Source organism: Alloalcanivorax mobilis (assembly GCF_002864685.1).
Taxonomy (GTDB): domain Bacteria; phylum Pseudomonadota; class Gammaproteobacteria; order Pseudomonadales; family Alcanivoracaceae; genus Alloalcanivorax; species Alloalcanivorax mobilis.
In genome coordinates this window covers 1-55246 of sequence record NZ_NMQZ01000001.1, presented here as the reverse complement: position 1 = coordinate 55246, position 55246 = coordinate 1, and the positions used below count along the sequence as shown (strand labels likewise).

Annotated in this window: 59 protein-coding genes; 32 read left to right on the top strand and 27 right to left on the bottom strand. The window is 63.2% G+C overall.

Features of this window, described 5'->3' with window-relative positions:
- Nucleotides 1-24 precede the first annotated feature (24 nt).
- Entirely contained in the window at nucleotides 25-849 is an 825-nt protein-coding gene (locus tag CGS25_RS00285) for an NAD-dependent epimerase/dehydratase family protein (RefSeq protein WP_101674186.1), read from the top strand.
- Nucleotides 850-895: 46 nt separating this feature from the next.
- Here CGS25_RS00285 and CGS25_RS00280 read toward each other — a convergent pair whose 3' ends face one another.
- Nucleotides 896-1330 carry a CBS domain-containing protein gene (locus CGS25_RS00280; RefSeq protein WP_089034002.1) on the bottom strand — a complete coding sequence of 145 codons (435 nt, stop codon included), beginning with the start codon at nucleotides 1328-1330 and terminating at the stop codon, nucleotides 896-898.
- A 446-nt stretch (nucleotides 1331-1776) separates the two neighbouring features.
- On the opposite strand from CGS25_RS00280, the gene purE reads away from it, so the two are divergent.
- Together purE and CGS25_RS00270 are read left to right on the top strand one after the other, a co-directional pair.
- Nucleotides 1777-2268, top strand: a complete 492-nt coding sequence (gene purE / locus CGS25_RS00275) for a 5-(carboxyamino)imidazole ribonucleotide mutase (protein WP_089034003.1) — start codon at nucleotides 1777-1779, stop codon at nucleotides 2266-2268.
- A gap of 35 nt (nucleotides 2269-2303) precedes the next feature.
- Nucleotides 2304-3419, top strand: a complete 1116-nt coding sequence (locus tag CGS25_RS00270) for an ATP-grasp domain-containing protein (protein ID WP_232802170.1) — start codon at nucleotides 2304-2306, stop codon at nucleotides 3417-3419.
- A gap of 234 nt (nucleotides 3420-3653) precedes the next feature.
- On the opposite strand, the gene CGS25_RS00265 is transcribed toward CGS25_RS00270, so the two are convergent.
- From CGS25_RS00265 to gmk, 6 genes are all read right to left on the bottom strand, one after another.
- A complete protein-coding gene (locus CGS25_RS00265; protein ID WP_232802169.1) occupies nucleotides 3654-5045 on the bottom strand; it encodes an alpha/beta hydrolase family protein in 1392 nt (463 codons plus the stop codon).
- A 490-nt stretch (nucleotides 5046-5535) separates the two neighbouring features.
- The gene (locus CGS25_RS00260) at nucleotides 5536-7308 is read right to left on the bottom strand and encodes an alpha/beta hydrolase family protein (protein WP_089034004.1); all 1773 of its coding nucleotides are present in this window, start codon (nucleotides 7306-7308) and stop codon (nucleotides 5536-5538) included.
- A gap of 324 nt (nucleotides 7309-7632) precedes the next feature.
- Complete coding sequence (locus tag CGS25_RS00255; RefSeq protein ID WP_089034005.1) at nucleotides 7633-8025, bottom strand: RidA family protein; 393 nt, start codon at nucleotides 8023-8025, stop codon at nucleotides 7633-7635.
- Nucleotides 8026-8067: 42 nt separating this feature from the next.
- Nucleotides 8068-10182: a bifunctional GTP diphosphokinase/guanosine-3',5'-bis pyrophosphate 3'-pyrophosphohydrolase gene (spoT, locus tag CGS25_RS00250; protein WP_089034006.1), complete on the bottom strand. Its 2115-nt coding sequence runs from the start codon at nucleotides 10180-10182 to the stop codon at nucleotides 8068-8070.
- Between the two features lie 287 nt (nucleotides 10183-10469).
- Entirely contained in the window at nucleotides 10470-10733 is a 264-nt protein-coding gene (gene rpoZ, locus CGS25_RS00245; protein ID WP_089034007.1) for a DNA-directed RNA polymerase subunit omega, read from the bottom strand.
- A gap of 29 nt (nucleotides 10734-10762) precedes the next feature.
- Nucleotides 10763-11395, bottom strand: coding sequence for a guanylate kinase (gmk, locus tag CGS25_RS00240; RefSeq protein ID WP_101674185.1), 633 nt, complete (start codon nucleotides 11393-11395; stop codon nucleotides 10763-10765).
- 167 nt (nucleotides 11396-11562) lie between these two features.
- Between gmk and doeB the strand changes: the two genes are divergently transcribed.
- Both doeB and CGS25_RS00230 read left to right on the top strand, forming a co-directional pair.
- Entirely contained in the window at nucleotides 11563-12549 is a 987-nt protein-coding gene (doeB, locus tag CGS25_RS00235; protein WP_101674184.1) for a N(2)-acetyl-L-2,4-diaminobutanoate deacetylase DoeB, read from the top strand.
- Nucleotides 12550-12632: 83 nt separating this feature from the next.
- Nucleotides 12633-13595 carry an MBL fold metallo-hydrolase gene (locus CGS25_RS00230; RefSeq protein WP_101674183.1) on the top strand — a complete coding sequence of 321 codons (963 nt, stop codon included), beginning with the start codon at nucleotides 12633-12635 and terminating at the stop codon, nucleotides 13593-13595.
- A 12-nt stretch (nucleotides 13596-13607) separates the two neighbouring features.
- Here CGS25_RS00230 and CGS25_RS00225 read toward each other — a convergent pair whose 3' ends face one another.
- From CGS25_RS00225 to CGS25_RS00190, 9 genes are read right to left on the bottom strand one after another with little or no spacing between them, the layout of a single operon-like run.
- Nucleotides 13608-14666: a TRAP transporter large permease gene (locus CGS25_RS00225; RefSeq protein WP_269800677.1), complete on the bottom strand. Its 1059-nt coding sequence runs from the start codon at nucleotides 14664-14666 to the stop codon at nucleotides 13608-13610.
- Between the two features lie 9 nt (nucleotides 14667-14675).
- Nucleotides 14676-14915, bottom strand: a complete 240-nt coding sequence (locus tag CGS25_RS19160) for a hypothetical protein (RefSeq protein ID WP_232802166.1) — start codon at nucleotides 14913-14915, stop codon at nucleotides 14676-14678.
- The gene (locus tag CGS25_RS00220) at nucleotides 14908-15486 is read right to left on the bottom strand and encodes a TRAP transporter small permease (protein WP_232802165.1); all 579 of its coding nucleotides are present in this window, start codon (nucleotides 15484-15486) and stop codon (nucleotides 14908-14910) included. The genes CGS25_RS19160 and CGS25_RS00220 overlap by 8 nt, the downstream gene beginning before the upstream one ends.
- A 28-nt stretch (nucleotides 15487-15514) precedes the next feature.
- On the bottom strand, nucleotides 15515-15925 hold the full coding sequence (locus tag CGS25_RS00215; RefSeq protein ID WP_101674182.1) for a hotdog family protein: 411 nt from the start codon (nucleotides 15923-15925) through the stop codon (nucleotides 15515-15517).
- 5 nt (nucleotides 15926-15930) lie between these two features.
- Nucleotides 15931-16386 (bottom strand): FAS1-like dehydratase domain-containing protein, encoded by a 456-nt coding sequence (locus CGS25_RS00210; RefSeq protein WP_089034013.1) that lies wholly within the window; start codon nucleotides 16384-16386, stop codon nucleotides 15931-15933.
- 54 nt (nucleotides 16387-16440) lie between these two features.
- Complete coding sequence (locus CGS25_RS00205; protein WP_101674181.1) at nucleotides 16441-17592, bottom strand: C4-dicarboxylate TRAP transporter substrate-binding protein; 1152 nt, start codon at nucleotides 17590-17592, stop codon at nucleotides 16441-16443.
- 58 nt (nucleotides 17593-17650) lie between these two features.
- Complete coding sequence (locus tag CGS25_RS00200; RefSeq protein WP_101674180.1) at nucleotides 17651-18880, bottom strand: CaiB/BaiF CoA transferase family protein; 1230 nt, start codon at nucleotides 18878-18880, stop codon at nucleotides 17651-17653.
- Nucleotides 18877-19797 (bottom strand): hydroxymethylglutaryl-CoA lyase, encoded by a 921-nt coding sequence (locus CGS25_RS00195; protein ID WP_101674179.1) that lies wholly within the window; start codon nucleotides 19795-19797, stop codon nucleotides 18877-18879. Before CGS25_RS00195 ends, CGS25_RS00200 begins: the two co-directional genes overlap by 4 nt.
- Nucleotides 19794-21080: a hydroxymethylglutaryl-CoA reductase, degradative gene (locus tag CGS25_RS00190; protein WP_089034017.1), complete on the bottom strand. Its 1287-nt coding sequence runs from the start codon at nucleotides 21078-21080 to the stop codon at nucleotides 19794-19796. The genes CGS25_RS00195 and CGS25_RS00190 overlap by 4 nt, the downstream gene beginning before the upstream one ends.
- A 139-nt stretch (nucleotides 21081-21219) precedes the next feature.
- On the opposite strand from CGS25_RS00190, the gene CGS25_RS00185 reads away from it, so the two are divergent.
- Nucleotides 21220-22590, top strand: a complete 1371-nt coding sequence (locus CGS25_RS00185; RefSeq protein WP_101674178.1) for an aminotransferase-like domain-containing protein — start codon at nucleotides 21220-21222, stop codon at nucleotides 22588-22590.
- 57 nt (nucleotides 22591-22647) lie between these two features.
- Here the strand turns inward: CGS25_RS00185 and CGS25_RS00180 are convergent, their stop codons facing one another.
- Both CGS25_RS00180 and CGS25_RS00175 read right to left on the bottom strand, forming a co-directional pair.
- Nucleotides 22648-23514: an NAD(P)-dependent oxidoreductase gene (locus tag CGS25_RS00180; RefSeq protein ID WP_101674177.1), complete on the bottom strand. Its 867-nt coding sequence runs from the start codon at nucleotides 23512-23514 to the stop codon at nucleotides 22648-22650.
- Entirely contained in the window at nucleotides 23511-24362 is an 852-nt protein-coding gene (locus tag CGS25_RS00175) for an oxidoreductase (RefSeq protein WP_089034020.1), read from the bottom strand. The genes CGS25_RS00180 and CGS25_RS00175 overlap by 4 nt, the downstream gene beginning before the upstream one ends.
- A gap of 101 nt (nucleotides 24363-24463) precedes the next feature.
- On the opposite strand from CGS25_RS00175, the gene CGS25_RS00170 reads away from it, so the two are divergent.
- From CGS25_RS00170 to vapC, 3 genes are all read left to right on the top strand, one after another.
- A complete protein-coding gene (locus tag CGS25_RS00170; protein ID WP_101674176.1) occupies nucleotides 24464-25069 on the top strand; it encodes a TetR/AcrR family transcriptional regulator in 606 nt (201 codons plus the stop codon).
- Between the two features lie 147 nt (nucleotides 25070-25216).
- Entirely contained in the window at nucleotides 25217-25411 is a 195-nt protein-coding gene (locus CGS25_RS00165) for a type II toxin-antitoxin system VapB family antitoxin (protein WP_089034648.1), read from the top strand.
- Nucleotides 25408-25809, top strand: a complete 402-nt coding sequence (gene vapC, locus CGS25_RS00160) for a type II toxin-antitoxin system VapC family toxin (protein ID WP_089034022.1) — start codon at nucleotides 25408-25410, stop codon at nucleotides 25807-25809. Before CGS25_RS00165 ends, vapC begins: the two co-directional genes overlap by 4 nt.
- A gap of 110 nt (nucleotides 25810-25919) precedes the next feature.
- Here the strand turns inward: vapC and CGS25_RS00155 are convergent, their stop codons facing one another.
- Nucleotides 25920-26783: a YicC/YloC family endoribonuclease gene (locus CGS25_RS00155; RefSeq protein WP_101674175.1), complete on the bottom strand. Its 864-nt coding sequence runs from the start codon at nucleotides 26781-26783 to the stop codon at nucleotides 25920-25922.
- Between the two features lie 199 nt (nucleotides 26784-26982).
- Between CGS25_RS00155 and rph the strand changes: the two genes are divergently transcribed.
- Genes rph through CGS25_RS00140 form a run of 3 tightly spaced genes read left to right on the top strand, consistent with a single transcriptional unit; the run spans nucleotide 26983 to nucleotide 28978 of the window.
- Entirely contained in the window at nucleotides 26983-27702 is a 720-nt protein-coding gene (rph, locus tag CGS25_RS00150) for a ribonuclease PH (protein WP_101674174.1), read from the top strand.
- Nucleotides 27699-28349: an orotate phosphoribosyltransferase gene (gene pyrE / locus CGS25_RS00145; protein ID WP_089034025.1), complete on the top strand. Its 651-nt coding sequence runs from the start codon at nucleotides 27699-27701 to the stop codon at nucleotides 28347-28349. Before rph ends, pyrE begins: the two co-directional genes overlap by 4 nt.
- Nucleotides 28346-28978, top strand: a complete 633-nt coding sequence (locus tag CGS25_RS00140; RefSeq protein WP_101674173.1) for a hypothetical protein — start codon at nucleotides 28346-28348, stop codon at nucleotides 28976-28978. The genes pyrE and CGS25_RS00140 overlap by 4 nt, the downstream gene beginning before the upstream one ends.
- A gap of 6 nt (nucleotides 28979-28984) precedes the next feature.
- Here the strand turns inward: CGS25_RS00140 and slmA are convergent, their stop codons facing one another.
- The 6 genes from slmA to coaBC form a co-directional block, all read right to left on the bottom strand.
- Nucleotides 28985-29575, bottom strand: a complete 591-nt coding sequence (gene slmA / locus CGS25_RS00135) for a nucleoid occlusion factor SlmA (RefSeq protein ID WP_101674172.1) — start codon at nucleotides 29573-29575, stop codon at nucleotides 28985-28987.
- Between the two features lie 101 nt (nucleotides 29576-29676).
- The gene (gene argB / locus CGS25_RS00130; protein WP_089034028.1) at nucleotides 29677-30576 is read right to left on the bottom strand and encodes an acetylglutamate kinase; all 900 of its coding nucleotides are present in this window, start codon (nucleotides 30574-30576) and stop codon (nucleotides 29677-29679) included.
- Between the two features lie 37 nt (nucleotides 30577-30613).
- Complete coding sequence (locus CGS25_RS19275) at nucleotides 30614-32944, bottom strand: phosphomannomutase/phosphoglucomutase (protein ID WP_101674171.1); 2331 nt, start codon at nucleotides 32942-32944, stop codon at nucleotides 30614-30616.
- 97 nt (nucleotides 32945-33041) lie between these two features.
- A complete protein-coding gene (locus CGS25_RS00120) occupies nucleotides 33042-33998 on the bottom strand; it encodes a DegV family protein (protein WP_157933753.1) in 957 nt (318 codons plus the stop codon).
- Nucleotides 33999-34245: 247 nt separating this feature from the next.
- The gene (dut, locus tag CGS25_RS00115; protein WP_101674169.1) at nucleotides 34246-34698 is read right to left on the bottom strand and encodes a dUTP diphosphatase; all 453 of its coding nucleotides are present in this window, start codon (nucleotides 34696-34698) and stop codon (nucleotides 34246-34248) included.
- A gap of 34 nt (nucleotides 34699-34732) precedes the next feature.
- The gene (gene coaBC / locus CGS25_RS00110) at nucleotides 34733-35929 is read right to left on the bottom strand and encodes a bifunctional phosphopantothenoylcysteine decarboxylase/phosphopantothenate--cysteine ligase CoaBC (RefSeq protein ID WP_101674168.1); all 1197 of its coding nucleotides are present in this window, start codon (nucleotides 35927-35929) and stop codon (nucleotides 34733-34735) included.
- A gap of 371 nt (nucleotides 35930-36300) precedes the next feature.
- Between coaBC and radC the strand changes: the two genes are divergently transcribed.
- The 18 genes from radC to CGS25_RS00025 all read left to right on the top strand — a co-directional run bounded on the left by radC (nucleotide 36301) and on the right by CGS25_RS00025 (nucleotide 50016).
- Nucleotides 36301-36975 (top strand): RadC family protein, encoded by a 675-nt coding sequence (radC, locus tag CGS25_RS00105; protein WP_089034033.1) that lies wholly within the window; start codon nucleotides 36301-36303, stop codon nucleotides 36973-36975.
- A 174-nt stretch (nucleotides 36976-37149) separates the two neighbouring features.
- Nucleotides 37150-37386 carry a 50S ribosomal protein L28 gene (gene rpmB / locus CGS25_RS00100; protein WP_089034034.1) on the top strand — a complete coding sequence of 79 codons (237 nt, stop codon included), beginning with the start codon at nucleotides 37150-37152 and terminating at the stop codon, nucleotides 37384-37386.
- Nucleotides 37387-37397: 11 nt separating this feature from the next.
- Entirely contained in the window at nucleotides 37398-37565 is a 168-nt protein-coding gene (rpmG, locus tag CGS25_RS00095; RefSeq protein ID WP_089034035.1) for a 50S ribosomal protein L33, read from the top strand.
- A 40-nt stretch (nucleotides 37566-37605) separates the two neighbouring features.
- Nucleotides 37606-37926, top strand: coding sequence for a hypothetical protein (locus CGS25_RS18915; RefSeq protein WP_198588654.1), 321 nt, complete (start codon nucleotides 37606-37608; stop codon nucleotides 37924-37926).
- 211 nt (nucleotides 37927-38137) lie between these two features.
- Nucleotides 38138-38380 carry a hypothetical protein gene (locus tag CGS25_RS00090; RefSeq protein ID WP_101674167.1) on the top strand — a complete coding sequence of 81 codons (243 nt, stop codon included), beginning with the start codon at nucleotides 38138-38140 and terminating at the stop codon, nucleotides 38378-38380.
- Nucleotides 38381-38406: 26 nt separating this feature from the next.
- Nucleotides 38407-38862 carry a TadE/TadG family type IV pilus assembly protein gene (locus CGS25_RS00085; protein ID WP_232802164.1) on the top strand — a complete coding sequence of 152 codons (456 nt, stop codon included), beginning with the start codon at nucleotides 38407-38409 and terminating at the stop codon, nucleotides 38860-38862.
- A gap of 45 nt (nucleotides 38863-38907) precedes the next feature.
- Nucleotides 38908-39837: a Flp pilus assembly protein CpaB gene (gene cpaB, locus CGS25_RS00080; protein ID WP_101674165.1), complete on the top strand. Its 930-nt coding sequence runs from the start codon at nucleotides 38908-38910 to the stop codon at nucleotides 39835-39837.
- Nucleotides 39838-39910: 73 nt separating this feature from the next.
- Nucleotides 39911-41104: a type II and III secretion system protein family protein gene (locus CGS25_RS00075; protein WP_232802163.1), complete on the top strand. Its 1194-nt coding sequence runs from the start codon at nucleotides 39911-39913 to the stop codon at nucleotides 41102-41104.
- Nucleotides 41105-41108: 4 nt separating this feature from the next.
- Nucleotides 41109-42296, top strand: a complete 1188-nt coding sequence (locus tag CGS25_RS00070; protein WP_101674164.1) for an AAA family ATPase — start codon at nucleotides 41109-41111, stop codon at nucleotides 42294-42296.
- A 10-nt stretch (nucleotides 42297-42306) separates the two neighbouring features.
- On the top strand, nucleotides 42307-43476 hold the full coding sequence (locus CGS25_RS00065) for a CpaF family protein (RefSeq protein ID WP_101674163.1): 1170 nt from the start codon (nucleotides 42307-42309) through the stop codon (nucleotides 43474-43476).
- On the top strand, nucleotides 43466-44383 hold the full coding sequence (locus tag CGS25_RS00060; protein ID WP_101674162.1) for a type II secretion system F family protein: 918 nt from the start codon (nucleotides 43466-43468) through the stop codon (nucleotides 44381-44383). Before CGS25_RS00065 ends, CGS25_RS00060 begins: the two co-directional genes overlap by 11 nt.
- The gene (locus CGS25_RS00055; protein WP_101674161.1) at nucleotides 44376-45245 is read left to right on the top strand and encodes a type II secretion system F family protein; all 870 of its coding nucleotides are present in this window, start codon (nucleotides 44376-44378) and stop codon (nucleotides 45243-45245) included. Before CGS25_RS00060 ends, CGS25_RS00055 begins: the two co-directional genes overlap by 8 nt.
- A gap of 57 nt (nucleotides 45246-45302) precedes the next feature.
- Nucleotides 45303-45980, top strand: a complete 678-nt coding sequence (locus CGS25_RS00050) for a tetratricopeptide repeat protein (protein ID WP_101674160.1) — start codon at nucleotides 45303-45305, stop codon at nucleotides 45978-45980.
- Nucleotides 45977-46249 (top strand): hypothetical protein, encoded by a 273-nt coding sequence (locus CGS25_RS00045; RefSeq protein WP_101674159.1) that lies wholly within the window; start codon nucleotides 45977-45979, stop codon nucleotides 46247-46249. The genes CGS25_RS00050 and CGS25_RS00045 overlap by 4 nt, the downstream gene beginning before the upstream one ends.
- A gap of 1 nt (nucleotide 46250) precedes the next feature.
- Nucleotides 46251-47957, top strand: a complete 1707-nt coding sequence (locus tag CGS25_RS00040) for a hypothetical protein (RefSeq protein ID WP_101674158.1) — start codon at nucleotides 46251-46253, stop codon at nucleotides 47955-47957.
- Entirely contained in the window at nucleotides 47935-49077 is a 1143-nt protein-coding gene (locus CGS25_RS00035; protein ID WP_157933751.1) for a phosphatase PAP2 family protein, read from the top strand. The genes CGS25_RS00040 and CGS25_RS00035 overlap by 23 nt, the downstream gene beginning before the upstream one ends.
- A gap of 191 nt (nucleotides 49078-49268) precedes the next feature.
- Nucleotides 49269-49631: a type II toxin-antitoxin system HigB family toxin gene (locus CGS25_RS00030; protein WP_232802162.1), complete on the top strand. Its 363-nt coding sequence runs from the start codon at nucleotides 49269-49271 to the stop codon at nucleotides 49629-49631.
- 16 nt (nucleotides 49632-49647) lie between these two features.
- On the top strand, nucleotides 49648-50016 hold the full coding sequence (locus tag CGS25_RS00025) for a helix-turn-helix domain-containing protein (protein WP_101674156.1): 369 nt from the start codon (nucleotides 49648-49650) through the stop codon (nucleotides 50014-50016).
- A gap of 225 nt (nucleotides 50017-50241) precedes the next feature.
- On the opposite strand, the gene CGS25_RS00020 is transcribed toward CGS25_RS00025, so the two are convergent.
- Nucleotides 50242-51444, bottom strand: coding sequence for a DesA family fatty acid desaturase (locus tag CGS25_RS00020; RefSeq protein WP_101674329.1), 1203 nt, complete (start codon nucleotides 51442-51444; stop codon nucleotides 50242-50244).
- Nucleotides 51445-51645: 201 nt separating this feature from the next.
- Entirely contained in the window at nucleotides 51646-53610 is a 1965-nt protein-coding gene (locus CGS25_RS00015; protein ID WP_101674155.1) for a hydantoinase/oxoprolinase family protein, read from the bottom strand.
- Between the two features lie 131 nt (nucleotides 53611-53741).
- On the opposite strand from CGS25_RS00015, the gene mutM reads away from it, so the two are divergent.
- Nucleotides 53742-54551, top strand: coding sequence for a bifunctional DNA-formamidopyrimidine glycosylase/DNA-(apurinic or apyrimidinic site) lyase (mutM, locus tag CGS25_RS00010; protein ID WP_101674154.1), 810 nt, complete (start codon nucleotides 53742-53744; stop codon nucleotides 54549-54551).
- Between the two features lie 134 nt (nucleotides 54552-54685).
- Entirely contained in the window at nucleotides 54686-55069 is a 384-nt protein-coding gene (locus tag CGS25_RS00005) for a hypothetical protein (RefSeq protein ID WP_101674153.1), read from the top strand.
- The last annotated feature ends 177 nt before the right edge of the window (nucleotides 55070-55246 follow it).

Here is a 55246-nt window from a genome sequence, read left to right as displayed (position 1 = left end):
GCCATTCTGCCGGACTCAACGACCATGAGCCATATTCTGATTGCCGGTCTGGGTGATCTGGGCGCCGGCCTGGCCCGGGCGCTGCTCGCCGATGGCCACCGCGTCAGCGGCATTCGCCGTGGCGACAGCGCACCGGCCGGGGTTGAACTGTACAGCCAGGACCTGTTTCAGGGGGCGGCGCTGCTGCCGCCGGACCGGGTTGATCTGCTGGTGATCATCCTCACTCCCAGCGACTATTCCGAGGCGGGTTATCTGGCCGCCTACCTGCGTGCCCCGCTGACCCTGCTGGATGCACTGGCCGCCCGCCAGCCGCTGCCGCCGATTCTGTTTGTCTCCAGCACCGCCGTGTTTGGTGACGTGCAGGGTGAGGTGGACGAAACCACGCCGCCCCAGCCAAGCCGCTACAACGGCCGGGTGATGCTGGCGGCGGAACAGGAGATCAGCGCCCGGGGGCTGGCCACGGTGGTGCGCTTTTCCGGCATCTACGGGCCGGGGCGCAGTCGTTTATTGAACAAGGTCGAGAAGCTGGCGCGCGGCGAGGAAGCCCTGCCCGCGCCCGCCTGGAGCAATCGCATACACCGCGACGATTGCGTCGGGCTGCTGCAGCATCTGGCCGGCCGCTGGCTGGCCGGCGAGGACGTGCCGCCCGTGGTGGTGGGCACCGACAATCATCCGGTCAGTAATCTGGACGTGTACGCCTGGCTGGCGCAACAACGGGGCTTGCCACTGACGGTGCCGACCGCCACGCCCACCGGCAAACGGATCATCAGCCGCTATATCGCCGAGGGGTTATACCGGCTGCGTTTTCAGGACTATCGGCAGGGCTATCAGGCGTTGCTGCCCGCTTAACCGCCCCGCGTCTGGCGCGCGGAGCGGTCTCTTCAGGGGGGTGGAGTCAGGCGGCGCGCTGGTAGCGCTTGCTGCACGAGGAAATCGAACTGGCCATGTCGTGGCTGTTGTCGCCGGCGGTGGCGATGTCCGACAGCGAGATCACGCCGGCCATGCTTTTGCTGTCCGGCTTGTCGAGAACGATCAGCCGCTGCACCTGCTGCTCCTGCATGTTGGCCGCCACGTCCGCGACATCGTCGGTGCTGTAGCAATACAGCACCATGCCGGTCATGCAATCCTTGACCGGCGTATCCGGGCCTTTTCCTTCGGAAAGGGCTCTGAGCACCAGATCACGATCAGTGACCATGCCGATCAGGCGATCATTCTCGCCCACCGGCACCACGCCCACGTGGTGTTCGCGCATCAGCTTCGCCGCTTGCTCGATGCTGCTGTCCGCCTCCAGGTAATGGGGCGAGGGGGTCATGACATCCTGTACTTTCATCGTCTTGCTCCTTTCGTCCGTTTCAAAGGGCCGCGTTTCGCGACCGTCCTTGCAACCTGGGCTCGGTGAATCGCCTTCACAAGGCGCAGTTGAGATCAATTCGCAATAATGAGCGGGTGCACAGGCCGAACTTTCATAAAAGCGCCGGCCTGGGGGGGCGGACGCTTCACCCCCAAGCCGGGCGGTTTGAGCCGCGCAAGGGCCTGTTTCGTTGCCGCAATGCCTTTGGAAACGGGGGCTTATGTTGGCGCCGGACGTTCGAGGTCAGACGTGCGACGCTTTGCCGGCCCACCGTGCTGGGCTGCCAATGGCGGCTGCGGTATCTTTGGGTGCCTTACGCGGCTTGTACCGTGCCGTGGAACGGGTAAAGTATTGCCCTTTTTCAAGCGCCCCCCAGGGCGCCCTGAGGCAGTCGGCGCGCCCGCGCCGGCCTAGGGAGTGGAGCGATGACAGTACCGGTAGCCGTGGTGATGGGCTCGCAATCCGATTGGGAGACCATGAAAGAGGCCTGCGACGCCCTCGGTCAGTTCGCCGTGGGCTGGAAAGCGCAGGTGGTTTCCGCGCACCGTACTCCCGAGCGGCTGTTTGAGTTCGCCCGGGGCGCCGTGGACGACGGCTATAAGGTGATCATCGCTGGCGCCGGCGGCGCCGCTCATCTGCCAGGCATGATCGCCTCGATGACGCCGCTGCCGGTGCTGGGCGTGCCGGTGCAAAGCCGCGCGCTGTCCGGGCTGGACAGCCTGTTGTCGATTGTTCAGATGCCCCGTGGCGTGGCCGTGGGCACGCTGGCGATCGGCGCCGCCGGCGCCTACAACGCCGGCCTGCTGGCGGCACAGATGCTGGCTGCCCACGACCCGGCGCTGCTCCAGCGCATCGCGGATTGGAAGGCGTCGCGGGCCGATGAAGTCCTGGCCAACGCCGACCTCGGCCAGGGTTAGGCCGGGCGGGGCCCGCTGGATTAAGGGAGAGCAAGTTGGAAAATGCGATCAATCGCGTGCTGGTGCTTGGCGGCGGCCAACTGGGTCTGATGATGGCGGAAGCCGGTGCCCGGCTTGGTCTGGTGGTGGATCGCTACGACCCGGAGCGCGCGGTGCTGCTGCCCGGCACCTCGGATCTGCCGGTGCCGATCACCTGGGAAGAATGTTTGCAGCGCTATCCGGTCATCACCGTGGAGCGCGAGGCGTTCCCGGACACCGGTCTGTCCGCCCGCCTGGCGGACAGCGAGCGGTGCGTGGCGCGCGGCGCTCTGGCGGTGATTCCCGACCGCTTTGACCAGAAATCCATGCTCGACTGGCTGGGCATCGCCAGCGCCCCCTGGCGGACCCTGGAGCGCGCCGAGGATCTGAGCGCGGCGATGGCGGAATTCTCTGGCGTGGTGGTCAAGGCGCGCAGCGGCGGCTACGACGGCCGTGGCACCTGGATTGTCGGCGACGGCGGCCGCCTGGACGCGGTGCCAGCGACGGAGCTGGCGGGCCGGGCGATCATCGAAAAGAAGATTCCATTCCGCCGCGAGCTGTCCATTGTCGGCGCGCGCAGCACCCGTGGCGAAACCCTGTTCTACCCGCTCACCCGCAACTGGCACGTGGACGGCATTTTGCGTCTTAGCCTGGCGCCGGCGAACGCCTGCGTCGCCCTGCAGCCGCGGGCCGAGGGGATTCTGCGCCGCATCATGGAAGAGCTGGACTACGCCGGGGTGATGGCGGTGGAGTTCTTCGAAGTGGACGGTGAGCTGCTGGTCAATGAGATCGCGCCCCGGGTGCACAACTCCGGCCACTGGACCCACGAAGGCGCCGACTGGTCGCAATTCGATCTGCACGTGCACGCCCTGGCCGGCGTGCCGCTGCACTCGCTCAACGTGCACGGCCCCAGCGCCATGGTCAATCTGATCGGCACCCCCTTTGACCAGGCTTGGCTGCAACACCCCGGCGTGGTGCACTGGTACGGCAAATCGGTGCGCCCGGGCCGTAAGGTGGGCCACGCCAATCTGACCGCCGGCACCCTGGAAGGGCTCAGAAACGGCCTGCGCGCCTGGGCCGACGTACTGCCCGAGGGCTTTGAAGCGGTGCTGGATTCGGAACTGGGGTTGTAGGGGAGGGGCGTGAAAGCGCTTCCCTTGCCAGGCTGATAAGCCGGCCGGCTGCGCCGATTCGCGGTCAGGGACCGCTCCCACAGCGGAATCCTTCAGCCGGGCCGCTCTACAGCGCCGCTGTGGGAGCGGTCCTTGACCGCGAATCTTTTAGCCAAATAGCAGCACCGCCTTTCCCTTGAGTAAAAAAACCACCGCCAAAGGCGATGGTTTTTTTGTGCCAGCGTGCCAGCGTACTTACTGAGGCGTACAGCCAGGCAGGCCGGCGCGGTCGTCGCTGAACTGGCAGCCGTACAGCGGGTCGGCGACAGTGTCGGCGTCGAGCACGTCATCGCCGTCGGGTTTGATGCCGTTCTGTTCCCAGTTGATCATGTCGGCGAAGGCGGTTTCCTGCTCATCGAGGGTGTAGTCGCAATGTCCCGGTGAGCGGATCGCCCGTTGCACCAGCCAGTCGCCACTGCCGTTGGCGTTGGCGCGTTCGCGGTAGATCTGGCCGTGGTGAAATGGCACGTACAGATCGCCCAGGCCCTGCAGGCTGACCACCGGAATGCTGAACTCACCGTTGACCACCGGAATCCAGCGCAGGCCATCGTCACGCAGGGCGTTGGCGTCCGGGTCGTTGGGCGCGCGCAGGATGCTCTCGTTGAACGCCTGCTCTTCGTCGCTGACGGTGTTCAGATCCTGGTCGAGCTGGTAGGCGTAGCCTTCGTTACCGGACAGATCGTCGGCGAGAATGCCGTTGACGGTGCCATCGCGGCCACCGGTGCCCATCACCACGCCCCAGTAATAGGTGCGGAAGCCGATGTCGAAGATCGGCCGATCGCCGCCGCTGAGGTCGCGCACCAGATCGGCCATTTTGTCGCCGGTTTCCGTGGTCACGCCTTGCACGCCCACCGCCGGCACCACGTCCCAGAACACGCTGTTGATGGCGTCCACGTCGAAGTTGGTGGCCGGGAAGCTTTCCAGGGGCGGCGCACTGTCGTCGGCCAGGTGGGCCAGGTGCTGAGCGCCCAGGGTGAAGCGGGCCAGGTAATCGAACTCAAAGGTGTCGCCGACCACGCCGCACATCGGCACGGCGCCGTTGTATTCCACGTGGTTGTTGGCGGTAGCGTAAGCTTCTTCCTCGATGGCGGCGGCGGTGACATGGCCGCCCATGGAATGGCCGGTGATATAGATTTTGCTGGGCTCGTTGAGAGTGCGGCCGTTCTCTTCGGCGATCTCGGTGAACGCCAACGCCAGCTCGTTGGTGTCTTCCACCCCGGTGCGCACATCGTAATAGTTGGTGGAGTAACTGGACGCGGCCCAGGCGTAGCCGTGTTCCAGGAGCCAGCCGCGAATCGCCGGGTCGGACACGCTCAGCTCGGAGCCCTCACCGCGATAACCGTGGGCGTACATCACCAGCATGCCGTTCCAGTCGTCCGGCACTTCCACGCGGTAGCCGGCGCCATTGGGGCGCACGCCGTACCATTGATCGGCTTCCAGGGCGCCTGCCAGTTCATCGAAAGCCAACTCTTCTTCATTGACCGAGAAGCTGCGGGTGTCCTGTACCCGTTCAGGCTCTTGGTCGCCGCCGTCGTGGTGGTCGCTGTCGCCGCCGCAGGCGGTGAGCAGCAGAGAGGAGGCGAGCAAGGCGCCGCCCAATGTTTTCGTCAGTCCTTCCGTCGATATTATGGAATGGGGTTTCACGATTTTGTCTCCCGAGACAGTTTGATATTTTTATTGGCCCGCCGGTTTATGTTTCGCAGTGCGAAACACTGTTTTGTATTGACGGACAAGTAATATCCGCTCCCGGCGAAAAAAGTGTCAAGCGTTTACCGTTTCGGTGCCGTGGGAACGTGCCCGGGCTGAGAGATGCATCAACAAAGTGGTGGTGGCCGCGTTAAATTGCATTGGATTGTTTCAGGCGGCGGTGCGGGGGGCTGGCTGGGCAGGCAACACGCGACACGCAACAACACGCGACACGCAACACGCAACACGCCAAACCCGCTTGCCGTTCTCGAAGATGGGGTTTTATGTTGGCGTCCAGCGTCCAGCGTCCAGCGTCCAGCGTCCAGCGTCTGACGTCAAAAAAAAGGGCCCCGAAGGGCCCCGCGAAATCTCGCAATTAAAGCAACGTTGTTTAGAAATCCACTCGTTGGAACATCACATCGGTGAGCTGGATGGTGCCGGCCGGGGTTTGGTCGAACACCACTTCCAGGGCTTTGACGTGCTGGTAATCGATGCCATCGAAAGCGGTCAGCGGAATGTCCACGGCGTTCAGGGTGGTTTTCTGGGAGCCGTGGTTGGTGTCGTCGTAGAAGGCGCGGCCGGGCGGGAAGAACAGGGCGTCGCTGTAATCGTCGGCGGCGACCGCCACCCGGTTGCCGTCCATGTCTTCGAGCACGATGTGGAAATCCTGGCCAGCTTCATTATCCAGGTCGCCGTGGGAGATGCCCACGCGCAGGGTGACCACCTGGAAATCGGTCACGTCCTGGTCCAGCAGTTCGGTGCGGTAGGTGGCGGTGGTGTCCCAGGCCATGAACAGTTGCTCGGCGGTGTTGAAGGTGGGCGTGGCCACGTCGCAGCCTTCGCCGGGGCGGCCGTTGGTCTGGCAGATGCCGAAGTTGGAGAAGCCATCGAACGTCACCGCGCCGCCCAGGTTGTTGGTGGTCAGGCTGGCCGGATCAAGGGTGTCGTCGACCACCAGGCGGTCTTCCGCCGGGGCGTGAACGGACAACAGATAACGGTCGTCGCAGGGCGCGCCGTTGGGGCAGATGCTGTCGGGCACGCTGGCCTGACCGCTCCAGTAAGAGGCGTATTCCTGCTCGCCGCCGACGAAGTAACGGAAGAACGAGGCGACAAAGAACAGGCCCTGGGCGCGTTGCAGTTCGGGGGTGTCACGACCATTGCCGGCGGCGTTCTCGCCACACCAGGGGTCGTCGCCGTCGCTGTCCAGAATGGTCCAGTCGTCCGGACGGCTGTCGTCGGTCCAGACCGTGTTGTAGTAGTTGTGGTTGGCGCCCATGGGGATCAGCTGGAACTTCGGATAGGGGTCGTTGGCCACCGCGTAGCGGCTGGTGTCGAAGGCATAGTTGCCCATCAGATCTTCCACGTCGCCGTCGCAATAACCGGCCAGCGCGGTGAACGCCACGTTGGATACGGTCAGGGTGTTGTAGTCGGTGGGCGCCATGGCGAACACCGCGGTGATGTTGATCGGCTCCGGCTGGTTGCGGTTGTACAGGACCGCGCGATCGACGCCTTCGCCGCCTCGGGAGTGCCCCATGATGCCGACTTTATCGAAGTTCAGTTTGCCAACCAGCGCATCGAAGCCGTTGCCGCCGGAGGCATTGATGGTGCGGAATTCATCCAGGTGCCGGTAAATCAACTGGGCGCGCGCCAGGGCGCCGGTGTCGCCATTGCCCGGGCTGCTGTCGTTGGCGTTGACGTAGTTGGCGTCGATGGAAAGCACCGCGTAGCCGTGGCTGGCCAGGTTCTCGGTGATGTACTCGTAACCTTCAAAACTGGGGATCGGGTCAGCGCAGGTGTCCGGATCGCGGCCACCGCTGTAACAGGTTCCGTGGCGGCCGTGCAGGATCAGCACCACCGGGAACGGCCCGGCCTGATCTTCGGGGTATTCAATGTAGCCATGAATGGTGGATTCGTAACTGTCGCCATTTTTTTCGTCGTTGAGGGTCATGCGACCGAAGTCGTATTCCTCGTGGGCGACGGCGAAATCGCCCATGTCGGCCGGGTCGGCGGCGGTGCCGGAGTACACTGAATCCGGCGTGGTTTTCGCTTCCTCGCCTGAGTCGTGGTGGCTGGAGTCGCCGCCGCAGGCGGTCAGGCCCAGGCAGGTGGCAAACCAAAAGGCGCCCAGTGCTCTCGGCGCGGAGAGCGTATGGAACATGCTCATGTCGAAGCTTCCCCTTGATGGTGATGGTTGGTTTTTGCTTTTTCGGGGGCAAGGGAAAGCAATTTGAATGCCATCCGATATTTTTTTGTATTTATTAGCTATTTTGCAGGAATAAATGCCTGTTTTATTAACTGAATAATGAGCTTTGTAAGAAGCTTGATCCTGAGCGCGGGAGAATGATGCGTTAGCAAGAGGCAGGGCGCTTCAAAAACGGGCAAGGGGAAAAGCGGGAGGCCGGGGCAGGTGGTAACCGATGGTGCAAGGCGGGTGCGCGATAATGGGATGTCGGCGCCTCGCCGGGGCGAGGCGCCATACAGCGGTTGTTCAGGCGATGTCCATGATCGCGTCCATTTCGACGCCGGCGCCTTTAGGCAGCGCGGCCACGCCGATGGCGGCGCGGGCCGGGTAGGGTTGTTGAAAATAACCGGCCATGATTTCGTTAACCAGAGCGAAGTGGCTCAGGTCGGTAAGAAAAATATTCAGTTTGACGATGTCCTGAAGCCCGCCGCCGGCGGCCTCGCACACGGCGCTGAGATTGTCGAACACGCGGCGTATCTGCGCCTGCATGTCGCCTTCGCCGCCCACCAGCTCCATGGTGGCCGGGTCCAGGGGAATCTGCCCGGACAGGTAAACGGTGGAGCCGGCTTTGATGGCCTGTGAATAGGTGCCAATGGCCGCCGGGGCGCGGTCGGTGTTGATCACGGAACGGTTGGACATGGTCTTCTTCCCAACAATAATGGTGGCCCGCCGGGGATTCCGTCAGGCGCTGATGCGGTGAATCCTCACAACATTGTCCAGGGTGCGCAAGCGCTTGATGATGCGCGCCAGATGAATGCGATCCTTGACGGTGAGGGTGACGTTGATCACGGAGAGAGTCGGGTCTTTCTCCGCCATGTCGATGGTGTCGATGTTCGAGCCCAGCTCGGAAACGCTGTTGGCGAGCGTCGCCAGCACGCCTTTTTTGTTCATCAGTTCAATGCGCAGGCCGGCGGTAAACTCCTGCTCCACCTCTTTATCCCAATTCAGGGCAATGCACTTCTCCGGCGCGCTGCGCATTTCCGCGAGCAGGTTCTTGCAGGTGTCGCGGTGCACCACGATGCCACGGCCGGCGCTCAGATGGCCAATTATGGTGTCGCCGGGCAACGGGTAACAGCATTTGGCGTAGGTGACCGTCAGCCCCTCGCTGCCGCGAATCGCCAGGGGCCGGCGGTCGTCTTCGTCGTGGCGGTCATCGCCGAGCACGCCGGAAAGTTTGCGCGCCACCAGAGGCGCCAGGCGGTTGCCCATGCCAATGTCTTCCAGCAGAGCATCCAGGCTGGGGTAATTGTAGGTCAGCAGCTCTTTGGCCACGGTGGTCGCGGGAAGCTGCTCGACATTCATGTCGTAGCCGCCCAGTGCTTTATCCAGCAGGCGGCGGCCCAGTTCCACCGCGTCTTCCTGTCGTTGCTGCTTGAGGAAATGACGGATGTTCGAGCGCGCCTTGCCGGTGACCACGAAGTTCAGCCAGGCGGGGTTGGGGCTGGCGTTGGGGGCGGTGATGATTTTCACCGTCTGGCCGGATTCCAGTGGCGTGGACAGCGCCGAAAGCTTGCCGTCCACCCGCGCCGCCACGCAGCGGGTGCCCACCTTGGTGTGCACCGCATAGGCGAAATCCACCGGCGTGGCGCCGGCGGGCAGCTCCTTGATGTCGCCCTTGGGCGTGAACACATAGGCCTCGTCGGGGAACAGATCCACCTTGACGTTCTCGATAAACTCCATGGAATTGCCGGCCTTTTGCTGCAATTCCAGCAACCGCTGCATCCAGGATTGAGCGCGTGTGTGGGTGGGTGAACCGGACTCGCCTTCGGCCTTGTAGAGCCAGTGGGCGGCGATGCCGTTATTGGCCATCGCTTCCATTTCCTCGGTGCGGATCTGGATTTCCAGCGGAATGCCCGAATGCGCTTTCAGCGTGGTATGCAGGCTCTGATAGCCGTTGGCCTTGGGGATCGCCACGTAATCCTTGAAGCGACCGGGAATCGGGATGAAGTAATTGTGCACCGCGCCGAGCGCCCGATAACAGGTGTCGACGCGGTCGACAATGATGCGAAAACCAAACACGTCCATGATGTCGGAGAACGGCTTGTGCTGTTCTTTCATCTTCTGGTAGATGCTGTACAAATGCTTTTCGCGGCCCAGCACGCGGCCCTGAATGCCCTCTTCTTCCAGACATTGTTCGATGCTGGTCTTGATCGAAGAAAGAATTTCGCGGCGATTGCCTCGGGCGGATTTCACCGCCTGGCCAATCAATTTGGCGCGCATCGGGTAAATATTGTGGAACGCCAGGTCCTCGTACTCGATGCGCATGTTGTACATGCCCAGCCGGAACGCGATTGGCGCGTAAATCTCCAGGGTCTCGGTGGCGATGCGGCGGCGTTTCTCCGGCTTCATCACATGCAGGGTGCGCATGTTGTGCAGGCGGTCGGCCAGCTTCACCAGGATCACGCGGATGTCGCGGGTCATCGCGAGCATCATTTTGCGCAAATTCTCGGCCTGTTGTTCGGCTTTTGATTCGAACTTGATCTGCGCGATCTTGGACACCCCGTCCACCAGCTCGGCGACCTCTTCGCTGAACTCGTTGGCGAGCTGCTCCTTGCTGATGCCGGTGTCCTCGATCACATCGTGCAGCATGGCCGCCATCAGCGAGGCGTGGTCCATGTGCATGTCGACCAGAATATTGGCCACCGCCAGGGGGTGGGTGATATAGGGGTCCCCGGTGCGCCGGAACTGCCCTTCGTGGGCTTTTTTCGCGAAACGATAGGCGCGCGTCACCTGGGCGATCTGATCGTCCGTCAGGTAGCTGTGAAGCCGTTTTTCCAAATTGCGGATAGAGGGCAAGGTTCCTCGCCGGGCGCGTCAGGTTGGTTGATCGTCCAAGTGGTCCATGTGGCTGAGAGTGACAGAATTAGCCGCATGGACCACCAGCTTAGATTTGACGTGACGATTTGTCCACGACGCTGCCGTGAGTGCTTGAAAAGAAAAGGGTTTTTAAGAGAAAGGGCTTTGAGGAGAGCGGGCGGCGCCTGATGGAGCTGAGCGGAGGTGGCGCGCAGGCGTTGTGAGCGGCACGGCGGTGACCACGCGGCGGCCAGCGCCGCGCTGTCATTCGAAGCCTGATCCGGTGTTTATTCGCCGAACGACTGGGTCAGCAGGGCCAGGTCATCGACCTCGCCATCCTGGTCGAGCATCGGCGCTTCGACGGATTCCGCGTTCACGTGGCCTTCGGCGATTTCGCGCAGAGCCACCACGGTGGGCTTGTCGTTCTCCCAGGCGACCCGAGCCTCCTTGCCACCGCTTTGCAGCTGATGGGCGCGCTTGCTGGCCACCAGAACCAACTCGAAACGGTTGTCCAGGTGTTCCAGGCAGTCTTCTACGGTTACACGGGCCATGGTGTTCTCCTGTTGCAGGGAGCGGGATTTTACTGGGTTTCGGGGCCTGACAACAAGTCGGCGAGCGTGGCGGCCTGGCGAACCGCCTGGCGGTCGGTGGTCAGGCGGTTCGCCTCGACGATGGCGGACAGCTCGTGAAGGGCATGCTCGAAGTTGTCGTTGACCACCAGATAGTCGAATTCGCCGTAGTGGCTCATCTCTTCGCGGGCGCCGGCCAGCCGGCGCTGGATCACGGTTTCGTCGTCGGAAGCGCGGCTGCGCAGCCGCCCGGCCAGGGTCTTCAGGCAGGGCGGCAGAATAAAGATGCTGACCGCCTCGGGCATCACATGGCGAATCTGCGAGGCGCCCTGCCAATCGATCTCGAGGATCACGTCCTCGCCGCCGCGCAGGGATCCTGCCACCCAGTCGGCGCTGGTGCCATAGAGGTTACCGAACACCTCGGCGTGCTCCAGGAAACGGCCTTCCTCCACCAGCCGCACGAAGTCACGGCGCTCGATAAAGTGGTAGTTCTGGCCGTCCACTTCGCCCTCGCGACGGGGCCGGGTGGTGTGCGAGATCGAGATCTTCAGCCGTGGCAGCTTGTCCACCAGCGCCGCCACCAGAGAGGTCTTGCCCGCGCCCGAGGGGGCCGAAACAATGTACAGGGTGCCTTTATCGGCCATAACGTGGGGTTCCTGTTTTCCGGGGCGTGGCGGGGCGCCGGGCATGACGCGAAATCGCTGCCGGCCCCGCCGCGAAAACGGGCATTATAGGGCCAAAGCCGCCGGCCCGTCATGGGCGTGGGAAATGAACCGGCCCCGGCCGGCCGCCAACAATCACAGGAGACGCCATGCTGCCCAGCCCGATCACCGCCACCGTGGACTTTGAGCTGGACGGCGTTCAGCACGGCTTTCTCAAGTTGCCCCACTCCCACGATGACTCCGCCTGGGGCAGTCTGATGATTCCCATCACCGTGGTGCGCAACGGGGCGGGCCCCACCGCGCTGCTCACCGGCGGCAACCACGGCGACGAATACGAGGGCATCACCGCCCTGATCAAGCTGGCCAACCGTTTGCGCGCCGAGGACCTCACCGGCCGGGTGATCATCGTGCCGATGATGAACCACCCCGCCGCGCTCAATGGCACCCGTACCTCGCCGATCGACAAGGGCAACCTCAACCGCGCCTTCCCCGGCAGCCCCACCGGCACACTGACCGAGCGGATCGCCGATTATTTCACCCGTTATCTGGTGCCGATCAGCGATCTGGTGCTGGACATGCACTCGGGAGGCCGCACCCTGGACCTGCTGCCCTTCGCCGCCACCCACCGGCTGGAAGACGAACAACTGGCCCGGCGCTGCATGGAGGCGACCCTCGCCTTCGGAGCCCCGAATACCTTGTTGATGGCGGAATTGGAGGGCGACGCCCTGTTCGACACCGTGGTGGAAGGTCAGGGCAAGGTGTTCGTCAGCACCGAATTGCGCGGCGGCGGCACCTCCACGCCAGAATCGGTGGCGCTGGCCGAACGCGGCGCCGAAAACCTGCTCCGCCACGCCGGCATCCTCGCTGGCGCGCCGACGTCAGCGGCCACCCGAATGCTGGAAATCCCCGACGCGGCTCACTACCTGCACAGCGAGCACGCCGGATTGCTGGAATTCGTGGTTAATCTTGGCGATGCCGTGCGCGTCGGCGATCTGATCGCCCGGGTGTATTCCATGGAGCGCACCGGTGTTGCCCCAGCGGAGTACCGCGCCGGCGTCGACGGCATTGTTATTGGCCGCCGTCACCCGGCGAAAATCGCCCTGGGTGACACCTTCGCGGTGCTGGCCGTGGGCTGAGCCCCGCCAGCACCGACGGCTCGACGAGGGCGCCGGTTTTTGGAACCATGAACCACGCCAACCCGCCAGGAGCCCGCCCAGCCATGTCCTTTCAGCGCTACCAAGACCTCGGCCACCACATTACCCGCATCGACACCGCCATGGTGCGCGATGAGCTGGCCGCCTGTTACCTGCTCAAGGGCGGCGATGATTACGCCATCATCGAAACCGGCACCCACCACACGGTGCCGATCATTCTTGAGTTGCTCGAGCAACGGCGGATTCGCCCCGAGCAGGTGAAATACGTGATCCCCACCCACGTGCACCTGGACCACGCCGGCGGCGCGGGCGGCCTGATGCGGGCACTGCCCGGCGCCACTCTGCTGATCCACCCCCGGGGCGCCCGGCACATGATTGACCCGGCCCGGCTCAAGGCTGGCGCCATGGCGGTGTATGGCGAGGCGACCTTTGCCAGGATCTACGGTGACGTAATCCCCGTGGACGAAAGCCGGGTACGCATCATGGAAGACGGCGAACGCCTCACCGTCGGCGACCGCGAGCTGATCTTTTACGACACCCCCGGCCACGCCAAACACCACTTCTGCGTGCACGATCCGGCCTCGGCGGGCATCTTCACCGGCGACACCTTCGGCATTTCCTACCCGGCGCTGACCACTGAACATGGTCCGTTTATTTTCCCCACCACCACCCCGGTGCAGTTCGACCCGCCGGCCCTGAAGGCGTCCATCAACACGTTGCTTGAGCTCAACCCCGAGCGCCTGTACCTGACCCATTACGGCATGGTCGAGCACCCGCGACCCCTGGGCGAGCGGTTGCAGGGGATGATCGATGACTATGTGACGGTGGCGGAAAGCATCGCCGCCGGCCTGGCAGTGGACGAATGGCAAGAGGTGCTCCACGAAGCGATGCTGGCCTATCTGTCCGGCGCGGCGCTGGATCATGGTTGTCAGCTGGATGACGACGCCCTGGAAGCAATACTGGACATGGACGCCAGGCTCAACAGCCAGGGGCTGACCGTGTGGCTGCAATCGCGGGCGGAGTCCTGAGCCGCGCGCCGTTCAGCCGAGCACGCGGGGCAGGAACAGAATAATGTCGGGGAACGCCATCAGCACCGTCAGCACCAGCAGATCCATCACCAGGAACCAGAGCACGCCCTTGAAGATGGCGCCGGTGTTGACCAGATCCCCGACCACGCTCTTGATCACGAAAATGTTCATGCCGACGGGCGGGGTCACCATGCCGATCTCCAGTAACTTGGTGAGCACCACGCCGAACCAGATCAGGCTGAGGTCGAGGCTGTCGATGATCGGCAGCACGATGGGCAGGGTCAGCAGCATGGCGCCGATCGGTTCCAGAAACATGCCCAGCAGCAGATAGATCAGCACGATGATCAGCAGCACCATGAAGGTGCTGGCGCCAGCGTCGATCACCAGCGACGACAGAAAGTCACCGGCCCCGGACAGGGACAGGAAACGCGTCAGCAGGCTGGCGCCCATGGCAATGATCAGCAGCGTGCCGGTGGTCAGCAGCGTTTCCAGAATGGCCTCGCGGAAACGTCCCCAGGTGAGGGTGCGTTTGCACAGGGCCACCAGGCAGGCCAGCGCGGCACCCACGGCGCCGGCTTCGGTGGGGGTGAACAGGCCGGCGAACAGGCCGCCGAAAATACCCACCATGATCATCACCACCGGCCAGACTTCCCACAGGGCCTTCCACTTTTCGGCGCGGTCGATGTGCTCGTCGGTGGCGGGCGCCAGCGCCGGGTTCAGCTTGACCCGGGTGACCACCACGACGATGTAGCCGAGCACCGTGATCAGGCCCGCGGCGATGCCGCCCAGGAACAGTTTGGTGATCGACTCCTGGGCGATGATGCCGTACAGAATCATGATGATTGACGGCGGCAGCAGCGCGCCCACGGTACCGGCGATGGCCACGGTGCTGGTGGCCAGGCCGGGCTGGTAGCGGTGCTGGATCATCTCCGGCACCGCCACCCGGCCCATGGCCGCGGAGCAGGCCACCGACGAGCCGCACACGGCGGCGAAGCCGGTGGTGCCGAAAATCGACGCCACCGCCAGGCCGCCGGGAATGCGGGTCAGCCACAGGCGCGCTGCCCGAAACAGACCCTGGGTCTACTGCGCGTGGTAGCACACGTAGCCGAGCAACAGAAACATGGGCACCGAGCTGAGCACCCAGTTGGCGGAGAACTGATAGGGAATCAGAGCCAGCGAGCCCCAGGCGATGCCCCAGCCCATCATGTACCAGAGGCCGCCGAATGACACGCCGATCAGGGCCAGGGCCACCGGCAAACGCAGGGCGATCAGCACCAGCAGCGCCGCCAGCCCGGACAGGCCGATCTGCACATCACTCATGATGGGCGTCCTCGCGGTCACCGTGCGGGCGCACGTCCGCCTCGCGACGGCGCTCTTGCTCGCTGACGCGCAGCCCACAGCGGGCGCCGGTCAGATAAATCAGAAACTTGTAGACCAGGACCAACACCATCAGCCCAAGCCCCAGGGGCAGCATGAAATAGCCAGGCCAGGTAATGATGGTGGTGCCGCCTTCCACCAAAGCGGCGCCGCTGTGATATTTGTTGATCGCCTCGTCCCAGGTCTTCACCGTCATGAAGCCGAGCACCGTGGCGCTGGCCGGCAAAAGCCAATGCGCCAGATGACGCTGCAGATTGCGGGGCAGGCGCTCCACCACCACTTCCACGCTCACATGGGCATCGAGTTTCTCCGCGTAGGCCAGGGGCACGAACGCGGCGATCACCATGTAGTAGTTCGACACATAGGTGATGGTGCCGGGAAGCGGCGAAGACAGCAGGAAACGCAACACCACATCGGTGGTGATATGCAGCATCATCAGAGCGATGGCGAGGCCACCGATCAGCGTGGTGAAATCCGTCAGCCCGGAGAGCCAACGTCCTAGCCGGTACATCATGTTCTCTCCCCCAGGCCCAAGGGCCGGTTCAGGCTCGTGCCTGGAAGCGCACCCGGGCGGTGGCCACGGTGGTGGTTTTATCGTTCTGATTGTTCAAGGTCAGGTTGAGCGTGGCGCCGTGGTCATCGCACTCGACCACCTCGCCGGCTCCGGTCAGCACGTCGCCGAGATACGCGGCCAGACGATTGCTGTACTCGAAGGACTCGAGCACGCCCCGGCCGTTCAGCCATTCCTCGACGATCTGCGTGAGCCAGTCGCCCTGTAAGGGGCCGTCGATGAGCAGTTGCGGGTGGCCTTCGGTTTCGCGCGTATAGGGCAGGTCATAATGAATACGGTGTGGGTTCCAGATCGCTGCGTTGTAGAGAAAAAGCTGCACGCTGTCCGCTTCGAAGCGACGTGTTTTCAGGGTATCGCCAACGGCGACCATGGAGGTGGGCATGACGGTTACCTCGCAATCCGAGTGAGATATTCGGTGACCACGGGTTCGCCGTCCCGGGTTTCGAAACGGTTTTCGAACACCATGAAAATCAGCGGCCCGGCGCTGCCCTGTTTTTCGTAAAGATTGGCCAGCTTCTGCCGGCAGACCAGCACCTGGCCGGGCAGGATCCGTCCGTGGACACGGTACTCGCTGCCACCGGCCATGATGCGTTTGAGCGGTAGTTCCGGAATCAGCGGACTGTCCGGCTGGCGACCATCGGGCAGCAACTCATTCAATGGCACCACCGGCATCATGGCACTGAACAAAAACAACAGCGGTGCTTCGTCGCCGTCCAGATAACGGCGCTGGCGCTGGCCGGTGGCCACGGCGTACTTGCGGATATCGTTGCGGCTGATTTCGAATTCGAACGGCGCCACCTCGGTGCCGATCAGCGCACGAATCTCGTCGGTGAGAATGCTCATGCTTTTATCGCCAACTAAAGAAAAAAGGGCGACGCCACGGGGGGCGCCGTACTCTTAAAGACCGTGTTTGCTGACGTCCACCTTGGAGAAAATTTCCTGCCAGTAGAGATCGGCCAGAGCGTCCTCGCTGTCCACGTCCTGAACCAGGTCGGTCCACTTTTCCAACAGCGCTCGGAATTCCTTTATCAGAGCCACGCCATTCTTGACCCCATAGCGGGCTTTGTAGTCCTCGGCGATATGGCGCATGTCCTGCTCGATAAAGGCGCGGTTCTTATCGATCAGTGCCTGACCGGCGTGATGGATTCGGACACCGCGCTCCTTGGCCTCGGAGAGAATGCGATCTTCGTGCTGGTGGTAAATCCAGGGTACGCCGGCGGAGAACACACTGGCGGCGCGCAGCATCACGGTGCGCTGTTCCTCGGACAGGTCCTTCCAGGTGTCGGCATTGATGTTGGTACCGGCGATTGGCATCGGGCCGCCGGGCACGTCCATATTGATGTCGGTGACCACGTCGGTGAGACCGAAGTTATGAATTTCCGGCGAGGCCAGCACGATGCAGGACACCACGCCCTGGCTCAGGGCCTCGAACATTTCGTTGGCGGACATGGTCACCGGCGAGGCGCCCACTGCCTCGGCCCAGCGCGACCAATTGGCGGCGCCCACGCGCAGCCGCATGCCTTTCAGATCCGCTTCCGTTTCCACTGGCTTATTGCACACCAGCCCATAGGAGGTGCCGCCGGTGCTGCCGGTGTAAACCTGGTTCTGATTTTTGAACTCCTGGTTGCACTCCGGGCACTTAAAGAAAGTGAACTCGGACAGTGCGCCCATGAAGATCATGCCTTCCCGGCCGCGCGCCTTTTCGCCCAGCAGGCTCACCAGCATGGAGGCTTCCACCGCCACATTGCTGTGCGGAAACTCGGACGGGAAGTAGGAAGTCAGCACGAAGCCGATGTCCGCCATGCCGTCGCGTACGCCACCGGAGGTCTCGGCGAAATTCAGCAGTGACATGGGAAAGATGCGCACTTTCAGATCACCGTCCGAGCGTTCCTCGACGGTATTGGCGTACTGCTTGGCCACATCGACCACGAAAGAGCTGGGCGGATGGCCAATGGCGTAACGCAGGGTACGGGCGTCGGCGGTGCCGGCGAGTGTGCCGAACAGGACGGTACAGACCAGCGCCAGGCTGGCGAAACTTTTGCCGTTCATAGCGGTACCTTATTTTGTTGTTTAATGGTTTTTTTAACAGATAAGAGAAGGGGCGACGTTACACCACGCCGTCCCTCCGCAATGCTTCCAATTCCTCCTCCGAGCGGCCCAGCCAGCCCTGATACACCGCCTGGTTGGACTCGCCCACGGTGGGGGCGCGGGCATCCCGTTCGTTGGTGCCGCCGGACATCTTCACCGGGTTGCCGAACACCTGGAAACGGGTGCCGCGATATTCCACTGGAATGACCATGTCCCGTTCACGAACGTGCGGGTCCTCGACCACCTCATCGATGGTTTTGATCGGCGACAGGGGGAACCGGGAGCCGGTCATGGTTTCCAGTTCGTCCTTGGTATAGGCGGCGCACCAGCGTTCCACCACCGGATGCACCCGGCGCTGATAGACCTCGTGGTCGAAGCGCTTGGCCATGGTGTCGATTTCCGGATCGTTGATCAGGGCTTCGTCGCCGAACACCAGGCAGGCCTCCCGCCAGAACTTGTCCGTGTAGGCACCGAAGAACACATAGCCGTCCTTGCAGGCAAAGCGCCCGTAGGGTTTAACGAATGGGTGGCCATTGCCTTCCGGCACCGCTACTTTGCCGGTGGTGGTGTAGTTGACCAGGGCGTTTTCGGTGAGCGAGATGATCGAGTCCTGTTGGGAGATGTCCACCTGCTGGCCCTGGCCGCTGCGTTCCGCTTCGCGCAGCGCGCCCAGGGCGCCGATGGCGCCGTACAGTGCGGCGCTCAGATCACCGAGCACGGTGCCCACGCGCATCGGTTCCTCCACGGTGCCGTTCATCGACCACAGGCCGCCGGACGCCTGGGCGCTGCTGTCGAACGCCGGGCGCGGCGCGTTGGCGCCAATCTGGCCGAAGCCGCTGATCGAGGTCATGACGATGGCCGGGTTGGCCGCTTTGAGCACGTCGTAACCCAGGTCCAGTTTGTTCATGGTGCCGGGCCGGAAATTCTCCAGAACGATGTGCGCTTTGGCCACCATCTCCAGGAACAGTTGCCGCCCGGCGGCCGCTTTGAGGTCGAGGCTGATCGCCATCTTGTTTCGGTTGTATTGCGCGAAGAAGCCGCTGATGGCGTCGTCGCTTGCGCCGAGGGCCGGAGGAAAAGCGCGCGTCAGATCCGGGTCGCGAGGATGCTCGATCTTGATCACCGTGGCGCCCATGTCGGCAAGCAGCATGGCGCAGTAGGGGCCGGCCACGACGCGGGTCAGGTCGAGGATGATGACATCCTTGAGCGCGCCCTTTGGCGGCATGGTCAGGCCGGTGTTATCGATCATGTCTTCTCCGAATTTATTGTCGTATTGGCGGCGTGGCGGGCCCGCGCCACCCGGGATTGGGTGGCGCGGCCCAGGTGCCGGTCCACAAAGTCGCCGGCGGCCACCAACCGGTCCAGGTCCACGCCGGTGTTCAGGCCCAGACCTTCGAACAGGTACACCAGCTCCTCGCTGGCCACGTTGCCGGTGGCGCCGGGCGAATAGGGGCAGCCGCCCAAACCGGACACCGAGCTGTCGAACACGCGCACGCCCTGTTCCAGGGCGGCGAGGCAGTTGGCCACCGCCATGCCCTGGGTGTCATGAAAGTGCACCGCCAGTTGGTCCAGCGGCAGTTCCGTGGCGCAGGCCGAGAGCAGTTGTCTCACCGCCGAGGGCACGCCGGCGCCGATGGTATCGCCGAGGCTGATTTCATGGCAGCCCAACCGCGCCAACCCGGATGCGGCGCGCACCACCTGCGCCACCGGCACGTCGCCCTGGTAAGGGCAGCCCAGCACACAGGACACATAGCCTCGCACCGGCACGCCCTGGGCTCTCGCCTGTGCCAGCACCGGCTCGAACCGGGCCAGGCTTTCGGCGATGGAGCAGTTGATATTGCGTTGGTTGAACGCCTCCGAGGCGGCGGTGAACACCGCCACCTCGGAGGCGCCGGCGGCCAGCGCCGCGCTCAGGCCGCGCTCGTTGGGCACCAACACGCTATAAGTCAGACCCGGACGCTTCGGCAGCCGGGCCAGCACCTGGTCGGTGCCGGCCATTTGCGGCACCCAGCGCGGCGACACGAAGGCGCCCGCCTCGATGTGCGTTAAGCCGGCGTCGGCCAGGCGCTCGATCAACCCGGCGCGCACCGACGCCGGCAGAGAGCGGGCTTCGTTCTGAAGCCCGTCCCGGGCGCCGACCTCCACCAGCCGGACCGCCTCGCTCATTGGTCGCGCAACGCTTTCAGCAGCGCTTCCGCGCGGTCCGCGCGCACGTCGTGGTTCTCCACCATCTGCCGCACCAGCTGATCCACTTCATCGCCCCGAGCGCCGGCGGACAGCGCGATATTGCGCGCGTGCAGCGCCATATGGCCGCGTTGAATGCCTTCGGTGGCCAGCGCGCGCAGGGCGCCCAGATTCTGCGCCAGGCCCACCGCCACGGCGATCTCCGACAGCTCCTGGGAGGTTTTCACGCCGAGCAGTCGCAGGGACAATTGCGCCAGCGGGTGGGTTTTGGTGGCGCCGCCCACCAGGCCCACCGGCATGGGCATTTCGATGGTGCCGACCAGATGCCCGCGGGCGTCCTTCTCCCAGGTGGTCAGGGAACCGTAATGGCCGTTGCGGCAGGCCCAGGCGTGGGCGCCGGCCTCCACCGCCCGCCAGTCGTTGCCGGTGGCGACGATCAGCGGATCGATGCCGTTCATGATGCCCTTGTTGTGAGTCGCGGCCCGGTACGGGTCGATGGCGGCGAAGGTATAGGCGTCGATGATACGGTCGATCACGTCGGCGCCAGCAAAGGCATCTGTTTCAAAGTGTTCGGGGGCGATGGAGACCTGGGCGCGTGCCAGCCGCAGATCGGCCAGATTGGACAGGATGCGCAGCCGTACCTTGCCGCCGGTGATTTCCTCCATCAGCGGCGCCACCGCCTCGGCCATGGTGTTGACCGTGTTGGCGCCCATGGCGTCGCGCACGTCCACCACCAGATGCGCCACCACCATGGGGCCGCGCGGGCTGTCGGTGAACAAATGAACTTCCAGATCCCGACAACCGCCGCCCAGCGTGTTGAGCAGGGCGTCCTTGCTATTGGCCAGCTCGATGATCCGCTGACGATGGCGCAGCAGGCTCAGGCGGGCATGGGCAGGATTGTCCAGGCCGATGATTTGAATCTGGGCACGCATCAACGGCGCGCTGCTGGACGTCAGGAAGCCACCCCCCGGCCGGGCCAGCTTGGCCATGTAGGAGGCCGCCGCCACCACGGACGGCTCTTCCACCGCCATCGGCACCACCACGTCTCGACCGTTGATCATGAAGTTACCGGCCAGCCCCAGGGGCAGCTCGAACTTGCCGATCACGTTCTCGATCATGCCGTCGGCGATGTCCATGGGCAGCGCGCCCTGGTCGCGCAGCAATGCGGTGTCCTCTTCGCTCAGCCCGAACTGTCGGCGCAGCACTTCCAGGCGCTCGGACGGAGAAAGATCGCGGAAACCGGGGAGTTGGGAACTGGCAGTCACTGAAGACCTCTTCTGGGCAGCGTTGTTGTTAGAGGGCGCGTGTGATCGCGCCGGTTTCGATCTAACATATCGGCGCCTGTACCCATGAAAAAGGTACAGTTGGCGTGAACAGTGGGTGCATCCAGGAGGACGGGGGAAAATGCGACGGCAAACCCTTTCACAGAACATCGCGTCCGATATCGCGGGCCAGATCGCCGGCGGTATCCTGCGCGAGGGCGACAAGCTGCCGTCCCTGCGCGAGTATATGCGGCTGCACGGGCACTCCAAGAACACCGTCATCACCGCCTATGAATACCTGGCCGCCGACGGCCTGGTGGAGGCCCGCCACGGGCGCGGTTTCTTTGTGCGCGCGGTACCCGCCGTCGGCGAGGGCGACCAGACGCCGCCGCCCTACGCCCGCGCCCTGGACACCATCTGGATGATGCGCCAGCAACTGGTCCGTGAACCGGGTCATTCTCATCTGGGGGAAGGGTTTCCGCCGGTGGACTGGCTGATGGACATGCGGCTGGACCGGTTTCATCGCCAGGTGGTGCGCGGGGGCGTTACCACCCTGTTTCGCTACGGCAATCGCTACGGCAATGCCAGCTTGCGCGAGCAACTGGTAAAAAAGCTGGCCGGCTATGGCATCAATTCGGCGCCGGCACAGATTCTCACCACCTTCGGCGCCAACCATGGCATGGATCTGATCATCCGCCGCTTCGTCAAACCCGGTGACCCGGTGCTGGTGGAAAGCCCCGGCTATTACCCCCTGTTCGGCAAGCTGCAACTGCAGGGCGCGCGCATGCTGCCGGTGCCCCGCCGCATCGATGGCCCGGACCTGAACGCCCTGCAACGCTGGCTGGAACGGGAAAAGCCCGCCCTGTTTTTCATGCAATCGGTGGGGCACAACCCCACCGGCACCGACCTGTCCGAGGACAAGGCCCGGCGCATTCTGGCGCTGGCGGAAAAGCACAATCTGCTGGTGGTGGAAAACGACGCCATGGCCGACTTCAAGCTCAATACCTGCACCAAGCTCTCCAACCTGGACCAGCTCAAGCGGACCCTCTATGTGGGCAGTTTCTCAAAGCCGATTTCCGCTGCCCTGCGTGTTGGCTTCGTGGCCGGCGACGAAGGCCTGATCAGTGAACTGGCGGACGTGAAAATGCTGCTGCACATCGGCGGCACCGAATACGCCGAACGCACCGTGGACGTGATTCTGCGAGAAGGGAATTATCTGCGCCATCTGTCGCGGCTGCAGGAAAAGCTGCGCGCCGCCACCGTCACCGGCCTGCGCGTACTCGACGAACTGGGCGCGGATGTGTTCCATCGACCGGAACAGAGCCTCTATCTTTGGGCCCGCTTCCCCGGCATTGCCGACGCCAACGACCTGACCCGCCGCTGCCTGGAGCGGGGCGTGATGCTTGCCCCCGGCTCGATTTTCTCGGTGGACCGCCGCGCCCGGGTGCCCTGGACCCGGCTCAATGTGGCCTATCTGGATGACCCGGCGTTCCGGGCCAGCCTGGGCCGATGACTCGAATCAGCGGCCTGCTCGGCGGCGACTGTGTATTTTAGTGATTCAGCCATCGCGTTATTTCCCGAGTGTGGCTTTCCGGGACTGAATCGTGAACTCGGCCATGGCCGACCAGTCGCTATCGCCAAAACCCGCCTCGACGGTGTCGCGCATGCGATCATGCACCGCGGCCAGCATCGGTAACGAACCGCCGGCCTGCTCGGCGGCTTCGCTGGCCAGGCGCAGATCCTTGAGGCCGAGTGTCGCCTTGAAGCCCGGCTGGTAGTCCCCCGCCAGAATGTTGGCCGAGTAGACGTGATAAGAGCGGGCGCCGAACAGGGTGCCGAGGATCAATTCAAAGAAGTGATCGCGTTCCACGCCGTTGGCTTCGGTCAGCACCACCGCTTCCGCCATCGCCTCGATCGCCATGGTGATCATCATGTTGCAGGCGATCTTGGCGGCATTGGCGGCGGGCGCGCTCTCTCCCATGGCCCACACCCGCTTGCCAATCGCCTCGAAGACGGGGCGCATGCGTTCAATGGCCGCCGGCGCGCCGCCGGCGAGGATATTGAGCTCGCCTTTGGCCGCCACATCCGGCCTGCCCAGCACTGGCGCGGCAATGTAATCAACACCGGCCCGGGCATGCAGCGCGACCAACTGGTGCGAAAACGCCACCGAGATGGTCGAGGTCATGACATGCGTCAGCCCCGGCTTCGCCCGCTCCAGCACACCGGCATCCAGCAGCACCTCGCGCACCGCCGCGTCATCGGAGAGCATGGTCAGCACCGCATCGCCCTGAAAAGCCTCCTCCGGTGTGGAGGCCATCGTCACGCCGTCGAGCTCGCCGCCGGAGCGGTTCCAGGCCGTCACCGTGTGCCCGGCGGTAACCAGATTGCGCGCCATGGCGCGGCCCATTGCGCCCAGGCCGATCAATCCAATCTTCATGGCGCCACCTCTGCTGTTGGTCCGTAGTCGGTATCAATGGCGACAGACCGCCAGGCTTCCATGTCCGAGCGGAACGCTTCGAGCTTGCGCTCGGCGATGCCGTAGGCGACCGGCCCCAGCGGTAAATGGAGCGGCGGATGGTCCGCATCGACCGCCCGCAGGATGACCGCCGCGGCCTTCTCCGGATCGCCGGCCTGCCTGCCGTCATTACTCTCCCGATAAGCACGCCGCTGGCCCGCCGTCCCGGCGTAGACCTCCATCTCTCTCTCGGCGGTGGCGATGGAGCGCCCCAGAAACCCGGTACGAAACGGGCCGGGCTCGACGATGATCACGCGCACACCCAGCGGCGCCACTTCCCTGGCCAGCGCCTCCGAGAGGCCTTCCACCGCGAACTTGGTGGCACTGTAGTGGCCGGAACCGGCGCCTCCAGAAATTCCCGCCCCGGACGACAGGTTGACGATGCGGGCTCCGCGCCTGCGGCGCAGCACCGGCAAGGCCCGCCGCGTGGTTTCGATCAGGCCGAAAACATTGACCTCGAACATGGGGCGGTACTCCTCCGGCTCCGCCTCTTCCAGCGCGCCGATCAGGCCATACCCGGCGTTGTTGACCAGCACATCGAAGCCGCCGAAGTCGCGCTCGGCGAGCGCGATGGCGGCCGCCGCCGACTCGGGCTCGGTAACGTCGAGCCGGGCGGTGCGCACCCGGTCCGGAAAACGCTCGGCGAGGTCGCGCAGCGTGTCCGGGTCGCGGGCCGTGGCAACGACGTTGTCGCCACGGGCGGCGGCGGCCTGAGCAATATGTAGACCGAGGCCACTGGAGCAACCGGTGATCAACCATGTCTTGTTCATGATGTCCTCCCGCGGACGAAAAGCACCGAGAGTGCCTCGGCTGGCTAATTGGTTAGCAATCACTATAAAATCATACGGAACGCACGCGCAAGGATTTTGTAATGGTCACTAAAGAAAATGCGAAGCAGCCGGCCCGCCGTGGCCGCCCCCGTGGCTTCGACACGGAAACCGCCTTGGACACAGGGCAGCGGTTGTTTCATGCCAGCAGCTACGACGCCGTGGGGTTGGCGGCGCTGACCGACGCCCTGGGGGTGAAACCGCCCAGCTTTTACAAGGCGTTCGGCAGCAAGGCGGCGTTTTTCTCAAGAGTGCTGGAGCGCTACGCGCAATCCGCGCTGGCGCTGGATGACATCTTGCAGCCGGGCCGACCGCCGGCGCAGGCCCTGGCGGCCCTGCTGGAGAGTGCCGCCAGAACCTACACACAGGATCCGGAGCAGCGCGGCTGTCTTGTTCTCGAAGCCGCGCGAGGGCAGGACGGCGATGACAGCGCGACCCACGCGCGCCGCGTCGCCGAGCAGCGCCGTAACCGGATCCGCCAGTTCATCGCCCGCACCCATCCCGAGTGCGCCGCGGCGGTCACCGACTTTGTCACCAGCACGATGTCAGGGCTTTCCGCCAGCGCCCGGGAAGGCATGGACCAGACACGGCTAATGGAGGTGGCGCGCATCGCCATTGCCGGCTTGGAGAAGCAATTGGGTTCGGAGTGACCTTTCCTCGGGTCAAACACCCGGCTCGGGCGCCGGTTTGGAGCCGCAAAGCGGCGGAAAATCGGACGCTGTACAGCCAATTGTTGTGTTCTATCTAAAGTGGTAGATTGTGTATGGATTTCGATATTGATACACATGGGTGCCCACATGAGAACGAACATTGTCATTGACGACCGATTAATGGCCGAAGCCCTGAAAGCCTCTGGCTGCGAAACCAAAAAGGAGGCCGTTGAGCGAGGCCTGAAACTTCTGGTCCAGCGTAGCAAGCAGCAGGAAATCCGGAAGCTACGAGGCAAAATTAAGTGGGAAGGTGACCTGGATGAGATGCGGAGCGCCGGATGATACTGGTGGATACCAGCGTCTGGATAGATTATTTCAACGGAGTCAGGAACCCGCATACTGACTTGCTGGATATCTCGATAGTCCAAGGGGCAGTCGTCATTGGCGACCTCATATTTCTGGAGATACTTCAAGGCATCCGCAACGACAAGCAATATCGTCAGACCAAACAAAGCCTGCTCGCTCTGGATCAATACGAAATGTTTGGCAAAGATATGGCGGAGATCTGCGCCGACAATTACCGAGCGCTTCGTAAAAAGGGCATCACAATCAGAAAAACCGCGGATGTGATCATCGCGACGTTCTGCATAGAGAAGGATCTGCCTCTACTGTTTTCGGATCGCGATTTCATACCTTTTATTGATCACCTCGGACTTGAGTCTGCCTTGAGAGAAACATAGCGTCCGGCTCTCGTACTGGATTGGAGCCGTGAAGCGGCGAAAATCGGTCACTGTGCTGTTAAGGTTTATTAAAACAGAGGGTTATAGATTAAAAGGGATGTCCTCGGACTTCATTCGATATTCTGAATCTGCTCCCTCATCTGCTCGATCAGCACCTTCAATTCCACCGCCGCCGCCGTGGTTTCCGCGTCCACCGATTTTGAGGCCAGGGTGTTGGCCTCGCGGTTCAGTTCCTGCATCAGGAAATCCAGGCGTCGGCCGATCTGGCCGCCTTTTTCAACCACGCGGCGCACTTCGGTGACGTGGGTGGCGAGACGGTCGAGTTCTTCGTCCACGTCCATTTTCTGGGCGGCCATCACCAGTTCTTGCTCCAGGCGGTCCGGGTCGGGGCTGTCGACCACGTCCTGCACGCGCTGGCGCAGGCGTTCACGCAGGGCGTCGCGGATGGCGGGCAGGGCCTGGCGCACGCGGGCGGTTTGCACTTCGATGCCGTCGAGGCGCTCGAGGATCATGTTCGCCAGTTGCGCGCCTTCCCGGGCGCGGGTGTCGAGCAGGGCGTCGAGGGCTTCGTTGAGCAATTCCAGGGCAGTGGCGTTGAGGGTGTCGGCGTCCACTTCGATGTGATTGAGCACGCCGGGGTAGCGCAGTACTTCCAGGGGGTTCACCTGGCCGGCGTGCAGCACCAGATCGCCGACCCGGCGGGCGGCGTCGGAGAGTTGCTTGACCAGCGTTTCGTTGAGCTCCAGGCACGGGTCGGAGTCGTCGGTCTGGTAGCGCAGGGTGACGTCCACCTTGCCCCGCGCCAGGCGCTTGCGCAGCTGTTCCCGCACCGGGTTTTCCAGGGCGCGCAGGGCGTCCGGCAGGCGCGGGCTGACTTCCAGATAGCGGTGGTTCACGGAGCGGATCTCCCACACCAGGCTGGCGCCCTCGAGGTGGCGGTCGGCACGGGCGAAGGCGGTCATGCTATGGATCATGGAGGTCTCGTCGGGCGGGTGCGTGGAGGCCTAGTGTACCGGTTCCTGCCGCGCGGAACAGGGCGCGAGCATGCGGCTTGTTCGCCCGGGCGGCGGGCTGCCGGGCGGGCGGCGGCGCTGATAAGCCGGGTTACCTCGCACAGATCGCCGCCGGTTCGCTACAATGGGCGTTTTCACCCTTTCCTGATAAGGAGCTTTCATGCGCCCTTCCGGCCGCCAGCACGACCAGCTACGCGACGTCACCTTCGAACGCGCCTATACCATGCACGCCGAGGGCAGCGTATTGGTGTCGTTCGGCAATACCAAGGTGTTGTGCACCGCCTCCGTGGAAGACGGCGTGCCGCGCTTTCTCAAGGGCAAGGGCCAGGGCTGGATCACCGCCGAATACGGCATGTTGCCTCGCGCCACCCACACCCGCTCCGGCCGCGAGGCGGCGCGCGGCAAGCAGGGCGGGCGGACCCTGGAGATCCAGCGTCTGATCGGCCGCTCGCTGCGCGCGGCGGTGGATCTGAAGAAGCTGGGCGAGAACACCATCTATCTGGATTGCGACGTGATCCAGGCCGATGGCGGCACCCGCACCGCGTCGATTTCCGGGGCGTGCGTGGCGCTGGTGGATGCCTTTACCTCGTTGCTGGAGCGCAAACGCATCAAGCAAGACCCGCTCAATGGCCTGATTGCCTCCGTCTCCGTGGGGATTTATAAGGGAGAGCCGGTGCTGGATCTGGACTACCCCGAGGATTCCAACGCCGACACCGACATGAACGTGGTGATGACCGAGCACGGCGGGTTCGTGGAAATCCAGGGCACCGCCGAGGGCGACGAGCCGTTCACCCGGGAGCAGTCCAATCAGCTTCTCGGGCTGGCTGAGAAAGGCATTGGTGAGATCATCCGCAAGCAACAGGAGGCGCTGGGCTGGTGAAGAATTATAAAAAACACTTTTTGCGTTTCGCCGAGGAACGCCAGGCGTTGAAGTTTGGTGAGTTCACGCTCAAGTCCGGCCGCATCAGCCCGTATTTTTTCAATGCGGGCACCTTCCACACCGGCGAGGCGCTGGCGCGTTTGGGGCGCTACTACGCGGACGCCATCGTCGAATCCGGGCTCGAGTTCGACATGCTGTTCGGGCCCGCTTACAAGGGCATTCCGCTGGTGGCGGCGGTGTCCGTGGCGCTGGCGGAGCACCACGGCCGGGATCTGCCCTGGGCGTTCAACCGCAAGGAGGCCAAGGCGCACGGTGAGGGCGGCTGGCTGGTGGGCGCGCCGCTCAGTGGCCGGGTGCTGGTGATCGATGATGTGATCACCGCCGGCACCGCGATCCGCGAGGTGGCGGCGCTGTTCGAGGGCACCGATGCCGCCATGGCGGCGGTGTTCGTGGCGCTGGACCGCCAGGAGCGTGGCACCGGGGAGTTGTCGGCCATTCAGGAGGTGGAACGCACGCTGGGCGTGCCGGTGAAGAGCATTGCCTGCATGTCGGACATCATCAACTGGCTGGACGCCCAAGAGGATCGCGAAGCGGACCGCGCCGCGTTGCGCGCCTATCGGGAGCGCTATGGGGTGGAGCCGGCGTGATCGGCGCGCGCCGCTGGGGGTGGCTGCTGCTGGCGCCGGCGCTGGCGGCGGGCGCCGCCGAACCGGCCGCCCAGGCCTATCTGTATCGCTACCACAATGCGGATGGCACCCTGGCGATCAGCGCCACCTTGAATCAGCAGGCGATCTATTCCGGCTACCAGATGCTGGACGACAACGGCCGGGTGATCAAAAGCGTGCCGGCGGCGCCGCCGGAAGAGCAGGCGCGCCGGCGCGCCCAGATGGAAGCGCAGCGCCAGGCCGAGGCCCAGGGCCGTCGCGATCAGGAGTTGCGGCGTTTGTACGCGGGCCCCGGTGATGCGGAGCGGGCTCGGGATCGGCAGATCGAGGCGCTCACGCTTAAGCTCAATTACGCGAGCAATAATCTCGAGCAGCTTGAGAAAAAACTCGCCGATGAAGTGCACGATGCCGCCCGCGCGGAGCGAAGTGGCCGGGCGGTCTCGGACAACAATCGCGAGGCGATTGATCGGTACAGCCGCCAGATCGACGAAACCCGGCAGCGGATGGCCGGGTTTCATGCGGATATCGAGGCGGTGCGCACCCAGTACCGGCCGATCATCGAACGGTTGCGAACGCTGGACGCGCCCGGCGGCGACACCAACGCCCCTTGACGGCGTTCAGTCGTCTCGGAACACCAGCGCCGACAGCAGTGCCCATTGCTCGGGCCAGTCCTGCCCGGGGCGGACCTTGAAGCCGGACCGCACGAACTGCGCCACGCGCCCCTCCACCACCGCCAGCAGCAGGTTGGCGGTGACCGTGGGGGTCGCCCGGGTGCGCTTGCCTTCTTTGAATTCGGCGTCGCGCACCGCCTGTTTGAGCTGGCTTTCCAGGCGGTCGTAAAACTGCTGAATGCGGCGGCGCAGGCGTTCGTTTTCGCCGGTGAGAGCATCGCCGGTGAGCAGCCGGGTGATGCCCGGGTTGCGCTCGGTGAACGCCAGTATCAACGTCAGCATCTGCTCCACCTGTTGCAGAGCGGTGCCTTCCGCGGTGATTTTGTTGATGCGCGAAAAAATCGCGTCTTCGATAAAGTCGATCAGCCCTTCGAACATTTTCGCCTTGCTGGGAAAATGACGGTACAGCGCGGCTTCCGAGACGCCCACTTCACGGGCCAGGCCCGCGGTGGTGATGCGCCCGCCGGGCTCGGCTTCCAGCATATGGGCCAGGGCTTGCAGGATTTGCTCCTTCCTGGAGAGTTTCTGGTCTGTCATTCGTCGTTCCCGCACATTGTTTGCATCCCCCGATAAAGCGCGGTCGAAGCCGGCCCGGCGTGTGCGCGCGGGCGGCTCCGGCCGCGACAAAGAACCCTTTTTTAATGTTTGCTGATCAGAGTGCCGACCCCCTTGTCGGTCAGAATCTCCAGCAATACGGCGTGGGCCACCCGGCCATCAATAATGTGCGAGGTGTGCACGCCATTCTCCACCGCTTCCAGTGCGCAGCGGATTTTCGGCAGCATGCCACCGTGGATGGTGCCGTCCTTGATCAGCGCGTTCACGCGCTCGGCGGTCAGGCCGGTAAGCACCTGATCCTGTTTGTCCTTGAGGCCGGCCACATTGGTGAGCAGGATCAGCTTTTCCGCGCGCAGCACTTCGGCGACCTTGCCGGCCACCAGGTCGGCGTTGATGTTGTAGCTGACACCCTGATCATCCACGCCGATCGGCGCGATCACCGGTATGAAATCGCTGTCGGAAAGCAAATCCAGCACCCGCGTGTCGATGTGGGTGACCTCGCCCACATGGCCGATGTCGATGATCTCGGAGGCCTGCAGTTCCGGGTCGTCGGAATCCAGATTCTTCAGCACCATCTTGCTGGCTTTGATCAGCCGGCCGTCCTTGCCAGTCAGGCCGATGGCCTGGCCGCCATTGTGCTGGATCAGGTTGACGATGTCCTTGTTGACCAGCCCGCCAAGCACCATTTGCACCACATCCATGGTTTCCCGGTCGGTGACGCGCATGCCCTGAACAAACTTGCTCTCTTTGCCGAGCCGGGTCAGCAGATCGCCGATCTGCGGGCCGCCGCCATGCACGATCACCGGATGAATGCCGACCTGTTTCATCATGACCACGTCGCGGGCGAAGCTGTTTTTCAGCTCGTCGTTTTCCATCGCGTTGCCACCGTATTTGATCACCACGGTGGTGCCGGAAAAGCGCTGAATGTAGGGCAGTGCTTCAATCAGAACGCGGGCTGTTTCCTGGGCGCTCTTGGTGTCCATCAATGTCTCCAGCCAGTCATGCATCAAAAAGAGTACGTTAAAAAGGCAGATTCAGCTCGCTGTCCACCGCGCCGATTTGCTCCCGGAACATCAATTGAATGCGCTCCAGGGCCTGCTGGTCACGCCCCTCGAAACGGGTGACCAGCGCCGGCGTGGTGTTGGAGGCGCGTATCAGCCCCCAGCCGTCGGGAAAATCCACGCGCAGGCCGTCCACCGTATTGGGGCGGCCGCCGGGAAAGCGCTCGGCGCGCTCGCACAGCGCCTGCATCAGCTCGAACTTGCGTGCCTCACCCACGTTGATCGCCAGCTCCGGGGTGGTGACTCCGGTGCGCAGCCCGGCGAACACGCCGGCGCTGTCGTTCTGGCTCAGCGACAGAATCTCCAGTAGCCGGGCCGCCGCGTAGAGGGCGTCGTCGAAGCCGAACCAGCGGTCGGCGAAGAATATATGCCCGCTCATCTCCCCGGCCAGGGGCGCGGCCAGTTCTTTCATCCGCTCGCGGATCAGAGGCCGCCCGGTTTTGTACATCACCGGCCGGCCACCCAGCTTGCGCACCAGCGAAGGCAGGGCGCGGCTGCATTTTACGTCGAACAGCACGTCGGCGCCCGGATTCCGGCTCAATAAATCGCGGGCGAACAGCATCATCAGGCGGTCGGCCCAGATGATTTCGCCGTCGCAGGCGACCACGCCCAGGCGGTCCCCGTCGCCATCGAAGGCCACGCCGAGATCCAGCCTGCCACTTTTCACCGCCTCCACCAGCGCGCTGAGATTGTCGGGCTGGCTGGGGTCGGGCTGGTGATGGGGAAAGCGACCATCGACGTCGGTGAACAGTGGCACCACCTTGCAGCCCAGCTCTTCGAACAGCGCCGGGGCAATCAGGCCGGTGGCGCCGTTGCCGCAATCCACCGCCACGCTCATCGGCCGCGCCAGCACGATGTCGTCGCTGATCGCGCGCAGATAGCGCTGGTCCAGTTCCCGGGTGGCGACACTGCCTTGCCCCTGATCCAGCCGCCGGTCGATGATGCGCTGGCGCAGTGCCTTGAGCCGTTCGCCGTGCAGGGTCTGGCCGGCGATCACGATCTTCAGCCCGTTGTATTCCGGCGGGTTGTGGCTGCCGGTCAGGCACACGCCGCTCTGGCTTTCCAGCACTTCGGTGGCGTAATAAAGCACCGGCGAGGGCACCATGCCCAGGTCCACCACGTCGCGGCCAGAGGCGGCCAGGCCGCCAATCAGGGCCTCCATCAGGGCCGGGCCGGAGAGCCGGCCATCGCGAGCCACATAGACGATCTGCTGGCCGGCCTCGCCGGCTTCGCTGCCAATCGCCTGGCCGAGCAGCTTCACCGCCTCGGCGCTGAGGGGATCATCGGTGATGCCGCGAATGTCGTAAGCGCGGAACAGTTCCTCGGGCAGGGCCGGGCCGGAAGCGGGTTTGTCCGGCGCCGACGGCGCCTTGGCGGGCGCTGGCGCGGCCGTGGGGGCTGCCGGTGGGGAGGGCGCGGACGTGCGGGCCTGGCGCACCGCTTCCAACGCCGGGAAGGCCAGGGGCGCGGCCTGCGCTGGCGCCCTTTGCCCGGCCTCGTTCGCCAGCCGCGCGGCATCGCCCCGCAAACGCCGGGCCAGCCAGGCCAGCACCACGCCGCCGGCGGCGACCATCAACCCCGCCATCAGGGCGGCGGCGGGCAGCAGCGTCAGCCAGTGCGTTGGTGCCGGTGGCACCGAGACCGTCACCGTGAACGGTCCGCCCCGGGCGCTGGCCTGCGGGGAGCCGCTGGCCGGGGTGCCGTGGCGGGCCAGTGTCAGGGCATCCTGGGAGAGGGTCAGGCCGGCCCCCGGTGGCAGGCGCGCCGGAAGGCTTTGCAGCATGGGTTTCAGGTCGCGTTCCAGCATCAGGGTGGCGCCGGGCACGCCGTGGGCGAGCAGCACGGCGGGGTGCTCGCCGCCGCGGGCGGAGGTGGCGTCCTCGCCGGATTGCCGCTGCTGTCGCAGCAAATCCCGCTCGGTGAAAGAGAGCGCCGGGTTGTCCTCGGCGCCTTCGGGTATGCGGGTCAAACGGCTGTCCGCCAACCACGGGCCGGCGACGATGCCCGGCCCGCCGGTTGCAGCCGGTGCTAGCGTGGCCTCATCCAGCCCGGCCAGTTGCTGACGATCACGCCGGGTCTGGGTGGCGAGCTCGTTGGCCAGGCTGTTCGCCAGCCGGGTGGCGTCCGCGCTGGCCGTGTCGCGGGCCTGTTGCTGGTGCTGCCACTGCAACACAGCCAGCCCGGCGGCCACCGCCAGCAGGGTCAGCGCGGCCAGAACCAGCGCCGCGCCGCGAAAAGCCGAGCCGCCGTGGCCGGCGCGCGCGGGCCGTTTACTGTTCGTTTTCCCCATTGTTGCCTCTTGAGGCCGGTTGAAATCCTTCCCCAGTGTAGCGGGTCAGGCCACAACAAGACCTGAAGGGCGTTCTGGTTTTCGCCGGCATGGGTGTTTACAGCGGTATGAGTTTACCCGCGTAGGCCACGAACAGGCAGCCGGGGCCGACGTTCACCGCGCCGGTCGCGCTCATCGTCGCCAGGTGCAGCGCCACGCCGTGCTCCCGGGCCGCCGCCTCCAACTCGGTATAGCCCGGCATCCATTGCACCCTGGCGGTATCGCCGGCGTAGCTTAAACAGACGCTGGAGGATATCAGATCACCGGCGCGAATCCGTTCGGCGACATGCTCGAGCATCTTGCGTACGGATTTTTCGTAACTGCGGTTCACCGTGGCCGGGTTTTCCTCGCCGCCGTGCACCTTGATCACCGGATGCATCGACAACGCCGAGCCGAACGTCAGGGCCATGCCGCGCATGGAATCCGCCCAGCTTTTGCGCACGCCCTTTTTAAAGCCCCGGTCGCGCACATAGGCGAGGTCGGCGGGCACCATGTAACCGCAGATGTTTGGCACCATTTCGTCGATTTTCAGCCGGATTTCATTGGGGTTGGCGCCTTTTTCGATCATCTGCGCCGCTTCCGCCACCAGCACCGCGGTGCCGGCGAACAGGGTTTTGCTGTCGATGACGCGCATCGAAAACGGCCCCGGTACGTCGGCGGCGGCGCGCACTTCGCGATAGCGTTTGAGAATGCCGAAGGCGGCTTTGGTGGCGTTTTCGAAAATCGGGCTGTGCTTGCTGGAGACGGTAACGCAGAACACCAGATCGTAGTCGATCACCAGGCGTTGCAGGAACACCGATTGGATTTGCTCGGCGGAAAACGGGATCGATTCGGCGGACACGCCTTTGGAGCTGATTTGCTCGGCGTAGAAGTGGCGGGCGGCGGCGGCGTTGCGCTCATCGACCAGCAGATCATCCCCCAGCCGGATGGAAATCGGCATGATGCGGATGCGGTGTTGTTTGAAATAGGACTCCGGCAGGTCGCACGTGGAGTCGACTACGATGCCGATGCGCATGGTTGATCCCCTTTTCCCCTTATCGGGTTCTAAACGGGCGGCTGAACGCCGGCCCATGGTTTGTTGTTTTTCAGGCGGGAGGAACGTTTAGCGTTGCCCGCTCTTATTGCTTCTTTGTTGGTGTTCGTGCCGCGAACATCCAGGAAAATGACCCCATCATCTTCCTGGATGCGGCTAAGCTAGCATGGTGCTCCGGGTCCGCCAATAGCCGCAGGGCCGCCGCGCGCCGGGTGGCGCGCAACAGGTGTCAGTGCCGTCCGCTGTGCCCGAAGCCGCCGCTGCCGCGTTCGCTGTCGGTGAAGGTCTCCACCTGGCGCAGCGCCACCTGCATCACCGGCACCACCACCAGCTGGGCGATGCGCTCGCCGGGCTCGATGGTGAACGCGTTCTGGCCGCGATTCCAACACGACACCATCAGTTGGCCCTGGTAGTCCGAATCGATCAGCCCCACCAGGTTGCCCAGCACGATGCCGTGTTTATGGCCGAGCCCGGAGCGCGGCAGAATCAGCCCGGCGTAGCCCGGGTCGCTGATATGAATCGCAAGCCCGGTGGGCAGCAGTTCGGTGTCGCCCGGCGCCAGGGTCAGGGGCGCCTCCACCATGGCGCGCAGGTCCAGGCCGGCGGAGCCGCCGGTGGCGTAGTCGGGCAGCGGAAAAGCGTCACCCAGGCGGGTGTCGAGAAGACGGTATTGCAGTTCCATGGGCGGCAGGGGCCTCGTGGGTTGAAAGCGGGAGTCAGCTCTGGCGGATCGCGATCAGCTCAATGAGCTGTTTGGCGATCTGCGTTTTCGAGGCCAGGGGCAGCACTTTGTGCCCGCCGGGCCAGATCACGGTCAGGGCGTTGTTGTCGCTGTTGAAGCCGACGTCGCTGCCGGACACGTCGTTGGTGGCGATCATGTCCAGTTTCTTGTTTTTCAGCTTGCCCTGGGCGTATTCGATCACGTCCTGGGTTTCGGCGGCGAAGCCCACCGTGAACGGGCGTTTTTCATGCAGGGCCACGGCGGCGATGATGTCCGGGTTCTTGATCAGCGTGAGGTGAATTTCCTCGGTGGATTTCTTGATCTTGTGGTCGGCGGTCACGGTAGGCCGGTAATCGGCCACGGCGGCGGTGGAGATGAAAATGTCGCAGCCCTGTTCCACCGCCTGGATGCTGGCCTGGTACATCTCTTCGGCGCGCACCACATCGATCCGCTTCACCCGGTTGGGGGTGTCCAGCGCCACCGGCCCGGCGATCAGGGTGACGCGGGCGCCGGCTTCGGCCGCCGCCTGGGCCAGCGAAAAGCCCATCTTGCCGGAGCTTTTGTTGGTCAGGTAACGCACCGGGTCGATCGGCTCGCGGGTGGGGCCGGCGGTGATCACCACGTGTTTGCCGGTCATCAGGTCGTAGTCGAACACCTCCGCCGCCTGGTGAATGATGTCCAACGGCTCGAGCATGCGCCCGGGGCCGATCTCGCCGCAGGCCTGGCCGCCGTCGCCGGGGCCGAAGATGTGGATGCCCTTCTCTTGCAGGATCAGTTGATTCTTGCGCGTGGCGGGGTCGGCCCACATCTGCTGATTCATGGCCGGAGCCACCGCGATGGGCGCGCCGGTGGCCAGGCAGAGCGTGGCCAGCAGATCGTTGCCGTGGCCATGGGCGAGCCGCGCCAGGAAATTGGCCGAGGCCGGCGCGATCAGCACCAGGTCCGCCCAGCGGGCCAGCTCGATGTGGCCCATCGCGGCTTCCGCGCGTGGGTCGAGCAGGTCGGTGTGCACCGGGTATCCGGAGAGCGCCTGCATGGTCAGGGGCGTGATGAATTCGCTCGCGCCCTGGGTCATTACCACCCGCACTTCGGCGCCGGTGTCTTGCAGGCGCCGCACCAGGTCGGCGCTCTTGTACGCGGCGATGCCGCCGGTGACGCCAAGAAGAATCCGCTTATTGACCAAACGCTGCATACTGTCATTCCGTACAGTAATTGTGGGTTTTCACTGACAGTAATCCGAGAGGATATCGTCTGCCGCGGCCCAGGGAAGTTATGGATACTGGGGGTGGGGCGGCGATGTCCCGGATTGCCGGCGGCCGGTCTTCCCGCCAGGTCTTCCCGCCAGTGCCGGAGCCGGTCAGTTCAGAGTGCCGCCTTTCATGGCACCGGTTTTCCGGGGGCCCGTTTCAAAGAGCCCGTTTCAAGGAGCCATAGGGTAGCACCACGGGGTGAGCATGCGTAGTAATCCCCCGGAGCGCGGCGTCTTCGACCTGATCGTTGGCGTTTTTGGGTGGGGTGCCGCCCGCCCTGGCCGGTGTACTCAAAATCACAAGGAGACGTGACATGGCGATTTCGGATTGGCCCAAAGAGGAGCGACCCAGGGAGAAACTGCTGGCGCGGGGGGCGAACGCGCTCAGCGATGCGGAGCTGCTGGCGGTGTTTCTGCGCGTGGGGCTGCGCGGAGGTACCGCGGTGGATCTGGGCCGGGACCTGCTGGATCAGGCCGGTGGGCTGCGCTCGCTGCTGGAAATGTCGCCGCAACGCATGAAGCGGATGCGCGGGCTGGGCGGCAGCCGCAGCGCCATGCTGATCGCGGCGCTGGAACTCGGCCGGCGGTTTCTGGCCGAGGAGCTGAGCCGGGGGCCGCTGCTGCAGGACCCGGACTCCGCCGGCCAGTTGTTGATGGCGGAGTTACGCGGCGAGACCAGTGAGGTATTTCTGGTGTTGTTTCTGGACAACAAGCACCGGGTGCGCGCCATGGAGAAGATGTTCAAGGGCACGGTGGACAGCGCACCGGTGTATCCCCGGGAGGTGGTTCGGCGGGCGATTGACCACAACGCGTCCAGCGTGATCATCGCGCACAACCATCCCTCGGGGGTGGCGGAGCCCAGCCAGGCGGACCGGGATGTCACTGATCAGTTGCGCCGTGCCCTTAAGCTGGTCGATGTCAGCGTGTTGGACCATCTGGTGATTGGTGACGGGGGGTGGGAATCCTTTATGCGTCGGGGCTGGATGTGAATCGCCATGACGCCCGGATGGCGCCGCTTCCAGCCCGTTCCAGGGGGCCGTGAGAAGGCTTTCCCAGCGTGTCTTTTCAAAGGAAAGCCTTGATCGAAGCCGGGGGGTCTGGTATAAAACGCGCCTTTTCCGGGGCTGCCCCGCCCCCAAAAGTCGCATCACGGGAGCAAGATCATGTCCAAGATTTGCCAGGTGACCGGTAAGCGGCCGGTGACGGGGAACAATGTTTCCCACTCGAACATCAAGACCAAGCGTCGTTTCGAGCCCAATCTGCACTACCACCGGTTCTGGGTGGAGAGTGAAAAGCGCTTCGTGCGCCTGCGTGTATCCTCCAAGGGGATGCGTATCATTGATAAGAAGGGTATCGACACCGTATTGGCCGATATCCGCGCCCGCGGCGCCCGAGCGTAAGGAGCTGAGTCATGGCTGGTCCGATTCGTGAAAAGATCCGTCTGGTGTCCTCCGAGGGTACCGGGCACTTCTATACCACCACCAAGAACAAGCGTCTGCATCCGGAAAAGATGGAGACCAAAAAGTTCGATCCGGTGGTTCGTAAGCACGTGATGTACAAGGAAGCGAAGATTAAGTAACTTCCGCGCCCGCCTGGCAAAGGGGCACATGAAACCCGGCATGATTCGCTCACGCCGGGTTTTTTTGTTGTTTGCCGCGCTGGTGAGTGGGATGTCTCTGGCAGCCCCCGGGATCGAGCCCTGCGACAGCGCCGCTGTGGAGGGGCCCCGACCGCCAGCCTGGCTGTGCCCTGCAACCTGTTCCCTGTTCCTGCTTTTGCCAACTGCTTCGCTCTTTGCCCCTCACTTTGTTCACAATCTTGAACCGAAGTGTCCGGTGTTGCATATACGCTATACCTTTTCCGAACGGCTGGCCTATTCTCCTGTTGTGCCTGTCACATTGAGTGATGGCAGATCGACCAAAAATACCGTAAAAATGTGAAACGGCAGTACCGGTTGTCGCTCTCTAGGCGCCGGTCATCGCCCGGCATAATCGTTAAGTGACTGATACGACTACGTTTGCTTACCGAATATGCACAAAGTAGGACTTGTGAAGTCTGTCACAAAGTTCCTACCATAAAAAACAGGAATGTTGATTAACGATTTATAAACGTTGACTTACCGCACAGGGCATGTGCATGGGAGGGTTCACAATGAAAGCAATCTCTTCTCTTCAGTCCATTTCTCAACGGCTCGCCGTTCGTCTCTTCACCCGGGGCAATTCTTCCGCTGATCGCCAGCGTGGCGCGAGCGCGTTGGAATACATCGTGTTGGCGGCAGCAATTATCATCATCGTCGGTGTGTTGGCCACGGTGTTTGGTGGCGACTCCAATCCTCTGAGCGATGCCTTCTCTGATCTGTTCCAAAGCGCTAAAGACGCAGGCACAGGCACCTGATCAACGTCGTTGACTGGGAGCAGATCGTGTGTGCGTCGGCTTGGCGACAGCGCGGGGCGGTGGCATTGGAATTCCTGATGCTGTTTCCCTTTATCGTCGCCATGCTCTACGCCGCCGCCATCTACGGCATTGTGTTTTTCAGCCAGTACCGAATGCAGAATGCCGTGGACCGGGCGGTCAGCACCGCGCTTTACGTGGATCGCTCGGCCCTGCAGGCCTCGCAGCTGCAGGCGGCGGTGGAGAGCAAGGCCAACGCCACCCTGGCGATTCTGGTGGCGGCGCTGCCGGCGCCGCTGGCCAGTATCGACACCCAGGGCACGGCGTGCGCGGTGGAATCCAGCGAGGGGGTGGAGTTGTTGCGGTGTGGATTGACCTACAACTACAAGGCCAACCCCATCGTGCCGGTAATGAGCTTCGGCATGCTCGGTACTTTCCCGCCGTTGCCCGATACCTTGCAGGCGGAAGCCCGCACCGCCTTTTGATCACAACGATAAGCAGTACCGAGACAGGGATGTTCAGGAGGGGACATGGGATCAAGAGTGTTGTTCATGTTGCCGGCTCTGGCGCTGGCCCTGCTGGCGCTGGTGCTGGCGATTGTCGGGTTGAGCCGCGATCCGGCCACTCCCGCTGGTCAGCCATCACGCCCATCTCAAGCGGACGCGGCTAAAGCGGCGCCCAGCTATCGCTACTGGGTGGTGATGCAGCCGGCGAGCACCGGTGAGACGCTGAGCCAGGAAAAGCTGGCGGTGGTCACGGCCACGTCACCCATCGCCGGCGCGGTCGCCGCGGACACTTCCGTGGCGGATAAACCGGTGCAGCGTTTCGTTCGCCCGGGAGAATTGCTCACCCAGGATATTCTCGAACCCGGCGGCTCCTTGCAGGCGGCGCTGCCCGACGGGTTCCGTGCCATGGCGATCCCGGTGGACGATGTCACCGGCGCCGGTGGCCTGTTGCAACCCGGTGATCTGGTCGATGTGGTCAGCGCCTTCCGCCGTTCCGATCAGGACAAGCCGGTGGCATTGGTGATGCTGCGCCGGGTGCCGGTGCTGGCGGTGCGCGGTGTGCTGTCCCAGGGCGCCGACCCGGCCGGCGAAGAAAACCGCAGACGCAATAACACCGTGGTGCTGTCGGTACCCGAGGCGCGTATTCCGGCGCTGATGCTGGCGTCCGCCGAAGGCAGTTTGCGGCTGGCGGTGGTGGGCGGCGAAGAGCGCAACGCCGTCGAAGACCCGCTTGCCAGCGCCGACCCATCTGCTCAGGGTGCTCGTCAGGCTCCCGATGACACCCCTGATAACGATAGCGTTGCCGCCATTACCGCGGCGCAACCGTTCTACTTCGACGACTTCTTCCCCGAAAAAGAAAAGCCCAAAGCCGCGGCGCCTGCGCCGCGCCGGTCGCCGGGCCAGCGGGTACAGATTTTCGAAGGCTCGGAATCGAGGAGCACCTATGTTCGTTAAGGAATCTCTGAACAACTCCCCGATGGTTCTGTGGGCGCTACCGCACGCAGTAGCAAGGCGCGGCGTGCAGGCAATGGCCCTGGTCCTTGTCAAGCGACGCAACGCGGCTAAAGCGATCGCGGCGTTGGCCGCCGCCGCGCTGTTGCTGGCGGGCACCCCGGTGGCCGCCGATGACATGGGTGCCTCGCTGCAGGTGGCTCCCGGCGAACAGAAGGTGCTTACTTTTCCAGCGGCGGTGACGAAAGTCGCCACTTCCGATCCCGAGGTCATGGCGGTCACTGTTTCCGGCGCCCAGGAGTTGCTGGTCACCGCCAAGAAAGAGGGCTCCGCGGTGCTGTCGGTATGGGTGCGTGGCAATGACCAGCCGCTGCGCAGCGCGGTGGTGGTGGCCACCACCCTGGGGGGCGCGCTGCCGTTCGGCACCCAGGTGCAGACCGATATTCGGGTGCTGGAAGTGAGCCGCACCGAACTTAACAGCCTGGGTGTGTATTACGCCAATCTTTTTAACGGCGGCGACTCGGCCATCGGCATCGCGCCGCCGGGCACTTCATTCCGGGGCTTCTCCGGGGCCTCTGCCTCGCAAACCCCGATCAGTTCGGATGGCTTCAATCTGTTTGGTATCGGCAAGAATTCTCTGACCATTATCAACGCCCTGGAATCCGGCGGCTTTGCTTATACCCTGGCGGAGCCGTCGCTCACCAGCCTTAGCGGCCAGAGCGCCTCGTTCCTGTCCGGCGGTGAATTCCCGGTGCCCACGCGCAGTGATATCAACGGCGTGCAGATCGAGTTCAAGGAATTCGGTGTCGGCCTGACCCTGACGCCCACGGTGATCAGCGGCGATCAGATCATTCTTAAAGTGGCGCCGGAGGTCAGCGAGCTGGACTTCTCCGCCGGTGTGGAGACCGGCGGCGTGGCGGTGCCGGGCCTGCGTGTCCGGCGTTCGCAGACCACGGTGTCGCTGGCGCCGGGGGAGACCTTCATCATCAGCGGGCTGGTCAGCCGCAACACCATCAACAGCAGCGACCGGGTGCCGGGCCTTGGCAACATTCCGGTGCTGGGCGCGTTCTTCCGCTCCAGCCGCATCTCCCGGGAAGACAAGGAGCTGGTGATGGTGGTGACCCCCCATCTGGTCACGCCGCGACAGGCGGGCCAACGGCCGATCCGTTTGCCGGCCCAGCGTTATCACGAATCCAGCACCCAGTGGCTGGATATGGCCACCGAGACCCGGCGTGGCTCGCAACCCCTTCGTCACGGACTGAGCTGGTGAAGCCATGAACGATAACGAAATCATTCTGTCCGTGGTTGACGACCCCGGCATCAAGGCCTGGTTGGACCGGGTGGTGGAAGATCCGTTCCGGCTGGAATTCGTCAGCCGCGGCGATCTGACCCGGGTGTTGCGCCTGCTGGAAGCGACCACCGCCCATATGGTGCTGGTGGAAATCACCGAGCACGACCTGGACCAGTCCCTGGCGATCATCACCGCACTGACCAGCGCGCGCCCCTGGGTCACCGTGATCACCGTGTGCACCCGCGCCAACCAGGACCTGTTGTTACAGAGCATGCGCGCCGGCGCCCGGGACTGTTTTCTGGCCGGCAACGACGCCACCGAAATCCGCGACCGGTTGCGTCGTCATCAACTGGTGCGCAGTGGCCATTACGGTGATGAGAACCGCTCGTCGGTGAACAATCTGACGCTGGTCACCGGCGCGGACCCCACCGTGGATACCCGCTTTCTGGCGCAGAATCTGGCCATTGGTCTCAATCAGCGCTTTCCCACTAAACGCTGTTTGGCGATCGACACCCAGTGGCGCGAGCGCGGCGTGTTTTATCTCGACACCGGCACCGAATTCACCCTGGATAATCTGCTCGCCAACCCGGAAACCCTGGACGAAACCCTGATCGACACGGCCCTGGAGGAGTACCGCCCGGGGCTGCGCCTGCTGGCCGGTGGCACTACCGGCACCACGTTGGACGGCGACCGCAGCGCCGACTTGTTCATCGCGCTGAACCGGCTGATGCAGATGTTCGATCACATCATTATCAACGTGGCGGCGGTGCAGGGCAGCCACTGGGTGCGGGCGCTGGGCATTCATACCCGCCACCTTCTGGTCGCCGCGCACCCGTTGGTGGATCACGCTCACGCCGCCCGCCGTCTGATTCATGACTGGCGTTCCCATCTGGGGCGCGACAGCCGCGTGGAGCTGATCGTCGATGGCCACGATGCCGGCGTGCCGCCGGATCTTTCCGAACTCAGCGAAACCGTGGCGGTGGATCTGGCGGGGGCCCTGCCAATGGATTGGCGGCATCGGCTCCTGGCGATCAACTCCGGTAAGCCGATCACCGAACAATCGCCGCGATGCGCTTACAGCCGGGCCATGGATGGCCTGCTCGATCATCTCGGCGGTGAGGCCGGGGGCGTCGCTCGGCGCGGGCTGTTCGGTCGCATGCTGAGCAGGTAGGAGACAGACCGTGGCCGCTCGAGTGGACCAGGAGTATCAGGAACTCAAAGAGCGCACCCATCGCTGGGTGGTGGAGCGGCTTGACGAAGAAGGCATCGAAGTCGGCCGGGCCGGGCGGGACGGCCTGAATGAATTTATCCGCAACAGTGTTGGCCAGTACATTTCCCATCACCGGGTGCCGTTGTCCACCCAGGATCTCAATCTTCTGGTGCGCGATGTGGTCGACGAAGTCACCGGTTTCGGCCCGTTGGAACCGCTGCTCGCCGACGATCGCATCAACGACATTCTGGTGAACGGCCCCGGCCACGTGTTTGTTGAAGTGGCCGGTGTGTTGCAGCGCGCCCACACCCGCTTTATCAACGACGATCATGTGGTGCGCGTGATTCGCCGCATGCTGGCACCGCTGGGCCGGCGGTTGGATGAGTCCAGCCCGATGGTGGATGCGCGCCTCCCGGATGGCTCCCGCGTCAACGCCATTATTCCGCCACTGGCTCTGGATGGCCCCTCGATCAGTATCCGAAAATTCACCGGCAATCATCTTTCCGCGCAGCAATTGATCGACAGTGGTTCGATGACCGAAGCGTGCCTGGATGTGCTGGTACGCGCGGTGGAATCGCGCCGCAATATTATTATCAGCGGTGGCACCGGCACCGGTAAGACCACCATGCTCAATCTGATCAGCCAGTACATTCCCCGCCAGGAACGCATTCTCACCATTGAGGATTCCGCCGAACTGGTGCTGCATCACCCCCACGTGGTGCGCCTGGAAACGCGCCCGGCCAACACCGAAGGCAAGGGCCGTATCTCGGCGCGGGAACTGGTGATCAACTCACTGCGAATGCGCCCGGACCGGATCATTCTGGGTGAGGTGCGTTCCGGCGAAATCATCGAACTGCTGCAGGCGATGAACACCGGCCACGAAGGTTCCATGAGCACCATCCACGCCAATACCACCAAGGACGCCCTGGTTCGAATCGAAACCCTGCTGGCGGTGAACGGTTACGACGCCAGCGAAAAAGCCATCGGCCGGCTGATCGGCTCGGCGCTGGACATTATTATTCAGCTCGTTCGCACCCCCGATGGCCGACGCGTGGTCAGCGAGGTGGTAGCCCTCACGCCCACCGACGACAACCCCTACCACATGGATTACCTGTACCGGAGTGGCGACCATGGCGACTGAACAGATGCTCGCTCTGGCCCGCACGCTGGCGGTATTGGCTCTGTTGCTGATGGTTCTGCAGTGGCTGTGGGCCCGTTATCGGCAACGACGGTTACTGCGTGACAACGTGCGCGACCGGCTGCGGCCTTCCCTCGACGTCAACAGCGATTCCGAAGTGCGGGTGACGCTGTCTTCGCTGGAGCGGATACTGCTGCGCGCCGACATCCGACTGTCTCGCGGTCAGTTGATGGTATCGGCACTGGTCATTGTCGTGTTCGTGGGTGTGGTGCTGAGCTTGAACGGCGCGTTGGTGGCCCTGATCACGGCCGGGTTGATCGTGGTGGCGCTGTGGATGTACTGGCGGTTTCGCTTCCAGCAACAGCGCCGGCGCATTTATGAGGAATTGCCCGGCCTGATCGACACCGCTTTGCGTTATATGGACGCCGGCCGCTCCCTAGAGAACGCCCTGGTGGAATCGTTCCGCGACGCGCCGCCGGTGTTTGACCCGCTTTCTTTCCGCCTGCGCAGCGCGGTGGAATCCGGTCGTGATTACACCGGCTTGTTCGAGGATTTCGCCGCGCTTTATCAGGTGCCTTCCCTGGTGCTGGTGTCCATTGCCCTGCGCACTTCCTCGCGTTTCGGTTCGTCGATTCGCCCGGTGTTTCAGCAGGTCGCCGGCTCGCTGCGCTCGCAACAGGAACTGCGCCGGGAATTTCTTGCCGCCACCGCGGAAACCCGCTTCACCGCCGCCGCCTTCGCGTTGCTGCCCCTGGGGTTGGCGGCCTACATGATGCTGATGAACGAAAATTATTCCCGCGTGCTGCTGAGCACGTCCACCGGCCATGTGATGCTGGGCATCGCTGGCGCGCTTCAGGGGCTTGGTGTGATCATTATCTGGCGGATGATTCAGGGGGTGGGCCGTGATTAATGCCTGGTTGCTCGCCGCCATCGTCATCGCCTTGGCCTCGGTCTGGGTGGCGTCGGTAAAAGCACCCCAGTGGGCGCGACGGGCTCGCATTAATGCGCGTCTGCGGGAACAGGCGGTGGACGAGGATGCCGTTAAATCATCCTGGCTGGGCCGGCTTGCCAGCCAGTTCACCGAGTCGTCGCTGGCCAGGGGGGATTTCGAGGAGATTCGTGAAGCCTACGCCGCCACCGGACGCGGTAAGGAACAGGCGCAGGTGCTCTATCTGCTGTTCTGTTGGCTGATTCCGGCACTGGCAATCATGGCGGGCTTTGCCGTGTTTGGTTTGCTCGGTGGCATGGTGGTGGCGGTGCTCGCCTTCCTGGTGCCGCGTCGGGTGATTCGCGGCATGGGCAAAGCGGCGGAGCTTCAACAGAATCTGGAAGCGGTGGAGCTGTGTCACCTCACCCGCATGCTGATTGAAGCCGGCTTGTCCCTGGAGCGGGTGTTGCGTCTGATCGCGGCGCAAGGGCGCGCCATGTTGCCGATGCTGGCGCCCAGGCTGGACCGCTTTAACCGCCTGATGGAGTCCGGCGCCGAACGCAGCCAGGCACTGGATGAGCTCGGCGAGAACCGGCGCATCCCGGTGCTGCGTAACTATGTAGTGCTGATGAAGCAGAGCAGCCAGCTTGGCGCTGGTGTTTCTCACAGTCTGGATCAGATTATTCATGAAGCCCAGAACGTGGAGCGCAATCGTATTCGTGAAGAGACCAACCGCATCGGTGCCAAGATGACCGTGGTGATGATGGCGTTCATGCTGCCGGCGCTGTTTAGTTTGATTGGTGGGCCGGCGGTGATTTCCATCGCCGAAGCGTTGTCACGGTAGCGGGCGTATTGTCGCGGCAACAGAGCACCGCGGGCATAAAGAAACGGAGAGCAAAGGATGCAGAAAATTATATTAGGGCTGGTCACCGCGGTCATGCTGGGAGGATGCGCGCACCAACCACCGCCGCCAGTCACAGCGGAGGATCGCCTCAGCCTGGCCAACCTGAGCTGCGAGCCGGTGAACCGACCCGAGGATCAGGTTCAGATGGACATGATCGACGACATGATGGCGCGCCAACGCGAGCACGCCGCCCTCGCGCAACTGGAAAGCCGGCCGCTGGCCACCGTCGATCACTGGCTGCGCTACGGCCAGTTGTTGGCCGCCACCGGTCGCCTGGACCGCTCCGAGGAAGTGTTTCGGGCCCTGGTGGACCAATGCGGCACCGGCCGTAGCCACCATGGCCTGGGCATGGTGCTGCTGAAAAAGAACGATGTGAACGGCGCACTGAACCATCTGCGCATCGCCCGCGAACGCACACCGGCGTCCGCCGAAGTGCGGAACGACTATGGCTACGTGCTGTTGGTGGTCGGCCTGCCCGAAGAGGCCGCCTACGAACTGCGCACCGCCATGGAGCTGGGCAACGGTGAAGGCCCGGTACGTCAGAACCTGGCGGTGGCTTATCTGCTCACCGAAAACTGGGCGGGCCTGCAGTGGATGACCCAGCAATACAACTTCACCGGCGATGAGCGGGCCTACGCGGAAAAACTGGCCCCGCAGTTCGGGAGAGCGGAATGAAAAAAGTAATTTTCTCAATGCTGATGATGGCGCCCCTGCTGGCCCTGGCGGACCAACCGCCGGCTTTCGGCCTCTCCGGCCAGGTGGTGGAGCGGCGCTATGAATTCGACACTAAAAAGCTCCTCGATCAGCAGAGCCAATCGGCACCAGCAGCACGAAGCGAACTGTCCGCCCCTCTCTACGTCGACAGCCAGCGCCGCATCGCCGATACCTTTAAGCAGCCAATCCCGGAAGATTTTGGCGAAGACCAGACCCGGGAAGAGAACTGAAATGAACGGCCAGCGCGGGGCTTTGATGTTCATTACTCCACTGCTAATGGTGGTGGTGGTGTTGCTCTCGGTACTAGCGCTGGATGGTGCTCGCCTGTACTCCCTGCGGCAGGACATGCAGGCTCAAGCGAACGCGGCGGCCAGCGCAGCGGCTGGGATCACCCAAACCTGCACAAGCTTGTCTGGCGCCAGCACATTCAATGATATTGAAACAGAGGCCCGCCGCTTGGCCATGGAAAGCGGCTGGGACGGGCAGGGCGATTTTTTAGCGGCAGCCGGCGTTATGGAAGCAACTGACGGCGACTTTGCTTTTCGAGAGTCGGGGCTACTGCAGGCGAATAGCGTCGCTATCAGGTACAGGCGCTCGGCACCGATATCAATGTTGATTCCAGAGCGTTTTGGTAGGGTCGGCCTGGAAGTAACGGCTGCTTCGAGAAAAGAGGTCCTGGCAACGGTCAGCGCAGTCGGCACCACGGCCATCGCCGGCGGGGACACGGCAAGCGCAACGGTATTAAACAGCTTGCTCGGCGGACTTTTCAATGGCGGTTCGCCTTACAGTTTTTCTCCTACGAGCCTTAACCAGTTGGCTGATGTGACCGTCCGGCTCGGTGATCTGCTTGATGACACGGGGGTCGGCAGCGTTGTTAACCGATTGCCAGTGGATGCTGAGGGGCTGGCGCAAGCTCTGTCGACGGTTCTGGATGGCGCGAGTCCGGCCGGGATACTCGTTGATGACCTGCTTAAAAATGCCGCTGGTCTTGAGGGAGTAAGCGTAGAGAAAGTACTGAAACTGGCGGAAGACGGCGCGGTGGTTCCCGAGAACGCTACTATTCCGGTGTATGACCTTCTAATGAGCATGACGCTGAATGTTCTGCAAGGAACGTCCGTAATGCTTAATAACATAGGCGTAAGCATACCCGGGTTGGCAAACGTTGGTGCCAGTATCCAGGTGTTCAATGCGCCTTCCGTGGTGGTTGCGCCGGCGAGACAGGATGCATCTCAGCAATGGATAGGCCATGTGGAAACGGCTGACGTCGCCATAGTCTTAAACGCCGAAATAAATCTGAATATTATTGTTCTGGGAACAGGCGTTAGAGTTCTGGTGGATCTCCCTATCGAGGTGCAGACCGGTGTTGGGACCGCTGATTTGGTGCGGGCTGAATGCGCGCAAGGTCTTTTTAATCAGGTGAGGTTCGGAGTTAGAGGGCAGTCCGGCGTGGCTTCTGTTTCCGGTGCCGCCGATGTGAATGCTCAACTGGCATTGCTGGGTATTCCGATAACGCTGTTGGGCCTTCGCTTGAATCTTGATCTTCCAGTGGGCTCAAACAGTTTCGATGTCGACAGTCAGCCAATGCCATTGGACGAACCTCAACCGGAAACAATATCCGTTGGTGGCGGTTTGGGCTTGGGTGGCATAACCGGGGCGAATCTAACCGTGACCGGCTCGGCTCATGCCGGCAGTTTTTCCTGCGGCCTGCTTTGTTCGGCGCTCAATTTGCTATTAACGCCAATCATCGGCGCGGTCAATGGAATATTGCAGAGCCAGCTTGTCGGGCTGGTAACCAATCTCTTGGATGCAGTCATTGATCCGCTGCTATCCGGGCTTGGCTTGAGCCTGGGCGTTGTTGATATCCAGATATCCGACGCTCAGCAAGGACGAATGATCTTGCTGGAAGATCTGCCAAGTGAAATATTCGATAACCAATAATAAAAAGCCGGTTGATCAACGGGATGGAGCTCTTCTCACTCTGGAAAAATTGCGTCTTCTCGTGCGCCCTTTCTTAACCAGTTTCAGGAAGGAAAAGGCCGTTATTTTTTTGATTTCTATCTATATTGCCATCACCTGGTCGATAGCTCGGATATACGGCTTGCAAGATCGTTTTTCTGTTTTGGTATACCCGCAAACAGCAGTCCTGCTGCTTGTGTGCGTGGGGGCCGTGGCTGTTCTGATTGCTGCTTCCCATGTGATTTTGGTGGTGCGCCCCGAATTCCCTGTGCGCTATCTTATAGCCCAGCTGCGGACTTACCTGGGCCGGCTTGGTTTCATCCGGCCGGCGATAATGATCGTTGCGTTTGCCGCGCTTCTTTCTTCCGTGTCCTCCTTTAAGACACTGATTCCCGCACTGATTCCCTATCGTTGGGATGCGGCTTTTTATGATCTGGAGCAGGTGCTGTACGGTGACAGGCAGGCGTGGCAATGGCTGCAACCGTGGATTTCGGCCTGGAACCTGAGTCAACCGATTAATGTCGCCTACAATTTCTGGTTCTTTCTGATTCCGGGCGTGCTGCTCTGGCAAATCTTGGAGATTAATCACTGGCACAGGCGTCGTCACTTTCTGGTCGCCTTTGTGCTGTCCTGGGCCTTGAACGGATCCATGTTCGCGGTGTTTTTTTCGTCCGCAGGCCCATGTTATTACGGACGCCTTTTCCCCGGCGAAGTCGATCCATATGCGCCCTTGATGACCTATCTGGCGAGCGCTTATCACGGCGCGCCAGTATGGGCCATCAACACGCAGAACTATCTCTGGCAGCTTTATCAGAACGAAGAGCTTTCGCTTGGTTCAGGGATTACGGCCATGCCGAGCATGCATGTTGCCCTCGCCTGGCTAACGTTCCTGCTCTTCAGACGAATCAATGGATGGCTGGGCGCGGTGGCGTTGCTGTATGCGGGTGTGATTCTGGTGGGGTCGGTGCACCTGGGTTGGCACTACTCAGTGGATGGCTATTTTTCTATTCTGACGACATCGCTAATCTGGATTGCCGTTGGACGTTGGTACTCCCGACGTCAGCCCCACGAAGAAGCTGTACCGGCTTTTCAAGAGCAATAGACAGCCGGTCGAGCCGTAATGCTGTTCACGTCAATGGGTTGCCCCTTCTCCGTAAGGAGAGGGGGCATTCCAGAAGCGCGTCGAATGGGTAGCGACTCACTCACGCGCGGCGCGTTGTGGCCGGCGGTCAGACCCGAACCCTCGCCACCTGATAACCCTTCAACGTATTCCCGAAATCCTGCAAGACATGGATGACGGATTCCTCGGCGTTGTGGGTATTGAGCTGGTCCAAATTGGGACTATGCCTGCGTTATGAAAGTCATTGCCCTGTCGACGCTAAAGGCCTTCTGGCAGAACAATCCCGGCCATGCCGATGCGACGGAGCCCGTCTTGGCTTGGTACCGTCATGCGGTCAGCGCGGATTGGGCCACCCCGGCGGACGTAAGACGCAGTTCAGAAATGCCAGTGTTCTGAGGGACGGTAGAGTGGTGTTCAATATCGCTGGGAATAAGTACAGGCTGGCCGTGTGGATCAACTATGTTTATCGAGTGGTCTACATCCGCTTTATTGGCACCCACTCCGAGTACGACAGGATCGATGTTCAGATCATCTGATCAAGAGGTAACGACGATGGACCTCAAACCGATCAAGACCGATGCCGACTACAAGGCAACGCTGAAAGAGATCGAAGGCCTGATGATGGCGGAGCCGGACACTCCGGAAGGAGAAAAGCTGGACGTATTAACGACGTTGGTTGAGTCCTACGAAAGCAGGCATTATCCGCTGGACCTTCCCGATCCGGTGGAAGCGATCAAGTTCGAAATGGAACGGAAAGGACTCAGTATCAAAGACCTCGAGCCGATGATTGGCAAGCGCAACCGCGTTTACGAGGTCCTGAACAGGAAGCGCTCGTTAACGCTGAAGATGATTTGGAGGCTTCACCGAGAGCTGGGTATCCCCGCGGACTCGCTGATCAAGCCGCCAAAAGAATGCCCCTGAGCCTACAAAGCGCCTGAACCCGCTGTAACGGCCTCCGCTTAAGAGGTCCTCCGCGTTTCTTCAGATCGGTTCCCTCTCCCCTTGAGGGAGAGGGACAGGGAGAGGGGGCGACGCCATTTCAGTGCCTTACCATGCGAGACGGTGCTTCCCCCTCTCCCGCGAGGGGAGAGGGGCAAAGATCGATCTGAAGTCAGCAGCGTTGCGAGTAGGCGTTGGCGGAGTCCGTTAAACCCGAACCTTCGCCACCTGATAACCCTTCAACGTATTCACGAAATCCTGCAGGGCATGAATGCCGGATTCTTCGGCGTCGCGGCACCATTGCGCCAGGGCGTCGAGCATCTCCGAGGAATTACGGCTGGTCTGGCTCCAGATTTCCTGAAGACGCAGGCGGTAATCGTAGATGGTCGCCAGGGTGTGGTTGTGCGCGGTCAGGTTGGCGAGCCGGTCTTTGTGGCGGTGTTTGAAGAAGCGCTGGTCGCGGTGCAGCAACTTGTGAGCCCGGTGGTACAGGCCACGGGTGGCGTCGCAGGCGCGGGCTTTCTCCTGGTTGAACACCGGTTTGATCACGGTGCGGCGGTAGTGCGCCATCACCTGGAAGCGGTGCTGCATCAGGGCGCGCAGGGTGTCCAGGTCGACGCTGGGTTTGCCGGCTTCGACGATCGGTTTGGGCGCGACTTTCTTAACCTTCGCCAGGTGCAGCATTTCGAACAGACGAATCCAGGCCCAGCCCATGTCGAATTCAAAACGGCGCACTGACAGCTTTGCGGAGCTGGGGTAAGTGTGGTGGTTGTTGTGCAGTTCTTCGCCGCCGATCAGGATGCCCCAGGGCAGCACGTTGCGGGAGGCGTCGGTGCATTCGAAGTTGCGGTAGCCCCAGTAGTGGCCGATGCCGTTGATGATGCCGGCGGCGGTGATCGGGATCCACATCATTTGGATGGCCCACACGGTCACGCCGATCACGCCGAACAGGGCGACGTTGATCAGGCCCATCAGGGTAATGCCCAGCACCGTGTACTTTTCGTAGACGTTGCGCTCGATCCAGTCGTTCGGGCAGCCGGCGCCGTATTTGTCCAGGGTTTCCTGGTTGACGGCCTCGGCCTGATACAACTCTGCGCCTTCACGCAGCACTTTGCGGATGCCCAGCACCTGTGGGCTGTGCGGGTCTTCCTCGCTGTCGCAGCGGGCGTGGTGTTTGCGGTGGATGGCGGTCCAGGCACGGGTGCCCATGCCGGTGGTCATCCACAGCCAGAAGCGGAAGAAGTGTTTCAAAGCCGGGTGCAATTCCAACGCGCGATGGGCGGAATAGCGGTGAAGGTAAACCGTTACGCTCACAATGGTGATGTGAGTCAGGCCCAGGGTGATCAGCACCAGGGTCCAGGGGCCCGGGGCGAGCAGCCCCTGGGAGAGGAAAGTCAGTATCTCGTTCATCATGGGAAGCACTGCTAAAAAGGTGGAGGCGCGGTAGGCGCGTTCCTTGGTTGTACGGAGTCCGCGGGTTGGCTTATCTGGCTTGCCCGCCGGTCACCGGGGCCGGAGCCCACTTATCGTTTTGACCACGGCCGGCGTTGTCGGTTGCAACGTGGCGCTCGGGAAATCAGCGGGGTCCTGACGCAACTGGGTCAATAATCTTTATCGAAACAGCAGCAGGTGACCCTTCGAGTGTACCCGAGCCTGCCAGCCCGGTGCCAGATAAATGGTGCCGACCGCTTCGACGATCAAGGCCGGGCCGGCGAGCCGCTGGTCGGCGTGCAGATCGTCCCGGCGGTACACTGGCACTGGCATGGATAACCCGGGCAGGCGGGCTTGCCAGGCCCGCTCGCCGCTGCCGCCGGGTAACGGCGTGGGGGCCGGCGATACGGCCCGGGCCTGGCACCGGACCCGCACATTGACGCGCCGCACCGGCAGGGCCAGTCGATAACCGTAGCGTTGCTGGTGCTGTTGATGGAACGCCTGTTCGCAGGCGTCGGGGTCGCCGTGCCAGGGCAGTGCCAGCGTCGAGGACTGGCCCTGGTAGCACAGGTCCAGGCTGACCGTGGTGTCGATGTCCGCGCCGGACACCCCTTCGGCGACCAGTTCGGCCCGCCCCCGTTCCAGCAACGCCGCCGCCACCGCTTCCAGGGCGGCGGTGTCCGCGTCGGCCGCCAGCGCCTGGATCATCTCCCGCTTGCGCGGCGCGTGCACCAGGCCTTCCGCCGAGAGCACCCCGGCACGGATTGGCACCACCGCCCGGGTCATGCCCAGGTTGTCGGCCAGCGCGCACACGTGCAGGCCGCCGGCGCCGCCGAAGCTCATCAGGGTGAAATCCGCCGGGTCGAAGCCCTTTTGAATGGAAATGACCCGCAGGGCCTGGCTCATGTGCTCGTTGGCGAGGTCCAGAACACCATGGGCAGCGTCTTCCAGGGATAGCCCGAGCCGCATCGCCAGGCGCGCCACGGCGGCGTGGGCGGCGGCGATGTCCAGTTGCAGGTTGCCGCCCAGTGCGAACTCCGGCTGCAGGCGCCCGAGCAGCACATTGGCGTCGGTGACGGTGGTCTGTTCGCCGCCCCGGCCATAGCATGCGGGGCCCGGGTCGGCGCCGGCGGATTGCGGGCCAACGTGCAGCAGGCCGGCGTCGTCGACCCGGGCCAGGGAGCCGCCCCCGGCGCCGATGGTGTGCATGTCCACCATTGGCACCGCCACCGGATAGGGGCCGATGTGGCCGCTCTGGGTCAAGCGCAGGTCGCCATCCAACAAGGCCACGTCGGTGGAGGTGCCGCCCATATCAAACGTCATCAGGCGCCGCTGATCCAGCTCGCGGCCCAGGTGCAGCGCGGCGCTGAGGCCGCCGGCCGGGCCGGACAACAACAGATTCACGGCCCGCTCGGCGGCGTTGCCGGCCTCCAGGGTGCCGCCGTTGGATTGCATGATGGTCAGGGGCGAAGGGCTGACGCTGTCCGCCAGCCGCCGCAGGTAATGGCTGACCCGTGGCGCCAGCCAGGCGTTCAGCCAGGTGGCGGTGCCGCGTTCGTATTCGCCCCGGGTGGGCAGCACCTCGCAGGACAGGCTCACGGGCAGGCCGGCGGCCCTCAGCGCTTCTCCCAGCCGCTGTTCGTGGCCGCCGTCCAGGTAGGAGAACAGCAGAGTGATCGCCACCGATTCGGCGCCGTGTTCGCGAACCCGGGCGACCAGGTCGTCAATGTCGGCGGCATTCAAGTCGACCAGCGTGTTGCCGGCGGCATCCAGCCTGGCCGCCACGCTTTCCACCGGGGTTGAGCGCATCGCCGTGGGCGTGGTGGAGGGCGTCAAATTGTACAGCTCGGCCCGGTTCTGTCGGCCGATCAGCAGCACGTCTTCCAGACCCCGGTTGGTCACCAGCACGGTGCGTGCGCCTTTGTTTTCCAGCGCCGCGTTGGTGGCCACCGTGGTGCCGTGCACGATCACCAGCTCGCCGGCGGCCAGGGCGTTGCTCAGACCCATTTCGTCGATGCCGCGCAGGATCGCCTGCTCCGGGGCGGAGGGGGAAGAGAGCACTTTGTGAATGCGCGGGGCGTCGCCACCGAGCAAAACGAAATCGGTGAACGTGCCGCCGGTGTCCACGCCGAGCCAGTAGCGCATGGTGTCTCCGTTGTCGCTGCCGTTTACAATCGGTGTCGCTCTGCGCACTCTATGCGATCCTCGCGCCACCGCGGGGTGCGGCCGTTGCCGGTGAACCCGCAGGCCGAATTTACCACAAGCCGGATGTCCCCATGCCCGAATTGCCCGAAGTGGAAACCACTCGGCGCGGCATCGCGCCCTTTGTCGAAGGCCGTGTTCTGCGCGCGGTGACCGTGCGTGAGCCACGGCTGCGCTGGCCAGTGGACGCGCGGGTCGGCGCTTTGCGTGATCAGGCCATTCTTGGCCTGCACCGGCGCGCCAAGTATTTGCTGATGACGCTGGACGGTCTGGAGCTGGGCATCCATCTGGGCATGTCCGGCACCCTGCGCGTGGTGCAGGCGGACACGCCGTTGCGCAAGCATGACCACATTGATCTGTTGCTCGACTCCGGAATGGTGCTGCGCTTCAACGATCCGCGCCGCTTCGGCGCCGTGCTCTACCTTGAGCAAGGGCTCACTCACCCGCTGCTGGCCAGCCTTGGGCCCGAACCTCTGGGCCCGGACTTCTCCGGTGAGGGAATGTATCAGCGCAGCCGGGGCCGCAAGGTGTCGGTGAAAAGCTTCATCATGGACAGCGCCACCGTGGTGGGGGTGGGCAACATCTACGCCCAGGAAAGCCTGTTCCTGGCCGGGATCCACCCTTCCCGCCCGGCGGGCCGCATCAGTCTGGCCCGTTACCAGGGGCTGGCGCTGGCGATCCGCTCGGTGCTGGCGAAGGCCATCGAGGCCGGTGGTACCACCTTGCGTGATTTCACCCGGGCGGACGGCCAGCCCGGCTACTTTGCCCAGCAACTGCTGGTGTACGGCCGTGCCGGCCAGCCCTGTCCGCACTGTGGCGAGACGCTGCGCGGTGGCCGCCATGGCCAGCGCAGCACCGTATTCTGCCCGCGTTGCCAGCGTTGAAGGGCGCCGCTCCAGGCGTTATTGCCGCTCCCGGGACAAAGCTGTAGATTGTGATGCAATTGCCGGATTATTAAACACTTAGCTACGACAATATTAGTAGCACTTTAACGATAAGAAACAACAGGGGAACCACCATGAAGCGAGCTCCGCGCCTGGTCGTCACGACCGCCCTCGCCTCTGCGCTCACGTTTTCATTGGCCACGTTCGCCCAGGCCCGCGATCTGGAGCTGGAAGGCGCCCGCCCGTCGCCGCTGGCGATGGTGGGCGATGCGGTGCTGGTGCGCCCGGTGATGACCGTGGCCACCGTGGGTGGGCTGGCGTTGTATGTGGTGACCCTGCCGTTCAGCCTGCTTGGGGGCAACCCCGGCGAAGCCGCCGAAACACTGGTGGCGGCGCCGGCGCAAACCGCGTTCGTGCGGTGCCTGGGCTGCACCCCGCAGCAGCATCAACGGTTGCAAGCGGAAAAGCGCAGCGAAGACGCCAACCGGCGGGCCGTGGCATTGAGTGAATCGAACTAACCTGTTTCCTGGTCCGGAGTGAGCCCGGCCACAACGCCGCTGTGGGAGCGGTCCCCGAAGGCGAGGGTGGGCCTGGCAAAGCCGTTTCGCGGTCAAGGACCGCTCCCACATCAGAATCCAACCCGGTGCCAGCCTGGCTGTTCCCTGCAACCTGTTCCCTGCCCCGGCCTTGCTACA

Coding starts and splice junctions, on each gene's coding strand:
- CGS25_RS00285 (WP_101674186.1), top strand. CDS start 25: ATGAGCCATATTCTGATTGCCGGTCTGGGTGATCTGGGCGCCGGCCTG.
- CGS25_RS00280 (WP_089034002.1), bottom strand. CDS start 1,330: ATGAAAGTACAGGATGTCATGACCCCCTCGCCCCATTACCTGGAGGCG.
- purE (WP_089034003.1), top strand. CDS start 1,777: ATGACAGTACCGGTAGCCGTGGTGATGGGCTCGCAATCCGATTGGGAG.
- CGS25_RS00260 (WP_089034004.1), bottom strand. CDS start 7,308: ATGAGCATGTTCCATACGCTCTCCGCGCCGAGAGCACTGGGCGCCTTT.
- CGS25_RS00255 (WP_089034005.1), bottom strand. CDS start 8,025: ATGTCCAACCGTTCCGTGATCAACACCGACCGCGCCCCGGCGGCCATT.
- rpoZ (WP_089034007.1), bottom strand. CDS start 10,733: ATGGCCCGTGTAACCGTAGAAGACTGCCTGGAACACCTGGACAACCGT.
- gmk (WP_101674185.1), bottom strand. CDS start 11,395: ATGGCCGATAAAGGCACCCTGTACATTGTTTCGGCCCCCTCGGGCGCG.
- doeB (WP_101674184.1), top strand. CDS start 11,563: ATGCTGCCCAGCCCGATCACCGCCACCGTGGACTTTGAGCTGGACGGC.
- CGS25_RS00230 (WP_101674183.1), top strand. CDS start 12,633: ATGTCCTTTCAGCGCTACCAAGACCTCGGCCACCACATTACCCGCATC.
- CGS25_RS19160 (WP_232802166.1), bottom strand. CDS start 14,915: ATGAGTGATGTGCAGATCGGCCTGTCCGGGCTGGCGGCGCTGCTGGTG.
- CGS25_RS00220 (WP_232802165.1), bottom strand. CDS start 15,486: ATGATGTACCGGCTAGGACGTTGGCTCTCCGGGCTGACGGATTTCACC.
- CGS25_RS00215 (WP_101674182.1), bottom strand. CDS start 15,925: ATGCCCACCTCCATGGTCGCCGTTGGCGATACCCTGAAAACACGTCGC.
- CGS25_RS00210 (WP_089034013.1), bottom strand. CDS start 16,386: ATGAGCATTCTCACCGACGAGATTCGTGCGCTGATCGGCACCGAGGTG.
- CGS25_RS00205 (WP_101674181.1), bottom strand. CDS start 17,592: ATGAACGGCAAAAGTTTCGCCAGCCTGGCGCTGGTCTGTACCGTCCTG.
- CGS25_RS00200 (WP_101674180.1), bottom strand. CDS start 18,880: ATGATCGATAACACCGGCCTGACCATGCCGCCAAAGGGCGCGCTCAAG.
- CGS25_RS00195 (WP_101674179.1), bottom strand. CDS start 19,797: ATGAGCGAGGCGGTCCGGCTGGTGGAGGTCGGCGCCCGGGACGGGCTT.
- CGS25_RS00185 (WP_101674178.1), top strand. CDS start 21,220: ATGCGACGGCAAACCCTTTCACAGAACATCGCGTCCGATATCGCGGGC.
- CGS25_RS00180 (WP_101674177.1), bottom strand. CDS start 23,514: ATGAAGATTGGATTGATCGGCCTGGGCGCAATGGGCCGCGCCATGGCG.
- CGS25_RS00175 (WP_089034020.1), bottom strand. CDS start 24,362: ATGAACAAGACATGGTTGATCACCGGTTGCTCCAGTGGCCTCGGTCTA.
- CGS25_RS00170 (WP_101674176.1), top strand. CDS start 24,464: ATGGTCACTAAAGAAAATGCGAAGCAGCCGGCCCGCCGTGGCCGCCCC.
- CGS25_RS00165 (WP_089034648.1), top strand. CDS start 25,217: ATGAGAACGAACATTGTCATTGACGACCGATTAATGGCCGAAGCCCTG.
- vapC (WP_089034022.1), top strand. CDS start 25,408: ATGATACTGGTGGATACCAGCGTCTGGATAGATTATTTCAACGGAGTC.
- CGS25_RS00155 (WP_101674175.1), bottom strand. CDS start 26,783: ATGATCCATAGCATGACCGCCTTCGCCCGTGCCGACCGCCACCTCGAG.
- rph (WP_101674174.1), top strand. CDS start 26,983: ATGCGCCCTTCCGGCCGCCAGCACGACCAGCTACGCGACGTCACCTTC.
- slmA (WP_101674172.1), bottom strand. CDS start 29,575: ATGACAGACCAGAAACTCTCCAGGAAGGAGCAAATCCTGCAAGCCCTG.
- argB (WP_089034028.1), bottom strand. CDS start 30,576: ATGGACACCAAGAGCGCCCAGGAAACAGCCCGCGTTCTGATTGAAGCA.
- CGS25_RS19275 (WP_101674171.1), bottom strand. CDS start 32,944: ATGGGGAAAACGAACAGTAAACGGCCCGCGCGCGCCGGCCACGGCGGC.
- CGS25_RS00120 (WP_157933753.1), bottom strand. CDS start 33,998: ATGCGCATCGGCATCGTAGTCGACTCCACGTGCGACCTGCCGGAGTCC.
- dut (WP_101674169.1), bottom strand. CDS start 34,698: ATGGAACTGCAATACCGTCTTCTCGACACCCGCCTGGGTGACGCTTTT.
- coaBC (WP_101674168.1), bottom strand. CDS start 35,929: ATGCAGCGTTTGGTCAATAAGCGGATTCTTCTTGGCGTCACCGGCGGC.
- radC (WP_089034033.1), top strand. CDS start 36,301: ATGGCGATTTCGGATTGGCCCAAAGAGGAGCGACCCAGGGAGAAACTG.
- rpmB (WP_089034034.1), top strand. CDS start 37,150: ATGTCCAAGATTTGCCAGGTGACCGGTAAGCGGCCGGTGACGGGGAAC.
- rpmG (WP_089034035.1), top strand. CDS start 37,398: ATGGCTGGTCCGATTCGTGAAAAGATCCGTCTGGTGTCCTCCGAGGGT.
- CGS25_RS18915 (WP_198588654.1), top strand. CDS start 37,606: ATGATTCGCTCACGCCGGGTTTTTTTGTTGTTTGCCGCGCTGGTGAGT.
- CGS25_RS00090 (WP_101674167.1), top strand. CDS start 38,138: ATGAAAGCAATCTCTTCTCTTCAGTCCATTTCTCAACGGCTCGCCGTT.
- cpaB (WP_101674165.1), top strand. CDS start 38,908: ATGGGATCAAGAGTGTTGTTCATGTTGCCGGCTCTGGCGCTGGCCCTG.
- CGS25_RS00075 (WP_232802163.1), top strand. CDS start 39,911: ATGGCCCTGGTCCTTGTCAAGCGACGCAACGCGGCTAAAGCGATCGCG.
- CGS25_RS00070 (WP_101674164.1), top strand. CDS start 41,109: ATGAACGATAACGAAATCATTCTGTCCGTGGTTGACGACCCCGGCATC.
- CGS25_RS00060 (WP_101674162.1), top strand. CDS start 43,466: ATGGCGACTGAACAGATGCTCGCTCTGGCCCGCACGCTGGCGGTATTG.
- CGS25_RS00050 (WP_101674160.1), top strand. CDS start 45,303: ATGCAGAAAATTATATTAGGGCTGGTCACCGCGGTCATGCTGGGAGGA.
- CGS25_RS00045 (WP_101674159.1), top strand. CDS start 45,977: ATGAAAAAAGTAATTTTCTCAATGCTGATGATGGCGCCCCTGCTGGCC.
- CGS25_RS00040 (WP_101674158.1), top strand. CDS start 46,251: ATGAACGGCCAGCGCGGGGCTTTGATGTTCATTACTCCACTGCTAATG.
- CGS25_RS00030 (WP_232802162.1), top strand. CDS start 49,269: ATGACGGATTCCTCGGCGTTGTGGGTATTGAGCTGGTCCAAATTGGGA.
- CGS25_RS00025 (WP_101674156.1), top strand. CDS start 49,648: ATGGACCTCAAACCGATCAAGACCGATGCCGACTACAAGGCAACGCTG.
- CGS25_RS00020 (WP_101674329.1), bottom strand. CDS start 51,444: ATGAACGAGATACTGACTTTCCTCTCCCAGGGGCTGCTCGCCCCGGGC.
- CGS25_RS00015 (WP_101674155.1), bottom strand. CDS start 53,610: ATGCGCTACTGGCTCGGCGTGGACACCGGCGGCACGTTCACCGATTTC.
- mutM (WP_101674154.1), top strand. CDS start 53,742: ATGCCCGAATTGCCCGAAGTGGAAACCACTCGGCGCGGCATCGCGCCC.
- CGS25_RS00005 (WP_101674153.1), top strand. CDS start 54,686: ATGAAGCGAGCTCCGCGCCTGGTCGTCACGACCGCCCTCGCCTCTGCG.